This is a genomic window from Flavobacterium sp. Root420, assembly GCF_001427905.1.
Taxonomy (GTDB): Bacteria; Bacteroidota; Bacteroidia; order Flavobacteriales; family Flavobacteriaceae; genus Flavobacterium.
In genome coordinates this window covers 1-57,671 of the sequence record NZ_LMEF01000010.1, presented here as the reverse complement: position 1 = coordinate 57,671, position 57,671 = coordinate 1, and the positions used below count along the sequence as shown (strand labels likewise).

52 protein-coding genes and 1 tRNA gene (1 of these 53 running past the window's edge) are annotated in these 57,671 nt (G+C 31.1%); 16 read left to right on the top strand and 37 right to left on the bottom strand.

The annotated features are described in order from the left end of the window. From gcvP to ASC72_RS07360, 6 genes are all read left to right on the top strand, one after another. Positions 1 to 1,928, top strand: partial view of an aminomethyl-transferring glycine dehydrogenase gene (gene gcvP / locus ASC72_RS07385; protein ID WP_056189113.1) — the 3' portion only. The gene continues 922 nt to the left of window position 1, outside the view; the window shows 1,928 of its 2,850 coding nt (coding positions 923-2,850); the start codon falls outside the window, past its left edge; it ends in the stop codon at positions 1,926 to 1,928. Positions 1,929 to 2,534: 606 nt separating this feature from the next. Next, the gene (locus ASC72_RS07380) at positions 2,535 to 3,593 is read left to right on the top strand and encodes a 3-oxoacyl-ACP synthase III family protein (RefSeq protein ID WP_056189110.1); all 1,059 of its coding nucleotides are present in this window, start codon (positions 2,535 to 2,537) and stop codon (positions 3,591 to 3,593) included. 329 nt (positions 3,594 to 3,922) lie between these two features. After that, positions 3,923 to 4,444: a methyltransferase gene (locus tag ASC72_RS07375; RefSeq protein WP_056189107.1), complete on the top strand. Its 522-nt coding sequence runs from the start codon at positions 3,923 to 3,925 to the stop codon at positions 4,442 to 4,444. A gap of 99 nt (positions 4,445 to 4,543) precedes the next feature. Beyond that, positions 4,544 to 5,392 carry a glycosyltransferase family 2 protein gene (locus tag ASC72_RS07370; protein ID WP_056189106.1) on the top strand — a complete coding sequence of 283 codons (849 nt, stop codon included), beginning with the start codon at positions 4,544 to 4,546 and terminating at the stop codon, positions 5,390 to 5,392. Positions 5,393 to 5,472: 80 nt separating this feature from the next. Continuing rightward, positions 5,473 to 6,219, top strand: a complete 747-nt coding sequence (locus ASC72_RS07365; protein WP_056189103.1) for an ABC transporter permease — start codon at positions 5,473 to 5,475, stop codon at positions 6,217 to 6,219. After that, positions 6,219 to 6,980, top strand: a complete 762-nt coding sequence (locus tag ASC72_RS07360; RefSeq protein ID WP_056189101.1) for an ABC transporter ATP-binding protein — start codon at positions 6,219 to 6,221, stop codon at positions 6,978 to 6,980. Before ASC72_RS07365 ends, ASC72_RS07360 begins: the two co-directional genes overlap by 1 nt. A 101-nt stretch (positions 6,981 to 7,081) precedes the next feature. Here ASC72_RS07360 and ASC72_RS07355 read toward each other — a convergent pair whose 3' ends face one another. The 6 genes from ASC72_RS07355 to ASC72_RS07330 all read right to left on the bottom strand — a co-directional run bounded on the left by ASC72_RS07355 (position 7,082) and on the right by ASC72_RS07330 (position 11,993). Next, positions 7,082 to 7,795: a hypothetical protein gene (locus ASC72_RS07355; protein ID WP_131725793.1), complete on the bottom strand. Its 714-nt coding sequence runs from the start codon at positions 7,793 to 7,795 to the stop codon at positions 7,082 to 7,084. 129 nt (positions 7,796 to 7,924) lie between these two features. Further along, complete coding sequence (locus ASC72_RS07350; RefSeq protein WP_056189094.1) at positions 7,925 to 8,527, bottom strand: SprT-like domain-containing protein; 603 nt, start codon at positions 8,525 to 8,527, stop codon at positions 7,925 to 7,927. A gap of 12 nt (positions 8,528 to 8,539) precedes the next feature. Continuing rightward, positions 8,540 to 8,908 (bottom strand): four helix bundle protein, encoded by a 369-nt coding sequence (locus ASC72_RS07345; protein ID WP_056189091.1) that lies wholly within the window; start codon positions 8,906 to 8,908, stop codon positions 8,540 to 8,542. A gap of 20 nt (positions 8,909 to 8,928) precedes the next feature. After that, a complete protein-coding gene (locus ASC72_RS07340; protein WP_056189089.1) occupies positions 8,929 to 9,606 on the bottom strand; it encodes an SDR family oxidoreductase in 678 nt (225 codons plus the stop codon). A gap of 122 nt (positions 9,607 to 9,728) precedes the next feature. Beyond that, entirely contained in the window at positions 9,729 to 10,706 is a 978-nt protein-coding gene (locus ASC72_RS07335) for a M20/M25/M40 family metallo-hydrolase (protein WP_056189085.1), read from the bottom strand. Positions 10,707 to 10,850: 144 nt separating this feature from the next. Then, complete coding sequence (locus tag ASC72_RS07330; protein WP_056189082.1) at positions 10,851 to 11,993, bottom strand: acyl-CoA dehydrogenase; 1,143 nt, start codon at positions 11,991 to 11,993, stop codon at positions 10,851 to 10,853. 484 nt (positions 11,994 to 12,477) lie between these two features. Between ASC72_RS07330 and ASC72_RS07325 the strand changes: the two genes are divergently transcribed. From ASC72_RS07325 to ASC72_RS07315, 3 genes are all read left to right on the top strand, one after another. Then, on the top strand, positions 12,478 to 13,053 hold the full coding sequence (locus ASC72_RS07325; RefSeq protein ID WP_056189079.1) for a chalcone isomerase family protein: 576 nt from the start codon (positions 12,478 to 12,480) through the stop codon (positions 13,051 to 13,053). 141 nt (positions 13,054 to 13,194) lie between these two features. Then, complete coding sequence (locus ASC72_RS07320; protein WP_056189076.1) at positions 13,195 to 14,421, top strand: Glu/Leu/Phe/Val dehydrogenase dimerization domain-containing protein; 1,227 nt, start codon at positions 13,195 to 13,197, stop codon at positions 14,419 to 14,421. A gap of 302 nt (positions 14,422 to 14,723) precedes the next feature. Continuing rightward, positions 14,724 to 15,626, top strand: a complete 903-nt coding sequence (locus tag ASC72_RS07315; protein WP_056189073.1) for an energy transducer TonB — start codon at positions 14,724 to 14,726, stop codon at positions 15,624 to 15,626. Positions 15,627 to 16,190: 564 nt separating this feature from the next. On the opposite strand, the gene ASC72_RS07310 is transcribed toward ASC72_RS07315, so the two are convergent. Together ASC72_RS07310 and ASC72_RS07305 are read right to left on the bottom strand one after the other, a co-directional pair. Then, a complete protein-coding gene (locus ASC72_RS07310) occupies positions 16,191 to 16,586 on the bottom strand; it encodes a biopolymer transporter ExbD (protein ID WP_056189070.1) in 396 nt (131 codons plus the stop codon). A gap of 3 nt (positions 16,587 to 16,589) precedes the next feature. Further along, the gene (locus ASC72_RS07305; RefSeq protein WP_026983009.1) at positions 16,590 to 17,285 is read right to left on the bottom strand and encodes a MotA/TolQ/ExbB proton channel family protein; all 696 of its coding nucleotides are present in this window, start codon (positions 17,283 to 17,285) and stop codon (positions 16,590 to 16,592) included. Between the two features lie 132 nt (positions 17,286 to 17,417). On the opposite strand from ASC72_RS07305, the gene ASC72_RS07300 reads away from it, so the two are divergent. Next, the gene (locus ASC72_RS07300) at positions 17,418 to 18,644 is read left to right on the top strand and encodes a folylpolyglutamate synthase/dihydrofolate synthase family protein (RefSeq protein ID WP_056189067.1); all 1,227 of its coding nucleotides are present in this window, start codon (positions 17,418 to 17,420) and stop codon (positions 18,642 to 18,644) included. Positions 18,645 to 18,823: 179 nt separating this feature from the next. Continuing rightward, a tRNA-Val gene (locus ASC72_RS07295) sits at positions 18,824 to 18,901 on the top strand. Here ASC72_RS07295 and ASC72_RS23590 read toward each other — a convergent pair. From ASC72_RS23590 to ASC72_RS07270, 5 genes are all read right to left on the bottom strand, one after another. Next, on the bottom strand, positions 18,858 to 20,414 hold the full coding sequence (locus tag ASC72_RS23590) for a recombinase family protein (RefSeq protein ID WP_082564265.1): 1,557 nt from the start codon (positions 20,412 to 20,414) through the stop codon (positions 18,858 to 18,860). The two genes, ASC72_RS07295 and ASC72_RS23590, sit on opposite strands and share 44 nt — an antisense overlap. After that, positions 20,302 to 20,580, bottom strand: a complete 279-nt coding sequence (locus ASC72_RS07285) for a hypothetical protein (protein ID WP_056189061.1) — start codon at positions 20,578 to 20,580, stop codon at positions 20,302 to 20,304. Before ASC72_RS07285 ends, ASC72_RS23590 begins: the two co-directional genes overlap by 113 nt. 158 nt (positions 20,581 to 20,738) lie before the next feature. Then, positions 20,739 to 21,092, bottom strand: coding sequence for a hypothetical protein (locus ASC72_RS07280; protein ID WP_056189057.1), 354 nt, complete (start codon positions 21,090 to 21,092; stop codon positions 20,739 to 20,741). Positions 21,093 to 21,114: 22 nt separating this feature from the next. After that, a complete protein-coding gene (locus ASC72_RS07275) occupies positions 21,115 to 22,737 on the bottom strand; it encodes a hypothetical protein (RefSeq protein ID WP_056189055.1) in 1,623 nt (540 codons plus the stop codon). Positions 22,738 to 22,772: 35 nt separating this feature from the next. Then, the gene (locus ASC72_RS07270; RefSeq protein ID WP_056189052.1) at positions 22,773 to 23,333 is read right to left on the bottom strand and encodes a hypothetical protein; all 561 of its coding nucleotides are present in this window, start codon (positions 23,331 to 23,333) and stop codon (positions 22,773 to 22,775) included. A gap of 180 nt (positions 23,334 to 23,513) precedes the next feature. Between ASC72_RS07270 and ASC72_RS07265 the strand changes: the two genes are divergently transcribed. Further along, positions 23,514 to 23,918, top strand: coding sequence for a helix-turn-helix domain-containing protein (locus ASC72_RS07265; protein WP_056189049.1), 405 nt, complete (start codon positions 23,514 to 23,516; stop codon positions 23,916 to 23,918). Between the two features lie 1,124 nt (positions 23,919 to 25,042). Here ASC72_RS07265 and ASC72_RS07260 read toward each other — a convergent pair. Together ASC72_RS07260 and ASC72_RS07255 are read right to left on the bottom strand one after the other, a co-directional pair. Next, a complete protein-coding gene (locus ASC72_RS07260) occupies positions 25,043 to 25,810 on the bottom strand; it encodes a nucleotidyl transferase AbiEii/AbiGii toxin family protein (RefSeq protein WP_056189046.1) in 768 nt (255 codons plus the stop codon). A 6-nt stretch (positions 25,811 to 25,816) separates the two neighbouring features. After that, the gene (locus ASC72_RS07255; protein ID WP_198528486.1) at positions 25,817 to 26,134 is read right to left on the bottom strand and encodes a hypothetical protein; all 318 of its coding nucleotides are present in this window, start codon (positions 26,132 to 26,134) and stop codon (positions 25,817 to 25,819) included. Positions 26,135 to 26,596: 462 nt separating this feature from the next. On the opposite strand from ASC72_RS07255, the gene mobC reads away from it, so the two are divergent. The 3 genes from mobC (at position 26,597) to ASC72_RS07235 (ending at position 30,996) form a co-directional block, all read left to right on the top strand. Beyond that, entirely contained in the window at positions 26,597 to 26,989 is a 393-nt protein-coding gene (mobC, locus tag ASC72_RS07250) for a plasmid mobilization relaxosome protein MobC (protein WP_056189043.1), read from the top strand. Next, positions 26,974 to 28,257 (top strand): relaxase/mobilization nuclease domain-containing protein, encoded by a 1,284-nt coding sequence (locus ASC72_RS07245; protein WP_056189040.1) that lies wholly within the window; start codon positions 26,974 to 26,976, stop codon positions 28,255 to 28,257. The genes mobC and ASC72_RS07245 overlap by 16 nt, the downstream gene beginning before the upstream one ends. Before the next feature lie 750 nt (positions 28,258 to 29,007). After that, positions 29,008 to 30,996 (top strand): DUF2264 domain-containing protein, encoded by a 1,989-nt coding sequence (locus ASC72_RS07235; RefSeq protein ID WP_157849271.1) that lies wholly within the window; start codon positions 29,008 to 29,010, stop codon positions 30,994 to 30,996. 208 nt (positions 30,997 to 31,204) lie between these two features. Here ASC72_RS07235 and ASC72_RS07230 read toward each other — a convergent pair whose 3' ends face one another. The 22 genes from ASC72_RS07230 to ASC72_RS07130 all read right to left on the bottom strand — a co-directional run bounded on the left by ASC72_RS07230 (position 31,205) and on the right by ASC72_RS07130 (position 56,912). Further along, entirely contained in the window at positions 31,205 to 32,338 is a 1,134-nt protein-coding gene (locus tag ASC72_RS07230; RefSeq protein ID WP_056189029.1) for a cysteine peptidase family C39 domain-containing protein, read from the bottom strand. 50 nt (positions 32,339 to 32,388) lie between these two features. Then, on the bottom strand, positions 32,389 to 33,417 hold the full coding sequence (locus ASC72_RS07225) for a hypothetical protein (protein ID WP_056189027.1): 1,029 nt from the start codon (positions 33,415 to 33,417) through the stop codon (positions 32,389 to 32,391). A 418-nt stretch (positions 33,418 to 33,835) separates the two neighbouring features. Then, on the bottom strand, positions 33,836 to 34,864 hold the full coding sequence (locus tag ASC72_RS07220) for a glycosyltransferase family 2 protein (protein ID WP_082564263.1): 1,029 nt from the start codon (positions 34,862 to 34,864) through the stop codon (positions 33,836 to 33,838). A gap of 308 nt (positions 34,865 to 35,172) precedes the next feature. Beyond that, entirely contained in the window at positions 35,173 to 36,045 is an 873-nt protein-coding gene (locus tag ASC72_RS07215) for a hypothetical protein (protein ID WP_131725792.1), read from the bottom strand. A gap of 14 nt (positions 36,046 to 36,059) precedes the next feature. Next, the gene (locus tag ASC72_RS07210; protein WP_082564262.1) at positions 36,060 to 37,142 is read right to left on the bottom strand and encodes a glycosyltransferase family 2 protein; all 1,083 of its coding nucleotides are present in this window, start codon (positions 37,140 to 37,142) and stop codon (positions 36,060 to 36,062) included. A 76-nt stretch (positions 37,143 to 37,218) separates the two neighbouring features. Further along, positions 37,219 to 38,301, bottom strand: coding sequence for a grasp-with-spasm system SPASM domain peptide maturase (gene gwsS / locus ASC72_RS07205; RefSeq protein WP_056189016.1), 1,083 nt, complete (start codon positions 38,299 to 38,301; stop codon positions 37,219 to 37,221). Between the two features lies 1 nt (position 38,302). Continuing rightward, positions 38,303 to 38,470, bottom strand: coding sequence for a hypothetical protein (locus tag ASC72_RS24070; RefSeq protein WP_157849270.1), 168 nt, complete (start codon positions 38,468 to 38,470; stop codon positions 38,303 to 38,305). Then, the gene (locus tag ASC72_RS07200) at positions 38,460 to 39,380 is read right to left on the bottom strand and encodes a hypothetical protein (protein ID WP_131725791.1); all 921 of its coding nucleotides are present in this window, start codon (positions 39,378 to 39,380) and stop codon (positions 38,460 to 38,462) included. The genes ASC72_RS24070 and ASC72_RS07200 overlap by 11 nt, the downstream gene beginning before the upstream one ends. 14 nt (positions 39,381 to 39,394) lie before the next feature. Then, positions 39,395 to 41,149 carry a hypothetical protein gene (locus ASC72_RS07195; protein ID WP_056189010.1) on the bottom strand — a complete coding sequence of 585 codons (1,755 nt, stop codon included), beginning with the start codon at positions 41,147 to 41,149 and terminating at the stop codon, positions 39,395 to 39,397. A gap of 119 nt (positions 41,150 to 41,268) precedes the next feature. Next, on the bottom strand, positions 41,269 to 41,511 hold the full coding sequence (locus ASC72_RS07190) for a hypothetical protein (RefSeq protein ID WP_056189007.1): 243 nt from the start codon (positions 41,509 to 41,511) through the stop codon (positions 41,269 to 41,271). Between the two features lie 329 nt (positions 41,512 to 41,840). Continuing rightward, complete coding sequence (gene glf / locus ASC72_RS07185; protein ID WP_056189005.1) at positions 41,841 to 42,941, bottom strand: UDP-galactopyranose mutase; 1,101 nt, start codon at positions 42,939 to 42,941, stop codon at positions 41,841 to 41,843. 2 nt (positions 42,942 to 42,943) lie between these two features. Continuing rightward, positions 42,944 to 43,597 carry a DUF707 domain-containing protein gene (locus ASC72_RS07180; protein WP_056189002.1) on the bottom strand — a complete coding sequence of 218 codons (654 nt, stop codon included), beginning with the start codon at positions 43,595 to 43,597 and terminating at the stop codon, positions 42,944 to 42,946. A 65-nt stretch (positions 43,598 to 43,662) separates the two neighbouring features. Beyond that, on the bottom strand, positions 43,663 to 44,526 hold the full coding sequence (locus ASC72_RS07175) for a hypothetical protein (RefSeq protein ID WP_131725790.1): 864 nt from the start codon (positions 44,524 to 44,526) through the stop codon (positions 43,663 to 43,665). 120 nt (positions 44,527 to 44,646) lie between these two features. Further along, positions 44,647 to 45,948, bottom strand: a complete 1,302-nt coding sequence (locus ASC72_RS07170) for an HlyD family secretion protein (RefSeq protein ID WP_082564261.1) — start codon at positions 45,946 to 45,948, stop codon at positions 44,647 to 44,649. Further along, positions 45,941 to 48,151 (bottom strand): peptidase domain-containing ABC transporter, encoded by a 2,211-nt coding sequence (locus ASC72_RS07165; RefSeq protein WP_056188993.1) that lies wholly within the window; start codon positions 48,149 to 48,151, stop codon positions 45,941 to 45,943. Before ASC72_RS07165 ends, ASC72_RS07170 begins: the two co-directional genes overlap by 8 nt. A 639-nt stretch (positions 48,152 to 48,790) precedes the next feature. Then, complete coding sequence (locus tag ASC72_RS07160; RefSeq protein WP_056188990.1) at positions 48,791 to 50,455, bottom strand: thioredoxin domain-containing protein; 1,665 nt, start codon at positions 50,453 to 50,455, stop codon at positions 48,791 to 48,793. Positions 50,456 to 51,576: 1,121 nt separating this feature from the next. Beyond that, entirely contained in the window at positions 51,577 to 52,392 is an 816-nt protein-coding gene (locus ASC72_RS07155; RefSeq protein WP_056188987.1) for an aspartyl protease family protein, read from the bottom strand. A gap of 145 nt (positions 52,393 to 52,537) precedes the next feature. Beyond that, positions 52,538 to 53,701 (bottom strand): AraC family transcriptional regulator, encoded by a 1,164-nt coding sequence (locus ASC72_RS07150; RefSeq protein WP_056188984.1) that lies wholly within the window; start codon positions 53,699 to 53,701, stop codon positions 52,538 to 52,540. 310 nt (positions 53,702 to 54,011) lie between these two features. Then, on the bottom strand, positions 54,012 to 54,422 hold the full coding sequence (locus ASC72_RS07145) for a VOC family protein (protein ID WP_056188983.1): 411 nt from the start codon (positions 54,420 to 54,422) through the stop codon (positions 54,012 to 54,014). Between the two features lie 66 nt (positions 54,423 to 54,488). Next, positions 54,489 to 55,061, bottom strand: coding sequence for a Crp/Fnr family transcriptional regulator (locus tag ASC72_RS07140; RefSeq protein ID WP_056188980.1), 573 nt, complete (start codon positions 55,059 to 55,061; stop codon positions 54,489 to 54,491). Positions 55,062 to 55,284: 223 nt separating this feature from the next. After that, positions 55,285 to 56,508 (bottom strand): aminotransferase class V-fold PLP-dependent enzyme, encoded by a 1,224-nt coding sequence (locus tag ASC72_RS07135; protein WP_056188975.1) that lies wholly within the window; start codon positions 56,506 to 56,508, stop codon positions 55,285 to 55,287. Positions 56,509 to 56,519: 11 nt separating this feature from the next. After that, positions 56,520 to 56,912, bottom strand: a complete 393-nt coding sequence (locus ASC72_RS07130; protein WP_056188972.1) for a RidA family protein — start codon at positions 56,910 to 56,912, stop codon at positions 56,520 to 56,522. A gap of 121 nt (positions 56,913 to 57,033) precedes the next feature. Between ASC72_RS07130 and ASC72_RS07125 the strand changes: the two genes are divergently transcribed. Next, positions 57,034 to 57,495, top strand: a complete 462-nt coding sequence (locus tag ASC72_RS07125; RefSeq protein ID WP_056188969.1) for an Lrp/AsnC family transcriptional regulator — start codon at positions 57,034 to 57,036, stop codon at positions 57,493 to 57,495. The last annotated feature ends 176 nt before the right edge of the window (positions 57,496 to 57,671 follow it).

The window sequence follows — 57,671 nt, the reverse complement described above, 5'->3', positions numbered from 1 at the left end:
GCGCTTTACGTATGGCATTAGGAACTCGTGAGCAGCACATTAAACGTGAAAAAGCAACTTCAAATATTTGTACAGCTCAGGTTTTATTAGCGGTTATGGCCGGAATGTATGCAGTTTACCACGGGCCAAAAGGATTACAATATATTGCTGGTAAAGTTCACGCATCGGCAGTTACTACTGCTGAAGCTTTAAATAAACTAGGCGTTTACCAAACCAACACGGCTTACTTTGATACTATTTTGGTAAAAGCAGACGCTCAAAAAGTAAAAGCCGTAGCGGAAAAAAACGAAGTAAACTTCTTCTATGTTGATGCCGATACCATTTCGATCTCATTCAACGAAACAACTTCTATCGCTGACATCAACCAGATTATTGCCATTTTTGCTGAAGCTTTAGGAAAAGAAACTTTTACCGTTTCTGAACTAACTGCTGCAAGTCAATTACCTGCTTCATTAGAAAGAACGTCGCCTTTCTTAACGCATGATGTATTCAACAATCATCATTCAGAAAGTCAGATAATGCGTTACATCAAAAAGTTAGAGCGTAAAGATTTATCATTGAATCATTCAATGATTTCATTAGGTTCTTGTACGATGAAATTAAACGCAGCTTCGGAAATGCTGCCTTTATCAATGCCAAACTGGAACAGCATTCACCCTTTTGCACCAGTTGAGCAGGCTGAAGGTTATATCACGATGCTTAAAAAGTTAGAAGAGCAATTAAATGTAATTACCGGTTTTGCCGGAACAACATTGCAGCCTAACTCAGGAGCTCAGGGAGAATATGCTGGTTTAATGGCTATTCGTGCTTATCATTTGTCAAGAAACGAGGGGCACCGTAATGTATGTTTGATTCCTTCATCAGCTCACGGAACCAATCCTGCTTCTGCAGCGATGGCCGGAATGAAAATCATCGTTACTAAAACTACTCCGGAAGGAAACATCGATGTAGAAGATTTGAGAGAAAAAGCGATTGAACATAAAGATGATTTATCTTGTTTAATGGTAACCTATCCTTCTACCCACGGAGTTTTCGAATCTTCCATTATTGAAATCACTAAATTAATCCACGACAATGGCGGATTAGTATATATGGATGGTGCTAATATGAACGCGCAAGTTGGATTAACAAATCCAGCTACAATTGGCGCTGACGTTTGTCACTTAAACTTACACAAAACATTCGCTATTCCTCACGGTGGTGGCGGACCTGGAGTTGGACCAATCTGTGTAAACGAAAAACTGGTTCCATTTTTACCAACAAACCCAATCTTAAAAGTAGGTGGTGAACAAGCTATTACCGCTATTTCATCTGCACCTTACGGATCAGCTTTAGTTTGTTTAATTTCTTACGGTTACATCACAATGATGGGTGCTGACGGATTAAAAAGTGCTACAGAACATGCTATTTTGAATGCTAACTATATGAAAGCCCGTTTCGAAGGACACTACCCAATTCTTTATACAGGAGAATGCGGAAGAGCTGCTCACGAAATGATTTTAGATTGTCGTTCATTTAAAGAAAACGGAATTGAAGTTGGTGATATCGCGAAGCGTTTAATGGATTACGGTTTCCACGCTCCTACGGTTTCTTTCCCGGTTGCAGGAACTTTAATGATCGAGCCTACTGAATCTGAAGATCTAGCAGAGTTAGACCGTTTTTGTGATGCTCTTATCTCAATCAGAAAAGAGATCGAAGCTGCAACAGCAGATGATAAAAACAACGTATTGAAAAATGCCCCTCACACATTGGCAATGTTAACTACTGATAACTGGGCTTTCCCTTACACGAGAGAAAAAGCAGCTTACCCATTAGAGTATATTGCAGAAAATAAATTCTGGCCATCAGTTCGTCGTGTTGATGATGCATACGGTGACAGAAATTTAGTTTGTAGCTGTGCGCCAATCGAAGCTTACATGGAAAACTAAGAAATAAGTTTTTCTATATTATATCAAAACCCGACAGGTCTAAAACTTGTCGGGTTTTGCATTTTTAGTTCTTTTTGTTTCAGGTTTCAAGTTTAAAGTTCGGCTGTAACGTGAAACTTGAAACCTGAAACTTCTAAACCTTTATAATTAGGGCGTGCCAGTATTTAAAAAAAGGCCTAATCAACTTTGCGCCTATGAGGCCTTTTCTTAAATACTGTCGGGCTTTCGCTGCTACTGCGGTAGCTTAGCTCTATCCCTCACGCGGAAAAAGAGAATATAGAAGAAAGAGGAAAGAACAAAGAGGATAAATTAAAGGAATTGTAGCCATAAAGTATGTCATTACTAGGAACGAGGACACGGCCAATCGCAAATTATATGTCACGCAAAAACCTGAAACTTGAAACCTGAAACAAAAAAAACTTTCCTCAAAATTCCATTTCAAACGTTTGAAATCTCGGTAAAATTCAAATTTCATTAAAAAATTAACAAAATATCCAAACAAAAAATTGTTTTTTGATAATTATATGCATGCATAGTATTTTTTATGACAGTTATCATAATTTTATTTATAATTTAGCAATAAATTTATCGGATAATTAAGGAATAATGAAAATAAAAATAATAGGTATAGGAAGTTATATTCCCAATAAGGAAGTAAGCAATACTGATTTTGACAAACATGTTTTTTTAAATGAAGACGGAACTCCTTTTGGTTACCCAAATGAAGTTGTAATTAAAAAATTCAAAGGCATCACCGGGATCGAAAACCGTCGTTATGCTGAAACTCAACATAACGCCTCAGATTTAGCTTTTTTTGCTGCTGAAAAAGCAATTGAAAACGCTGGAATAGACCGTGAAACTTTAGATTATATCATTTTCGCCCATAACTTTGGCGATGTAAAATCAGGAACACATCAAACGGATATTTTACCAAGTTTAGCGACTCGTGTAAAAAATAAATTGGCTATCAAAAACCCAAAATGTGTTGCTTACGACATTCTTTTTGGATGCCCGGGCTGGATCGAAGGTGTTCTGCAAGCGAACGCATTTATCAAATCCGGAATGGCAAATCGCGTTCTGGTAATTGGAGCCGAAACCTTATCAAGAGTGGTTGACGATCACGATCGTGATTCAATGATTTATTCTGACGGTGCAGGAGCTTCAATTTTAGAAGGCTCACAAGACGAATCGGGTTTGCTATCTTACGAAAGTGCTACTTTCGCCGGGGAAGAAGCTAACTTTTTATACTTCGGAAAATCATATAATCCAGATTTAGATCCGGATATTAAATACATCAAAATGTATGGCCGCAAAATTTACGAATTTGCGTTAAGCCAGGTTCCGTGTGCCATGAAAAGCTGTTTAGATAAAAGCGGTATCGGTATCGACGAGGTGAAGAAAATCTTAATTCACCAGGCCAACGAAAAAATGGACGAGGCGATTATCGAACGTTTCTATAAATTATACGACAAAACTGCCCCTAAAGATATTATGCCAATGAGTATTCATGATTTAGGAAACAGCAGTGTGGCAACAGTTCCAACTCTGTATGATTTGATCTTAAAAGGAAAAATTGAAGGTCACGAAATCAACAAAGGCGATGTTATTATTTTTGCTTCAGTTGGAGCCGGAATGAATGTAAATGCTTTTGTATACCGTCATTAATCCATAATTCATAAGTCCCATTGGGACGTTATATTTATAGAATAACACAATTAAGCTTTCGAAAAGCCCCATCGGGGCGGCAGTCTTAAATATCGCTCCGCTGGAGCTATTAAATTGGCGCTCAAATTGGCTATAAATATTACGCTCCTCAAGACTATAATTAAATCACATAAAAAATTATACAAGTCCGTATTTAAAACAACATTTTAAATGCGGACTTTTCATTTTTTCATTCGAATTAAAAAAACGCAAAAAAGAAGTAAACTTTGTATATTTGCGACCTAATATAAAATCACGAACGAGAGTTTGCTTCGTTCCTCGCAAAGACTATGTACGAAAAAACGTTTCCCAATAAAAGATTCAAACTTACTTTAGAATTTTTACAAAAGCATATCAAAACTTCTGAAACAATCCTTGATTTAGGAGTTGAAAATCCGTTTTCAAAAATCATGAAGGAAGCCGGTTATTCAGTAAAAAACACCACTGGCGAAGATTTAGATTTAGACCAGAATGTTCTAAAAACAGACAGTCAGGATGTTGTAACGGCTTTCGAAATCTTTGAACATTTACTAAATCCGTTCACGATTTTAAACGAAATAAAATCAGACAAACTTTTAATTTCGATTCCGATGCGTTTATGGTTTTCTCCGGCATATCGTTCTAAAACAGATATGTGGGACAGACATTACCATGAATTTGAAGACTGGCAATTAGACTGGCTTTTAGAAAAAACAGGCTGGAAAATCATCGACAGACAAAAATGGACCAACCCGGTTAAGAAGTTTGGTCTTCGTCCGTTTTTAAGAAGTTTCACTAATAGATATTATATCGTTTACGCTGAAAAAGTTTAAATTTCAGATTGTAGATTTTGGATTAACGATTTTTGATTTCTGATTTTAGATAAAGTAAAACCAATCTAAAATCTAAAATCTAAAATCTAAAATTTTTATATGAAGTACTACATCGTCATTCCCGCACATAACGAACAGGATTTAATTGGCCTGACTTTACAATCTTTGGTTTCGCAGACTGTTTTGCCATCAAAAGTTGTGGTGGTAAATGACAATTCTACAGATAAAACAGAAGAGATTGTTTTGGATTTTGCAAAGGAAAATCCATTTATTTCTGTTGTAAACAAAACTTCAGATGCGATACATATGCCGGGGAGCAAAGTAATTCAGGCTTTTCAGAAAGGTTTTGAAACTTTGGATTCAGAATATGACATTATTGTAAAAATTGACGGTGATTTAATTTTTCCTCCCAACTATTTCGAAACAATTATCAAACACTTTGAGTCCGATCCAAAAATCGGAATGGCGGGTGGATTCTGTTACATCGAAAAAAATGGTGATTGGGTTTTAGAAAACCTAACCGATAAAGACCATATTCGTGGCGCATTAAAAGCGTATAGAAAAGCAACGTTTCAACAAATTGGAGGCTTAAAGCCTGCTATGGGTTGGGACACGGTAGACGAATTGCTTTGTAAATATTATGACTGGAAAGTAGTTACAGATGAATCTTTACACGTAAAACATCTTAAACCAACCGGTGCAAATTATAATAAAACAGCACGTTACAAACAAGGAGAAGCTTTTTATACTTTAGGATATGGTTTCTGGATTACGGCAATTGCTTCGGCAAAATTGGCCATGATGAAGAAAAAACCGTTTCTGTTTCTGGACTACATCAAAGGATTCTGGAAAGCTAAAAATGCTAAAAGTCCTTTATTAGTAACCCCTGAACAAGCTAAATTCATTAGAAATTATCGTTTCAAAAAAATGAAAGAAAAGTTAATTTGATTCGGAAAACAGCCGAAAATCGATTACTCATAACCCAAAACTCGTAACTTCTTTTTACCTTAGCCAATATTTCAAAAACTATGATGCTAATTCGTTATTTATCTCAAATAGGAAGATATTTTTTAATGTTGAAAGAAATTTTCAATAAGCAGACTAAATGGTCTGTTATGAAAAAATTGATTTTCAAAGAAATCGACGATTTAATAATCGACTCTCTTGGCATCGTTTGCTTTATCTCTTTCTTTATTGGAGGAGTTGTGGCCATTCAAACCGCACTAAACTTAACCAATCCTTTAATTCCAAAATACTTAATTGGTTTTGCTACTCGTCAATCTGTAATTTTGGAGTTTGCTCCTACTTTTATTTCGGTAATTATGGCCGGAAAAATGGGATCTTACATCACTTCGAGTATTGGAACAATGCGCGTTACGGAACAAATTGATGCTTTAGAAGTAATGGGTGTTAATTCATTAAACTACCTTGTTTTTCCTAAAATAATAGCCTTATTAATGTATCCTTTTGTAATTGGAATTAGTATGTTTCTGGGTATTTTCGGCGGATGGCTTGCTTGTGCCTATGGTGGTTTTTCGACTAGTCAGGACTTTATTCAGGGTGCGCAAATGGAATTTATTCCTTTTCATATTACATATGCTTTCATTAAAACTTTAATTTTCGCAATGTTATTAGCTACAATTCCATCTTTTCACGGATATTACATGAAAGGTGGCGCACTTGAAGTTGGTAAAGCAAGTACCGTATCATTTGTATGGACATCTGTTTGTATTATTCTTTTTAATTATATATTAACTCAATTATTATTAGGATAATGATCGAAGTAAAAAACATAGAAAAATCATTTGGTGACAGTAGAGTATTAAAAGGCGTATCGACCGTTTTTGAAACTGGAAAAACCAACCTGATCATTGGACAAAGTGGATCCGGAAAAACCGTTTTATTAAAAACGTTGTTAGGAATTCACACGCCGGATTCCGGTACAATTGAGTTTGACGGACGCGTTTATTCTGATTTAAATCCGGATGAAAAAAGAGAATTAAGAACGGAGATTGGAATGGTTTTTCAGGGAAGCGCTTTATTTGATTCGATGACTGTTGAAGAAAATGTCGCTTTTCCGTTAAGAATGTTTACCAACGACAACAGGACCAAAATTAAAGAGCGTGTTGACTTTGTTTTAGAAAGAGTTAATCTGGTTGATGCACATAAAAAATTACCTTCTGAAATCTCAGGGGGAATGCAGAAACGTGTGGCAATTGCACGCGCGATTGTAAATAATCCGAAATACTTATTTTGTGATGAACCTAACTCAGGTTTGGATCCAAACACTTCAACTTTGATTGATAATTTGATTAAAGAAATCACGGAAGAATATAATATCACCACTGTAATCAATACGCACGATATGAACTCTGTAATGGAGATTGGTGAAAACATCGTATTCTTAAAAAAAGGAGTAAAAGCCTGGCAGGGAACTAAAGAAGAAATATTTAGAACAGACAATAAGGATATTGTAAAGTTTGTTTACTCTTCTAATCTGTTTAAAAAAGTAAGAGAAGCTTATTTGAAAGGGTAGAAAAAAATAAAATTCCAATAAAAAAATTCCAAATTCCAATTTTAAAAGTTGGGATTTGGGATTTTACTTTTTACTCTACACTTAAATTTAATTTTTACTTCTCATTTAAAATCAGCTTCCTGAACTGTAATGGTCTGATATGTCATTTCCTGAACATTACTTGCAGGAAATTCAAAAGTCGCACGCTGTCCAACCCCATTTTTCATTCTAAAGAGCGTAACTGTCTCTTTATTGTAGCGTTGTATATAAATTGTTTGTTCAAAAGTTCCATTAGTAGTCAAATCATTTAAATTGAATCCACGAGTATATTCATGAGAAATTCGTACAGGAAACGTTTCAACATTGTTTACTTTAAAAGTTATTCGGCATGGATATAATCTTATTAGATCATCAGAATTAAATTCAAATTGTTTACCTATAAAAGTCATATCATTTGCTTCCTGTGTAATAGGAACATAACGTTCTAAAAATATCATCTGTGGCTCATGTAGTTTTGCTTCTTCACCAATGACCAGGTCGTAATAATTTCCTTTTTCACTTGTTTTAAAAACAAAATCATAATTGCCATTCGTATTCGTATAAGTAGAATCAACCCACTTTATAAATTCATAATCTTCAGAAGATACAATATAACTGCCGGTATTTGTTACCTTATACTCAGCAACTTTTATTTTTAAATTAGAAATTGGCTCACCATGATCGTCCGTAATTGTACCTAAAACTCTGGTTTCAATTCCAGATTTAATTAATACAGGATCTTTCTTGCAACCCATTAACGTAAACAACAAAACAAATAGTAAGAGTGTATTTCTCATAAAAACAGTTTTTCTAAAAATACAATAATTTTATAAACACAAGACAATCCACACATTAAGATTATGTAAATCCAAATTCCAATAAAAAATCCCACACTCCAATTTTTCAAGTTTGGAATTTGGGATTTCTTATTGAATATTGATTAATTCTACCTCCGCATTGGGATTAAAAAGATAGGTTTTCCCTGAACTGATTTCTATACATTCAAAACGTTTGGTTCGAACGGCTAGTTTCTTAAATATTTTGCCATTTTTAATTCTGAAAACACTTCCGTATGGAATTTCAAAAATGTAGCTTTTATCATTTTCTGCATCGTATTGCTTTAAGGCTAAAGACAAAGTAGTATCGGTATCACTACTTGCTGAAGGATTCTTAAAATGCCTCGCTAATAGTGGTAATAACTGCCCGGGAAAAATCTCAGGTCTAATAAACGGAACCATCAAACGTTGAAATGTAAATTTCCATTCATCTCCGTGCGGTTTTATATTTCGTCCAAATTTTTCAAAAGCAACCAAATGTGCAATCTCATGAATTAACGTAATCAAAAACCGATATTTATTTAAACTCGCATTTACGGTAATTTCATGCTTACCAGTATGCCCACGTCTGTAATCGCCATGACGCGTCTGGCGCTCATTTACGATTTTCAGATGAACCTGATTGGCAACAATCAATTCAAAGACAGGCTTTACAGCGTGTTCTGGTATATATCTCGCAAGTGTTTCGTTCAAAATAATTATGAATTATGAGTTTTGAGTTATGAGTTTTTTCTTTGAAGTAATTATTATACTTTTTATAATTTCCAACACCTCACCACATTGATTATGCATCGACTCAAACTCAGTCTTAGAAATATAATTTGTTCCAATTAGGATTTCTAGCCAATACATTGATTCATCACATTCTTTTTGAGAAATAGATAATTTATGAATAAAATCGGCTTTACTTTGTGCATTCACAGCTTCGCGAACATTTGCTCCAACCGATGTTACAGAACGTAAAAATTGCTTACTCATTACAAATTCCTTTTTTTCAGATACTAACCATTTATAAAAATTAACACCCCTTATTGCCAATTCAAAACTCTTAGTCTTCACAATACTCTCACTCATAATTCATAATTGACAATTGATTAAGGGTTGGTTGAAGAAACTTCTAAAACCTTTCCATTAAAATATTTATTTCCATTCAATGTAAAATCATAAATATAAGTTGCCATTCCTTCTGCAGAAATTGGCGCCTGATAACCCGGAAAAGCTTCATTTAACATTTCTGTCTGAACCGAGCCTAAAGCCAAAACATTAAACGAAATGCCGCGTTCTTTATATTCTTCGGCCAATAATTCGGTTAGAGTAATAACTGCACCTTTGCTCGAGCTGTAAGCAGCCAATCCGGCAAATTTCAGGCTTCCTCTTACACCACCAATCGAACTGATTGTTACCACATGACTCCCTTTTTGAAGATACGGTAAACAAATTCGGGTAAGATTGGCTACGGCAAAAACATTTACTTTGTAAATACTTTCAAAATCAGCCTGAGTGGTTTCTTCAAAAGGTTTCAAAAGCAAAGCTCCGGCATTATGGACTACAGCATCTACTTTTTTCCAGGTTGAAGAAAGAAAACTTTCCACTTCCTGCAAAGTACTTTCATCAGACAAATCAACTGAAAGACAAATGACATTTTGATGCGCTAAAAGCGTCTGAGGTATTTTTCTCGAAATAGCCAGAACCTGATGCCCTGCATTCGCAAACTGCAAAGCCAATTCATATCCAATTCCTCTGCTTGTTCCGGTAACAATAATATTTTTCATATGAAGATAATATTTCTTTTTTAATGGAATATGGAATCGCCATTTTTAGTCCAGTTTTTTTATTTGGAATCATGGCGATTTCATAAAGCAAAAATAAGCAAATCCAATAAAAAGAAAGAGTATTATTTCATCGTAATTTCCTCCGTTGGTGTCGACGAAATTTGCGTAACAGCCGGCAATAATTCCTGTGTAAAAGAGGTCATATGCGGAATATCCATCACTTTAAATTCATCAGAAACATGATGGTAAAAATCAAAATTTTCAAAATCAAAAGTACTTATTGACTGGCAAGGTTTTTTGAAGGCTTCATAAAAAGAATAATTATCAGATCTGTAAAACAATTTATATTCAGCTTCTTTTGGTAAAAAACCAATCGTGTTTTTTCCTGTATATTGATTTATTTTCTCCGCCATATTCGATTTGTCAAAACCTGTGATATAAGCCAAATAATCGCGTTTCATTGGCACACCAACCATTTCAATATTCAATTGTGTATAAATATTAAAATCTTGTTTTTTCAACTTCTCCACTAAACTTTTAGAACCCAAAAGTCCTTTTTCTTCTCCGGCAAAAAACACAAAAAGAATACTGCGTTTGTTCGATTTTGTCTCTGCAAAATATTTGGCTAGCTGTGCTACAACCGTTACTCCGGAGGCATCATCATTTGCACCGTTGTTAATTACATCAGCCTGTTTCTTCTTCTCCACGCCAATATGATCGTAATGCGCACTTAGAACCACAAATTCTTTTTTCAGTTCGGGATCATTTCCTTCCAAAACCCCGACGATATTGTAGGCCGGTGATTTAAAATTGGTCAATGTATCACGATACGTTTTAAAATAAGGTTTTACATTATTTTTCTTAAAAAAATCTTCTAAAAATATTGCCGCCTTTTCAATCCCTCTAGTTCCGGTTTCGCGGCCTTCTAATTCATCTGAAGCCAGGTATTTTAAGAAATCTGAAACTTCGGATTCTTTTACTTTATAAGAAATGGCTAGAGGTTTTGAATCTGATTGGGACGATTTTTCGGTTGTGGCAGAAGGATTCGATTTACAACTTAATAAAACTAACGAAAAAAGAAGAAAAGAAAGTTTTTTCATAAGAATACAATTGAATTAATACATTTTAATAGAGAAAGTTATGGTTTTAAAAGTACGAACTTCTAAGACGTAAAAAAAATAATTACAAAAAACCCTTTCGAGCCAAAAGCTGAAAGGGCATTTTATATAGAATTGATCTTAAAATTATCCTGCGATAACTGATCTTGAAATTACGATTTTTTGAATTTCAGAAGTTCCTTCGTAAATCTGAGTAATTTTAGCGTCACGCATAAAACGTTCTACGTGATATTCTTTTACGTAACCGTTTCCACCATGAATCTGAACCGCTTCAACAGCCGTGTCCATTGCTACTTGCGAAGCAAATAATTTTGCCATAGCCCCACTTACATCGTAGTTTTTATTTTGATCTTTATCCCAGGCCGCTTTCATACATAAATGACGCGCCGCTTCGATATTAACTGCCATGTCTGCCAATTTGAAAGCAATTGCCTGGTGATTGCAGATTTCTGTTCCGAAAGCTTTACGCTCTTTAGAATATTTCAAAGCTAATTCATACGCTCCGGAAGCAATTCCCAAAGCCTGAGAAGCAATTCCGATACGACCTCCGGCAAGCGTTTTCATAGCGAATTTAAATCCGAAACCATCTTCTCCAATTCTATTTTCTTTTGGAACTTTTACATCACTGAACATTAACGAGTGTGTGTCAGAACCACGGATTCCCATTTTTTGTTCTTTTGGCCCAATTGAAAAGCCCGGCATGTCTTTCGTCATGATCAAAGCATTGATTCCTTTATGTTTTTTCTCTGGATGTGTTTGTGCGATTACCAAATAAACAGAAGCCGTATTACCGTTTGTAATCCAGTTTTTTGTTCCGTTTACCAAATAATGGTCACCCATGTCAATAGCAGTCGTTTTTTGAGAAGTGGCATCACTCCCTGCTTCCGGTTCACTTAAGCAAAAAGCACCGTGAATTTCTCCCGAAGCTAAGCCTGGTAGATATTTTTGTTTTTGTTCTTCAGTTCCATATTCCTGTAAACCCCAACAAACTAAAGAGTTATTTACAGACATTACAACAGAAGCAGATGCATCAACTTTAGAAATTTCTTCCATTGCAATTACATATGAAATTGCATCAAGTCCGCTTCCTCCGTATTTAGGATCAACCATCATTCCCATGAAGCCCAATTGCCCCATTTTTTTCACTTGTTCTGTTGGAAAAATTTGTTTTTCGTCGCGCTCAATAACTCCAGGCAGCAATTCGCTCTGGGCGAAATCCCTGGCTGCTTGCTGAATCATTAAATGCTCTTCGGTAAGATTGAAATCCATAGTCTGTTAGTTTTATTGTTTTTTTTAAACCAAAATCGAAAAAACTTCGTTAATAGAGATGATTTGGTTTACGTTTTTTTATTTGTTCTTGCTTTTAAGGGCCTCCAAAGATAATTTTTAAAAGTCAAATTAACAATGCACGCATATAAAATTAATAGATCAGCAACAATTACGATAACGTTTTCGTAATAATTCTGATATTTTGACTCAGAGGCATCAATCCCGCAAGGATTTCTTTAAAATTTAAGAATATAATTGCACATAAAAACAGCGTTACAAAAAAGTTTTAGTAAAAAATTGTTATGAAAAAGATTAAACAATTCTTAAAACGCGTATTTGTACGTAAAACAACTCTTACTAATTTGATTATTAATCTAATACGTTAGAAAAAATCAAAAATTGCAACAAAAAAACATATGCGATAACAGCTAAATATTAATAAATTAACATTATTTTTGCCTAAAAATTATTATTTCGACAGCTTATGAAAAAGATTTTACTATTACTTACATTCCTTATTAGCGTACAATTTTCTACGGTTTCTGCACAAGCAACATTGGAAGTTAACGGTGTAACAGTTCCAAGAAAAATTGAAGTACAAAATAAAACAATGCAACTTAACGGTGCTGGCGGAAGATCTAAAATGTGGTTAGAAGTTTATGTTCAGGCTTTATATTTATCACAACTAAGTCAGGATCCAAAATTCATTATTGATAGTGATACTGAAATGGCAATCAGAATTGAAATTACCTCCTCTATGGTTTCTTCAAACAAATTGACAAAAGCCATGAATACTGGTTTTGAGAAATCTGCAGGAAGCAATCTGGAAGAATTAAGACCAAGAATTGAGCAATTTAAAACACTTTTGAGCGACCCAATTACTGAAAAAGACGTTTTTGTATTATGGTACAATCCATTTGACCAAACTATAAACGTTATTAAAAATGAAGTTGTAAAAGGAAAAATTCCCGGATTTGATTTCAAAAAAGCATTATTCGGAATCTGGCTTTCTGACAAACCAGTTGACGAAACTTTAAAAAAGCATTTATTAGGAATATAATTCCTCAGCCTCATAAAAATTTAAAGCCGAAAACGTTATGTTTTCGGCTTTCTTTTTTTCTTTAAATAAAATTGCACCAAAATACATTATTCGCATTATTCTATTTTATACTTTTACGCAAAATAAACATATCACAACAAAATGAAAGATTTATTACAGCAATTTGAAAATAAAGAACCTGAAATTGTTTTTAACTGGAAAGATTCTGAAACAGAAGCAGAAGGTTGGACAGTAATTAATTCACTTCGTGGAGGAGCCGCAGGTGGTGGAACCAGGATGAGAAAAGGCCTCGATATGAACGAAGTTTTGTCTCTGGCTAAAACAATGGAAGTTAAATTTTCAGTTTCTGGGCCTGCAATTGGAGGCGCTAAATCCGGAATTAATTTTGACCCGAACGATCCTCGTAAAAAAGGTGTTTTGCAACGTTGGTACAAAGCGGTTTCGCCTTTATTAAAAAGTTATTATGGGACGGGTGGTGATTTGAATGTTGATGAAATTCACGAAGTTATTCCGATGACGGAAGAATGTGGTGTCTGGCATCCGCAGGAAGGTGTTTTCAATGGACATTTTAAACCAACTGAAGCTGATAAAATCAATAGAATTGGTCAATTGCGTCAGGGTGTTATCAAGGTAATCGAAAACCCTAAATTCTCACCAGATGTAACCAGAAAATATACTGTTGCCGATATGATAACCGGTTATGGCGTAGCCGAAGCGGTTCGTCATTTCTACAATACTTATGGCGGTGATATTAAAGGTAAAAAAGCAATCGTTCAGGGATTTGGAAATGTTGGATCTGCAGCCGCTTTTTATTTAGCAGAAATGGGAGCCAAAGTAATCGGAATTATTGACCGTGACGGAGGATTAATCAATGAAGAAGGTTTTTCTTTTGAAGAAATCAGAACGTTGTTTTTAAATAAAGACGGAAATAAACTGGTTGCCGATAATATGATTCCGTTTGAGGAAATCAATTCTAAAATATGGACTATTGGTGCTGAAATTTTCACGCCTTGTGCTGCTTCAAGATTGGTTGCCCAAAGTCAGATTGACAGCTTAATCGCAAATGGATTAGAAGTAATTTCTTGTGGTGCGAATGTTCCTTTTGCTGACAAAGAAATTTTCTTTGGATCTATTATGGAAGAAGTAGACCATAAAGTAAGTTTGATTCCGGATTTCATTTCAAATTGTGGAATGGCGAGAGTTTTTGCTTATTTCATGGAGAAAAAAGTTCAAATGACAGATGAAGCTATTTTCAATGATACTTCTGAAATTATAAAAAATGCGATTGTAAAAGCACACGCTTTAAATCCATCAAAAACAAATATTAGTGCAACTGCTTTTGAAATTGCATTGAAACAATTAGTATAATTTTTATACTTCATTTCCAAGCGGGCTAAATTTAGCTCGCTTTTTTTTTGCTTAACCGCAAGGTTCGCAAAGGCTTACGCAAGGAACGCTAGCTTATTTCTCGCAAAGTCGCGAAGTCGCAAAGTTTTTCTTTTTAAGTTTTCTTTGCGACTTCGCGACTTTGCGAGATTAAAAACAAACAGCTTCGCGAACTTTGCGTAACTCTTAGCGGCCTTTGCGGTTAAATTCTCTCTTTGATTCTAAACAATTTTTAGTACTTTTAAACGTTTTTAATTAGATACAATACAAAATTCAGAATCATAATGAGTTCCACTATTTCTTCAGATCAAAAGAAATCATTACTACTCACCACGGCGATATATGCAGTAATATTAGTATTGCTGTTTTTTATACGTTTTTGGCCTCCATACAACCCGGAAAATAATGTCGCACTTGCTGAAGGCGGTGGCGGTGGCGGCGTTACGGTAAATTTTGGCGACAGCGATTTAGGTTCAGGAACGAATTATAAAAGTGAGGTTTTAAATGTAAAAAACCAGGCGAAAGTAACTCCTGCGAAAGCAACTCCGGATGAAGCTATTATAACACAAGAAAATACAGCAGACGATGTTAATGATGTCGTTATTCCTGTAAAGGAAAAACCTAAAAAACCAACTCCAGTTGTAAAACCGGAAACAAAACCAGTTCCTCAAAAACCTAAAGTTTCCAACTCTACAAATGATGCTTTATCGAGCATTATGAAAGGGTCTAACAAGGGAGGCGACGGCGATGATAAAGTGGCTGGAAACAAAGGAAAAGCTGGTGGAAGTTTAAATTCAAACGGCTATTACGGCAGCGGAGGTTCTGGTGGCGGAACAGGCGGTGGAAACGGAACCGGAAATGGTATTGGTACCGGAAGCGGTTACGGAGCCGGAAGCGGCGGTGGTTCTGGCGGCGGATCAGGATATTCTCTTGGAAACCGAAAAGCATTATCGAAACCTGCACCAAAATATACGTGTAACGAAGAAGGAAAAGTCGTGGTTGAAGTTACAGTGGATCAAAACGGAAAAACAATCGGCGCGACACCCGGAATTAAAGGAACAACCAATACGGCAAGCTGTTTATTGGACCAAGCGAGAATAGCAGCTATGAATACAAAATGGGCACCAGATGAGAATGCTCCTGTGAAACAAACTGGTAAGATTATTTATAATTTTAGTTTAAATTAAAACACGGATTTACTTCGTCTGTTCGCTATCGCTCGAGTCACGGATTTTCACTAATTATAATTACACATAAAAAAGGCTTTCTGAAAAATTTCAGAAAGCCTTTTTTATGTTCGTATTTGTCATTTCACACTCGGGAGCGACGTACTGTGTGTCTTCATTTTATGTGATTTCTCCTTTCGGTCGAAATGACAATATTGCGTTCAACCCGACAGGTTTAATGTCTTTTAAAGTTTCATATTTTCGCCCAGTCTGTCATTCCGAGGAACGAGGAATGACAAGATTGTGTCGATTATTCTAATGAGATTGCTTCGTTCCTCGCAATGACATACTTTACGGCTACTTTTTCTTCAATCTATTCTCTTTCCTCTATATTCTTTCATCTTTCCTCTTTCCTCTTGCCTCTTTCTTCTTTCCTCTTTCTTCTATGCTCTCTTTTCTCCGCGTGAGGGATAGAAGCTAGCTACCGAAGTAGCGTGGATAGCCCGACCGCAATAAAAAAATGGGCGAATCAACGTTATGCTGATTCGCCCATTTTTTTATTGTGGTCACGCCCTAATGATAAACCTACTTCGGACTTGTAGCTATTACGAACTTCAAATTGTTCTTCACTCCTATCTGTAGTACATCAACTAAATCCTGTACCTGAAGGTTAAACGGAATACGAACGACAACCGTCTGATCTTTGTCTGCCCCAATTTTAGTCATTAAACTGGTTTCAAGGTTTTCGAAATCAACGGGTTCTTTGTCGATGTAGAATTTTTTATCTTCGGTAACGGATAAACTAATCAGCTGTTTGTTTGTTTTTTCATTTGATTTCGCTTTCGGCAAGGTCATTTTAATAACATTCGGATTTGCAAGCGTTGAAATTATAAGGAAAAACAACAGCAGGAAAAACATAATATCACTTAACGATGACGTCGCCACTTCGGCATGAAATCTTCTTTTTCTCTTAATAGACATACCTTATGCTCTTTGAATTATATTGACAAATTCTAAAATCTGTTTCTGAATTTTTAAAGCAAAATCATCAATTTTTCCGTTCAATAAGTGGTACGCACTATACGCAATAATACCCACAATTAACCCAGAACCTGAACTGATCATTTTTTCGTATAAACCTCCGGAAATGTTTCCGATACTAATATTCTCTGTAACTGAGATGCTGTAAAAAATCTTGATTACTCCTGAAATTGTTCCGATGAAACCTAAGGTTGGAGCGATACCCGCAATAAGTCCAAGATGGCCTAAACGTCTTTCCATTTCACCAATTTCAATATCGGCAGCGCGGTCCATGTTGGATTCAATTTCAGCAATTGGTCTTCCGATTACTAAAACACCTTCTTTTAAAATATTTGCTGCAGCAGTATCACTTCTTTCTACAATTGTTCGGGCCAATTCAATATTTCCTGCGTTTAATTTATCGCCAACATCCTGCATTAATCGGCTGTCAATTTTAGACGCTTTGCTGATGTATAAATAGCGTTCAAAAATGATATAAATAGTATAGAATAAGAGGATAGCGATTGGAATCAGGAAAAAACCTCCTTTTAAAATAAATCCTAAAACTGAGATCTCGGTATTTGGTGCAATTTTTTCGATAACTACGTTAGATGCTGCGTTTGCAATGGTATCTGTTTGTTGTTGAATAAAACTAAACATATATTAATTCTGGTTTTTAATAATTAATTGTAAAAAATATTTGAAATTTGCAATAAAGATAATTTTCGCTGTAAATATAAAACTAAAAAAAACGGAAATTATTTCAATCTACAACTATTTTATCCAAAATAAATGAACTATCAAGAGACCACAAACTGGATGTTTAACCAACTCCCGATGTATCAGCTTCAGGGCGCTTCGGCGTACAAAGAAGATTTGACTAATATTAAACTACTGGCGGCACATCTTGATAATCCGCAAAATCAGCTAAAATGCATTCACGTTGCCGGCACCAATGGCAAAGGCTCGACTTCGCATATGCTGGCGTCTGTTTTGCAGGAAGCGGGGTATAAAGTTGGCTTGTACACTTCACCTCATCTCAAAGATTTTAGGGAAAGAATCAAAATCAACGGTGCCGATATCTCTGAAGATTTTGTGGTTGAATTTATCGCCAAACATAAAAGCTTTTTTGAAGCCAATGATATGAGTTTTTTCGAAATGTCTGTTGGTTTGGCGTTCGATTATTTTGCATCCCAAAAAACAGATATTGCGATTATTGAGGTTGGTTTGGGCGGAAGACTGGACGCAACAAATATTATCACGCCTTTGATTTCGGTAATTACCAACATCGATTTGGATCACATGCAGTTTTTAGGAAATACACTTACAGCAATTGCAGGCGAAAAAGCCGGAATTATTAAACCAAATGTACCAGTTGTAATTGGGGAATACACAGAGGAAACGGAAGCGGTATTTTTAGCTAAAGCAAAAGAAAACAATGCGCCGATTTATTTTGCTGCCGATTTAATTTCCGGAGTTTTCCCTTCTGATTTGCTTGGCGATTATCAGTTTCAGAATAAAAAAACCGTTCAGCAAGTTGTTGTTGTTTTAAATTCACAAACCGATTTTAAAGTTTCTATCGACAACCTAAAAAGCGGTTTATTACATACAGTAAAAAATACGGGGTTACAAGGACGATGGCAGCAGTTGGGAGAAAATCCTAAAATAATCTGCGACACGGCGCACAACAAACACGGATTAGCGGTTGTAATGAATCAGATTCAGAAAGAAGCTTTTGAAAATTTGCATATTGTTTTGGGCGTTGTTAATGATAAAGACCTGGATTCTATTTTACCGCTCTTCCCTAAAAAAGCACACTATTATTTTTGCAGACCGGATTCGTCTCGCGGTTTATCCACCGAAATTCTAAAAGAAGCTGCAGAAAAACATGGCTTAACCGGAGAAAAATACGATTCTGTTGCAACTGCTTTTGCTGCTGCGAAGGAAAATGCATCGGAAAATGATTTTATTTATGTTGGAGGAAGCACTTTTGTTGTGGCAGAATTGCCTTTAAACTAAGACATGTGGTAAATGTTTAAAAAACTTTTAAAAAAGTACTTTTATAATAAATTCAGCACCAGCAAGATATAAGCCATGAAGAAAAAACTTTAAATATTTAATGGAATTTCTTTGCAGAACTCGAAAACTAGCGTATATTTGCACTCGCAATCACGAAATGATAGCAACCTAGTAAAATAGGGCGATTAGCTCAGCTGGTTCAGAGCACCTCGTTTACACCGAGGGGGTCGGGGGTTCGAACCCCTCATCGCCCACCATAAGAGACAAGTTAGAAATATTCTGATTTGTCTCTTTTTTATTTTGGTCTAATTGCTTGTTAATTAAGTACATTAGCTGCACCGCTTCATTGACTCTTGTGGTTCGAAATCCTATTCCATCAAAGATTAAATTTTCAGGAAATATTGAACCGATCAAGTCCCTGCATTCAACAAACTGCGAATTATCGTATATTGAATGAATTCTAAGTAAATTTTCAATTCCCTTATTCAGCAGTATTTCGATATTTTCATGATCTGTATTTAAACCTGAATACTTTGCCTGAAGCCTGGCTAGTGTATCTCCGTAATCAGATTTTATTTCCCTGTAATCCAAAGCATCAATCTGATTGGTCATAAGCATATCTCTAGCTTTGCTCAATCTGTTCTCATAATCTTTTATCTGATTTAATAATCGCGTTTTCTCATTTTGTCTTTCTTTTGTTTGTTCTTTATAGGCTTCCATGATTAGAATGCTGTAAACTTTTTTAAACTCACGTTTTGGAGCGTATTGCAAAAGTTCTTTTATAAACATATCATTTACTTCTTCCGCACCTATACGATGAGAACAGCCTTTGAAGCAATGGTAATAGGCGTAATATTTATTACGCCCTTTAGATTTACTTCCTGATAATATTTTTCCACAAACTGGACAGATTAAAAAACCTCTTAAAGGCAATTCTAGTATTGTATCAACTTTTGGACGAATAACTTTTTTCCTTCCGTCCACAACATCCTGAACCTTGTAGAACAATTCCTCAGTAATTATTGCTTCATGTTGTCCATCTGCGAGATAACTTGGTTCATCTTTATACTGAGGAACTTTAATTTTCCCACAGTATAAAGGATTTCTAACGGCAAGCCAGAAACTGTGTTTTCCTGTCTTGATACCTTTCTTTCGTGCCATGCGATGAATATCTTCCGTACTGAAGATCCCTTTTGAAATTTCATTAAATGCCCATCGCATAATTGATGCTTCAGGTTCTTTAATAGCAATATATTTACTACCGTCATCCTTGGATTTATTGACATATCCAATTGGTGCCTGGCTAACATATCTGCCTTCTTTTTTTGCTCTTCGCATACCATGAAAAACATTTAAAGCTCTTCTGTCATTCTCAACTTCGGGAACGGCTAAATAAAAAGCTAACATCATTTTGTTTTCCGGCACAGAAAGGTCCAAAGGCTGTTCTATTGCCTGTGGCTCAACCCCTAGTTTCCTCAGCGTATTAATCATCTGATAAGCGTCTCCTGCATTTCTGCTAAATCTGTCCCATTTGGTAAATAAAACTAAATCCGTTTTATTTTTAAATTTTTTCAAATTCACTAATAATAACTTCCATTTTGGACGGAGGAATGTTTTTGCAGAATGATCTTCATAAATAATATCCCGTAGTGCGATGTTATTTATCTGGCAATACTTTTTTAGTACCTCTTCTTGATTTCTTTGTGAGTATCCCTTGTCTGCTTGTTCGTCCGTACTCACTCTCACGTATAGGTCTGCTATTTGTTTCATTTTGTTGTCTTAAAAAATTTGATACGGTTAATGATGCTAGTTTTCGCATAAACTCCAAGATTATCCTTGCTTGGTCAAGTGTCAGGTCTAAATTTTCTTCTTTGAACATTCTTAAAGCTTGTTCAGCTGTTAATCTTCCTCTTTCATTTCTTTCATCTTTCTCCATTTGATATTCCTCTTCATTAAAAAAAGACCATCACTGGTCTTTTTTGTTCCACAATCATTTATCCCTATAAAGATAAATCATCGTTTTTATATTATCATGGACATAATTTGTCCATGATGGATGAAGAGAACGTAATTGAACCTTTAACTATCTTAATTTTAAGCTACCTCACTTTTTTCTTCTGATGTTTTGCCTTTTGGATACAGGTCACTTATTTCGCTCAACAATTCAAATTCATCCACTGGAAACAACTGCAGGGCAATTCCAAGTATCAGCCCAACATCTATTGACGAGCTTTTGATGGTACAGGGTAATTCAACAGCTTCGTGATCCACAGCAACGATACATAATTTCATTAGGTTTTTGATAATTGATGCAAGCTCTAAGTAACCAAAAACCCTTATTTCCGCTGTATATAATCCATCTCTGTCTCCTGTTGGTTTTAAAGTACGAAAGCACATTTCTGCTAATCTTTCAATATTTTCTATGTTTTGAATTTTATCTGTTTCCATGATATTTATTTTTAAATCAGCTTTATTTCATTAATTCCTCATCATAATTTTTAAGAAGTCCGCTTTCAATAACTAGATTATGCAGTTCAATCATCAGTTTCTCAACAATTACATTCATCTGATCAGCTTTATCTTGATCAAGTCTCGACAGCCCATGGAAAACAGTTCTGTTCCTGTCTGCATAAGGAAAGAAATCTGTCCAGAAATTTTCAAGCAGAAAATTATATTTTCTTATATCGCTATCCGCATAAATACAAAGACCCCATAAAGTCTGGCTTGGAAGATAATTAGGCATGTAATAAGTTCTGGCATAAATGTATGTTCTGCTGAAAGAAAGGAAGAATAACGCAAATAGGCTGTCAAGTCCGCAGTAGCTTTCGTTTGCATTTTTGGCTGTAGCAGAAAACTGCACAGCAATTTGCTTAACGGATTTATAAAAAATGTGAAGGTCTCCGTGGTAAGGTTTGTGGGGAGATTCCCAATGAAATACTGGATGATATTCACCTGACGAATAAATCAGGTAATCGTCTTGAATAATTTTCGAAAAGAAACTCTGGTATTCAAAAAGATTATTCTGTATCCAGTAACGGCTGTGGCTTATAAGAACGAAATTGTAATCTTGTCCGACTTTATTTCTTAGGGAGTCTGTAATAAGTTTTAATTTTTCATTCCCTGTCTCAGAAGCAATCAGAAGAAGATAATAGACTGTTTTATTGTAACAGGTAATTTTATGATACATGTAAATTTGTTCAGCCTCGGCAAAATTTAATATGGTCTGCACAGCAGTATCCAAGATTGCTTCTTTAGGCATCTCATTAGTATGGCAGATCATTTCTTTTTTGTCATATCCTTTTTTTATAAGTTTCTTCAATTCATCAAACCTGCTTTCAATCAGATTAAAAAGCCCCTGTTCAGCAGTTCCAACAGCTTGAAACATTTCATCCCTGTAAATTACATCATCTTCACTGCTGGCTTCTTTTGCCTGTAATAAAAGATCAGCCAGATAATATCCGTTTTTTCGGCTCTTCACAAAATATTTTTGAATATCAGGAATGTATTGGATCAATTCAGTAATCCTTTCACTTAAATTCAGGCTGGCAGATTTTTTTCCTGCATATAGTTCCTCTAAATAGGTCAGATCATATTCAATCAGTCTTGCATAAGATGTAAAAACACTGTTTGAAGAACTTTCTGATATAAGATTTTTAATCTGCCATTTTTGTAGTTCGTGGTCATGGAAAAACTCGTTCTGATAAACATTAAAATTCTTTTTATATTTTTTCCATTCCAATGTAGTAAAAGCAGAATCTTTCAATTCTTTATTATGGAAAATTACAGCAGACGGACGGCAATAAAAAGCAGTAAACGGACAGCCTGACGTATATCGATTACGAAGTTTTGAAGTGTAGATAAAATTTACATCGATTTGACAGCTTTTTTTAACTTTTTTTACCCAGTTACTATTTTGCAGTTTGGCTACATCGATACTATTTTCAATATGAATAATAAGATATGAAAATACAGATGATTGCTGGCGGGTAAAAAACATTTCAATAATATTATATTGTTGCACCAGCTGTCTTAATATATTTTGCAAATACTCGTTTTGGAGTTCGGGGAATGTAATTTTTTCTGAAGTTTTCATGATAATGTGTTTTTGAAGATTAGCTAAAGGATATTTTATTGAGTTGAAATTTTGGACTGATCAGTTTTCTCTATTTTCTCAAGACCTCTTTCTCTCATTAGTTCCCCTGCATCGAGCATTTTGATTAAATGAATGTAGGGTGTCATCAGATCTGAGTCAGAATCTGCAGAATATGGAGACAATGAAAGCTCCGTGATTTCAAATAAGAAATAGTCAAAGTCTTTGAGTGTTTTCTCTTCAAATGCATTTTGAAGCACCAAAAATGGATTGTCGTATTCTGCCTTGGTCAGGGAAGAAAGATGAAAGACCGTTTCAATGCGGGACGAATCTTTGACTTTCCATTTTTTACTTTTCCCTTTCAGGCAGTAACAGATTTTGAGATAAGAGCATATAGCAGTATAAAATACAAAAGCGTTGCAGGGTGCATCTTGTTTGAAAACTTTTCTCTTATAGCAGTGAAGTACTGCATCACTTAAATTCTGTTTATAATAATCAAGATGTGCAAAGTCAAAAATGGCATCAAATGCCTCAAACGGATTTCTAGCCACAAAACCTGCCCAATATCTAGTATCAAAGGATATTTTATTCTTTTTCATAGCGTTGGGATTTATTATTCACAAGCGAAGTTCCAATCTTTCAAAAGGATAATCTATTCAAAAAGAGGATATAATATCTGACAAATGGGATATTTTACAGGATATTTTTTTATCTTTGAAATTCGAATTTTTTAATCTCCATGGCTTTATCTTTGAGCCTTCAGAAAATTGATGATCATTATGGAACAGAAAGTACATCAGGGAAGAAACGTTAAGCGTTTCAGAGAAATGCTTAACATAAAGCAGGAAGCATTAGCTTATGATCTGGGAGAAGACTGGAATCAAAAGAAGATATCTTTGCTAGAACAAAAAGATGTAATTGAGGATCATATACTACGCCAAATCTCAAATGCAATGAGAATACCTGTTGAAGCTTTTCAAAATTTTGATGAGGAAAAGGCAGTTAATTTAATTTCTTGTAATTTCTCTGACAATGCAATGTTCAATAACAGAATTGAGATTTTTAACAATAATCCAATTGAGGAAATGAAAAAACTTCATGAAGAAAAAATTGCATTATACGAACGTATGCTGAAAGAGAAAGATGAAATGATGGGAAGGCTTGAAAAACTGATAAACAAATAATCATTTTTAAAAGATATATTAATTCAAAAAAAAGAGAGACATAGTGTCTCTCTTTTTTTGATGTAATTTTAAATAAATATTTCTATGAATGAAAAGAAAATCAAATCAATATTGTATTTAGTATGGTATTACTAATTAAACAAAGATCAATTATAGTACTGAATGTCGTAACTTTATTATTAAAAGAATTTGTTTATTATTATATGTACCGGAGAAATTCCTAGTAACGACACTGGACTTTTCAACAATAGAGGTAAAGATGTCACTTTGCCATTACTTCCTGAAAAATTCATCTAAATCTTCGAAAATATTAGTTTATGTGATTCTAGTGGCTATTTTATTGCTTTTTGGTATTGTACACGCTTACAACTGAAAAAGAAAATACAGTAAATAGATGTTAATAAGAAAATTGAGAATTTCTACGAGAATGAAGTATATTTGTAAAGCTAATGAAACTCATTAGTACGCATAAAAAAACCAAAAGGTCTGAAGCTTTTGGTTTGTTGCGGAATTATTAACATCCCTTTTATTTCTCTGTTATGGAAATACTTTATTTAATTGGGGCTGCATTGATATTATCGAAGCTGACCCCACTTGTCAAGGAATTTAGAAAATTCGTCCTTGCATGTAAGAAAAAGTAAACTTTTAAACCACTAGAACCTATTACTGGAACTGGTGGTTTTTCATTAATACAAATGTATAAAATATACAGATACAAACATACAAAATATTACTATAAGTAATAATAAAACTAAAAGAGATACTAAAGATAATAGAAACAATAGATAAGTAATTGCAAAGAATACTAATAGAGATACTAATCCTAATAGAGATACCAATCCTAGTAGAGAAACTAATAAAAGATACAAAAGATGATATATCCCAAATAAAAAATATAAATAATAATATTTATGACTAAATAAACATTAAAAAGAATAAAAAGAAAACAAATTTATCAGACATAGGCAATAAAGTGCGCATAATGGCAAACCTCGTGCCTCGCCTTGCCACCCATCGGGACTTATAGCACTTATTTTGCCTAACTGTCCAATATTAGAATGCTTTCTTTTTTTCCTTTTTCTTTTGAAAAGTATCTCTTTTGAAGAGAAAAGAGCAAAAATATCTCATCGAATTCTTATGCCTTTTTGTTGAGGAAAGTTCATTCCAAGATGTGAGTAAAGGCTTCTTACTTTAGATCGCCAAGAAATTTTTGAAACATTCCATATTTTGCCACCTTGAACAATATGAATATTATCATGTGTATGAGAAGGAAAATTATTGGAAGTTGGTACTCCATCAAATTTAAGCAAAAGATGCGGATTATCTATTGGTGAAAGGTTCTTATCTAAATCGAAAATTGTTTTGTCTTTTTCATCCGAAAATTTAGAAATCTTCTGCTTTAATTCATTATATAAATCTACAAGCGGAATCTCGTTAGTAATAAAGTCGAGATCATAAATATCCTTTTTGCTCGTGCGGTTGGATGCGCTTATCAGCTTAAATAATCCGATATCTATTTTAGATAATAGCCGGATATTATCCTTTATTTCAATCGGATAAATATTCTTCATATTTTGAAGTAATTCAACCTTTAGAACTGTTCCAGTATCAGTTGTAATGAAGAATCTTAAAAATATAAACTGATCATTAATATCACATGGATTATCAAACCTACCAGCCTTAATGCCGTAGTAATCTGAAACTTCATTTTGTATTTTTCTAAATCCTTCCCTTCCAATTATATCAGGACAAAATAAATCAATATCATCTGATATTCTATGATTAAACTGCAAAGCAAGGTTAGTTCCACCACCCAGTGCAAAGGCTGAAAGTGATGGCAAACTTTGTAGTTCAGAGATAGTTTTTAAAATATCTGGAGATACCGCATTCATTTTTTCTTATACTGATAGCACAAAACGTTGAAAGGGTTCAACATTATAACGTTTAGAGACACTTAAGCATACTTTATTACTGATATTCTCTTTAGTACTTTTTAGGTACTTAACGATATCTTCAGGAGAATATAATTTCTCTAAAATTTCAATATCAGCCTCGAAAGTTTCTGAAGTAGTGGCATACAGCGCTCTTGGAATTATAATAGCCTTATCTCTTTTAAGATCAAGTTTACTATAATCCATATCCCAGAATAAATGCTTGGGAAAAATGTTCGCTATATTACTTTCTTGTTTCACTGCACTTTTATAATAGTTAACCAAGTGCTTAATCTTTAAGCAAAAAATTAACATCTTTTATAATGCAAATATACGAAATCCTTTTAACACAATTCCTTATACAACTGTTTTTAAAATAATTACCCTCTTAAAAGTATTATCAGATCATGGACATAATATAACCATGATAGTAAAATGTTTCAGTATTTAGTAAATTTGTCATTGACTTAAAAAGGTTTAAGAAATTTTCTTAAATAATTTCCTAAACCAAAAAACATTCGAGGAAATCCGAAAGACAAAACCTCAACCTAATCCAAATTATTATTTTAAAAAATGGCTTTCATAAGCCTTTAAGAATTTTATAAAAACTGAAAGATTGCCACGTTCCTGCAATCGGCAAGATGAATCGTTGTTAAACAACGACCTATCTTGCCACCTATTACCTCGGAACTCGGTGGTGGAGACACTAAAAGAAAAAGAGTTTGAAAACAATGAAAATGAAAGATGATGAAAAGAGAAAATTCAAACAGAACACGCATTGTCGGGTTAAGGTTTACACCTGAAGAGTATGCACAAATTGAGCGTAAATTTAAAGCAAGCACATGCAGAAAATTAAGCGATCACATTCGAAAACATTTATTCAATAAACCAATTGTAAGTACTTACAGAAATCAATCTTTAGATGATTTGATGGAGGAAACAATTGTTCTTACTGCTGAACTCAAAGCAATCGGTAACAATATTAACCAAATTGCTAAAAAGTTTAATACACTGAAACTAATTCCGGAATTTAGAGAGCAGGCTTTTTGGTTTGAAATTGACAAAAAAAGACTTCTTGAAAAAATGGATCAAGTTACAAACCATACTCAAAAAATATCAGAGCAATGGTTGCAATTATAAAAACAAGTCATTCCATACATAACATTCTCAATTACAACGAAAACAAAGTTAAGACAGGAGTTGCTGAGTGTATTAGTGCTGAAAACTATCCTTTAGAATTAGAGAACTTAAGTTTTAATTTAAAACTTAATCGTTTTATAAAACTGGCATCATTGAATGAAAATGCCAAACGCAATAGTGTTCATATTTCTTTGAATTTTGATCCGTCGGAAAATCATTCTAAAGAGAAACTAATAGAAATTGCAAATATGTACATGGAAAAAATTGGATTTGGCAGACAACCATATTTAATTTATCAGCATAATGATGCAGGTCATCCACACCTGCATCTAGTAACTAATAATATCCAGAGAGATGGAAAAAGAATTGACCTGCATCTTTTGGGAATACGAAAATCAGAACCTGCACGAAAAGAAATTGAAGAGTTATTTGGACTTGTAAAAGCTGAAGGTAAAAAGAACAAACAAGACATTTCTACAGAACAAGCTTCTGCAAGAATAGTCAATTACGGAAACGTAGAATCCAAAAAAGCGATTAACAGTGTTTTAAACACAGTACTAAACAAGTATAAATATTCAAGTCTTCCAGAACTAAATGCCGTATTAAAACAATGTAATATTATGGCAGATCGAGGAAGAGAAGATTCCAAAATATTTCAAACAAGGGGATTAGTTTATCGAATATTGGATCAAGAAGGGAATCCAATTGGAGTCCCAATAAAAGCAAGTTCTTTCTATAACAAACCTACTTTGAAATTTTTAGAGGAAAAATTTAAAGTTAATACAACTAGAAATGCAACAGATAAGAGTAGAGTGAAAAATGCGATTGATATAGCTCTACTTAAAGAAAAGAATTTTTCATTAAATGATTTAGCAAAGCAATTGGAAAAGGAAGGTATCAATACAGTTTTCAGAAAAAGTGAAAAAGGTTTGTTATATGGAATTACTTATGTCGATCACACAACCAAAAACGTTTTTAACGGAAGTAGTTTAGGGAAACAGTACAGTGCAAAAGCTATTGAAGACCGATGTAGTTCAACGTTTACAAATGAAGCTAAAAGAGAATCGCAGAGAAACCGGCTAGAAATTACTAAACCTTATTTGAATTCAGATCAAAGTAACAATTTTCAAGATGCAAAACAGCAGTTTCAAATACTGACTAAAATGGAAAATATTATTGATGCTTTAATGCAGGCTGAACAGTCTAGTGAATATCTGCCTTATCAATTAAAAAATAAAAGAAAGAAGGGGAGAAGACAAGGTTTATAGTCTAACAATCATTTGTTTAAAATTATAATTTAAAAATTGCATACCCTTTTAAATTTATATTAATTTTATCTAATCTGGTTTATATAGAAATTGAATCTTTTTTACGCTGATGAAATTATTTAAAAAACTCAACGACTCACAACATCTCATATATTCAGCAGTTTTTTGTGTTCTAGGTATTTTAGCTATATTACCATTCTATATCAATAATCATAAGAAAGTTATTGTTTTAGAAAAAAAACTTGACAGCATAAATATAATCATCTATCAACGGGAAATTACTTTTAAAAAAAGGCAAAGGGACTATGATGAAAAAACAAAGAAACAGAAGGCAGAAATTAAAAGAAATACTTAGACAGATTAAATAATTGGCTCTTATTAACGGAACTATGGTGTATCTAAATTTTAAATATATAAAACATTATAAATGAATGTTCAAACTAATAAAATTGTAATATTATTCGAGCTAATAAAAGCTAATTTATCAATCATATCTTCTTGGATAATTTTCTCAATCATTACTCTTCTTTTTCAAAGTAAAATATAATCACTTATATTCAATAATAGTGTTATTAACGATAAAGAAGTAAAAAATGATAATTTTAATTTTACATTACTTATTTTCACAATATTAATGAATAGATCACGTAAGAAATTTCTATTATAATTTTTAACATTTTTATAGTTTCAACTAATATTTTTAATCTAAAAATTGATTAATAGTATATGCCAATGCAAAAAAAAACGAAAATGAAAAATTTAAAAAAAATTAGCAAATTCATGTTTTCAAAACAGAAAGAAAATATTTCTAATATTTTTGAGGTAAAAAAAGCAAATTATGAAATAAGTCCTTATACAGGAATGACAAAGCAACATTGGAAAGATGCAGCACTTTACTTATTGAAGGGGGCTTTTAGTCATATCCAAAGCTTGGATGATACTATGAAATTTCCGAAACAAAAAGGGAAAAGTTACCCGATAAATGAAAGCCAGATCTTAATTGAAAAGCTGGAAGGGCTTTGCAGAACTCTATTTATAGCGTCGCCATTATTAAAAGATAATCCATCATTAGTAATTAATAATATAAAAGTAGCAGATTATTACAAGTACCAAATAGGGAAATTAATTGAGAAGACAAGTGGAACCTATATTGGACCTTGTTCCAAACATGTGGGGCCAAGCCAAGAATTAGTAGAATTTGGTGCTTTAGCGCTTTCAATGCTTACAAATCCTAAAACTTTATGGGATCCATTGTCGCAATTGCAGAAAGATGATTTAGCTAGAATAATGATTAGTTATGGAAGTGGCCCCACTATAGATTCCAACTGGAAATTTTTCAATATTTTTATTCTGAGTTTTTTTAAAGAACAAGGTTATTCCGTTAATGATAAGCTACTTGTTCATTATTTAGAAGAATCCCTTAAAAATTATAAAAGCAATGGATGGTATCATGATCGTCCTGCTTTTGATTATTATAGTATGTGGGCTTTTCAGATGTATGGAATTATTTGGTCGGAGTTTTTTGGAAAGAAACATTATCCTGAGATTGCCTCTAGTTTTAATAGTAACTTTAATGAGCTAAAACATAACTACCCATATTTATTCAGCAAAAATGGCGAAATGATTATGTGGGGAAGAAGCATCAGTTATCGTGCCGCAGCTGCTGTTCCTTTTCCCTTAATGGGATTTCAAAATGATCCAAATATTAATTATGGTTGGATGCGAAGAATCTCATCAGGTGTAATTAAGCAATTTTTAACGCATCCTGATTTTATGAAAGATAATGTGCCTACTCTTGGTTTTTATGGTTCTTTTGAGCCAGCGGTTCAGGTTTACAGTTGTCGTGGAAGCGTGTATTGGATTGGAAAAATATTTTTAGGTTTACTTGTTCCTGAGATTAATCCTTTTTGGAAATCCATAGAAAATAATGGTGATTGGGACTCAACATTTAAAGAAGATGAAGTTTATAATAAATATCAAGAAGATTCACAGATTTTAATCACTGATTACCCTAACATTGGAGCTTCAGAATTAAGAGCATGGTGTTATGAAAAAGTAAGTACAGATTGGCTAAAGTATAGATCAACAGAGAACTACAATAGATTGTCTTATAATAGCGCTTTCCCTTGGCAGTCTGATGGAAAAAAAGGCGAAGTTGCTATGAATTATGTAATTAAAAACAAAAAAAACATCTGGGAGGCCTTTAGGTTGTATACCTTTAAAAAGTTTGCAGATGATATTTATTACAGAGACGTAACTTTAGAAACAGATGAAGATATTCACTTTAATTTAGCCGATATACCATTAACCAATGGAATTTTAAGAGTAGATAAAAATAATAGTAACAAAGCTATTTCGATACGGTTAGGTCATTATGCTTTACCAAGATTAAACAAGGAAATTATTACAACGAAAAGAAAATTAGAAGGATACGATATTACTATTATTGACAATGGAAAATATCAATTAGCTATGATTCCGGTTTTGGGATGGGAAAAATCAGAAATTGTAAGAGCAAAAAAAATGCATCCCGAGAGCAATGAAAGTAGTGTAATTAATATTACAAGCAATTCTACAATAGAAAAATCAAATATTTACATCACTTTTATGCTTTGGAAAAAATCTAATGAAATATGGAAGGAAGATGAGTTGGTTCCGATAAAAGGTTTTAAAGAAACAGATAGCGTTATTACAATTCAATTTAAAGACAGAACAGAGAGAATAATCAATTTTAATTAAAATAATCTATGAATATCAAAAGCCTGTGATTTCTAAAACCAAATTTGTTTACAAATGGAAAACGTTTTATTAATAAAAGACTTCGTATCTAATCTGAAGGGAGATAATTTCTTTATTATATAAAAAAAATGTTTGTTTTTAGAAAAGTTATCAGGAAATAAAGCCTTTGAAAATTATTTAAAGCTTTTATTTATAATTTGATTATAATTTAATTAATTATATCTTCATCTTCAGACAGTTCATAAATAAAATGAATTAACGTTTTCCGATCATATTGTTTTGGAAAAAGATACTGATTAATAATAATTTCTGGAGTAAATATTAGGTTGTTTTCTAAATTTGAATTGAATTGGGCGCTTAAAATTTCATTTATTTTCAGTTCATTTTCTGATGATATTGGGGTTTGACATAATTTGTTTTCATCTTGATCTTCAAACCAGTTGTGCAATGCTTTTATAAATTTTTTTTGTCCCTCTTCAAGATAAAGAGCCACTAATTGCTGGTGTATTTTTTTTGATTTTTTAATACTGTAGTCATTTTTATTAAAACTAAAACGGATTTCAAAAGATACAATCTCAAAATACTTATGCAATATTTCTTCTACAATTGAATACGCTTCTTTGGAAAAAGTACTAAATGGATTAATAATCATTATAATTTTTAAAGATGCATCTTTATTTCCTAATTGTATAGTTGCTGATTCAGTTAAATTATTTTGTATCATATTAGACGCTTGCAGGCTATTTTTAAAAACCTGATAGTTGTGCATAAATTGATTGCTTTTTAATTGAAGTTTTTTTAGCTCTTTTTGTTCTATAAGTAGTTTTTGTAAACCAGAAATAGAAAATATAAAACCAATGGCAGGTAAAAGGAAAAAAAGTATTCTTTTATTCTGTTCAAGGAGAATAGTGATTACTGTAAGCAAGACAGAAATTGATAATGGTAAAACCCAAAACCACTTGTTCTTTTTTGGTTTTATTTCTTGTTTTATTTCTGAATTCTCAATTAAAATTACAATACCACCCCATTTTGATTCTAATTCTTTTTTTGAAACTTTAATTATTTTCTTGCCACTGTAATAAATATAATATTCCCCTTTTTTTTCAATTAAGTAATATTGATCCATTAATTTAGCTACAAAACGATTGGGTAAAAATTCTATTTTTGGTAGATCAATTTGAAAGACACAATTTTCGATATTAAAAAAGTTCAGTGTATCTGTAATTGATATTAAGGAAGGATATGAAGGATGTATTTGAATTTGTAGCTCAAATTCCGTTATGTTAATAAATAATTCTTCTTTTTCAAAATATTGATATAAATAATAAAATTCTTTATTCATGTATAATATTATTAAGTGTTTGTCTTATAAGAAATAGAACAATTTTTGAATTATTCTGTTTTGTTTGCTCGTACGAAGAAGTTCTTAAAAAAGTTTCTTTTTTTGTTTTTTTGTACTTCTTTTTGTTTAAAATAATTTTTTATAAAAGTGTCGTCAGGTTTATTTGTTATATATAGACCATTTTCATCACGTTGTATTATTTCTTTTGTTTTAGAATTATATTCATTTCGTCTTACATATTGCCTTTTTTCAATGTCTCCATGCCAAATATGATAGAGATCACCCTCAATGAATCCTATTTTTCCTTCAGTCACTTTATAAAAATCGGATCCCCATAAGCTTATTTGAGAAATGACTATATTGTCAATAAACATATTAGCTATACCAGGATGTGATATTTGTCCCGCTGCAGCGTGTGCAATTATTAAGTCACCTCCACCAATTAAAGCCTTATCAAATAATGGTACTGCGTCTAGAATTTCCCTTTTTGCTCCCCAAGCAAATCCTACATGCCCATGCTTATTAAAATTTGCATTTTTCCAAAGTTCTGTGTCTACATAATTTGCACCAAAACTACGCCAGACTTTTTTATTTGTAGCGTTTGGCAAGTAAGACTCTCTAACTTTATCCATTGCAAAAGAAGGCTTTATTTCGTCTTTTTCAAGAAACACACAATATTCAAATGGCTGTATTATTGTTTTACTTTCTAATTGTTTTACTCCATCAATAATCCAGTTTAAATTCGTAAAAATAACATCAGCATCAAGCCAAAAAACATATTTGTATTTAGCTGGTAAATCAGAAATAATTTTATTTAGTAAGGATTCTTTATGCCAAAGTAAATTTTCTGTATATACTCTTTTTATGTTATCATTTTCTTCCAGTTGTGGTTGGGTATCACCAATTACGCATTCAATAATAGAGTGGTTTAAATGTTTTATACTTTCATAGAATAATTTGAAAGCTTTAAGTCTGTAAGGGGAATTTTGAGGATTGAAAAAACAAGAGATTATAATTGCCTCAGGATGCATCTTGTACTTGCTTTTAAGAATTGATTTTTTTGTTAGTAAATTGAGCATACTTTTAATTTTAAATTTCTTAAATTATTAACTTTAATATTTTATCCTTATAAAACAGTATTACAGTGCACAAATTGGTTTAATTTTATTTTTTCCAAATTTCATCGTCACTGCTAACACTGCTAATGTTTTCAGCTAGGCAGTGTAATGACGATTTAGAGTATCTAAATATTTCGATATTAACTATTGATCATTATAATTAGGTACAATAAATTAAACGTTTCTATAATCTTCAATATTTTTCGGTAAAGTTTCTTTCAAAAAACTTAAAGAACTAATAGACATAGTACAAAAGGCATTTTCTGTTTGATTTTTGTAACCGTGAATTTATATTTTTAAGTACCAATTTATCATAAATATGGTAGCGCTCAGATCTCATAGGACATTTGGATTATTATTGGATTTAAATGCTATTTTTTTATTCCAAGCGGGTGTCTCCATATGATTCATCATTAACAGTTATCCTATTTTCAGCTAAATTTTTATTCATTTTGACACGGTTACTTATTTGAGAGAAAAGCATGATTAATAATGAACAAAATTTATCATCTAGTACCTCAAAATACTCTGATTTATTAACAATTGAAAGATCCTCATCTTTGAAAACAATTTTGTCATAAGAAATAAATTGCCCAAATTTCCAGCTATCTTCAAGTAAAGTAATATTGTATACATAACTTTCTTTTGTAATAAATAAATTTTGGATTGATTCCGAATTTAAAGTTGAATTTCTAACGATACAGCCAGTATACACCTCATTATTTTTAAAGCAGTAAACTAGTTCAGACATTGAAGCTGTTTTATGTTTAATGTATATATGCTTGATTCCAATATTATTATATTCATTTTCAAGACGTTCAACATCACTATGAGTTATAGCATTTAAGAAATTTTCTTTTGGAATTCGAACAAATGTTCTTCCTAACAATTTAAGGCGATTTCTTAAGTCAAAATCTTCAAAACCATAACCTTTCAAATCTTCATCATATCCTCTTAATGTTGTAAAGTCATCTTTTGTTAAGCATATTCTTCCACAGCAGTCTCTCTCTGTATTTTCATCTACAAATAAATATATATTCTTATCGTTATAAAAAGATTCATTAATAAATTCAGCAAATCCTTTTCCTATAAAATTATCCGCATCTACATTGCATATAATATCACCACTGGCTTCCTTAGAGACAACATTCTTTGAATGACTCCTTAAAAAATATTTTGGTTCAGTCGTCTTTATATATTTTAAAATACCTTTCTCAATGTATTGTAACATTTCTGTATTTATCCATTCATCTAACTCATCTGCTGAATTATAGTTAAGTACTATAAATTCCAAATTTCCATACTCTAAATTATCTTCAATATTTTTCGGTAAAGTTTCTTTTAAAAAACTCAAACGATTCATACATACCGTGCAAAAAGATATTTTCTGTTTAATTTTTGTGACCATAATTTATTATTAGAATTTTCAACTAGTTATAGGTAAATGCATTTATGAATTTGCAAAATAATCATTCTCTAGTACTTAGGTTTTTAGTAACAATTTCGGTATTTCCTAATAATTCCTCAAATCTTAAATCGATAGATAGCTTAAAGTTAGATTAACAAGAAATGGTTCTAATATCCTTTGTGCAATTAATAATTCAAAAAAGCCAATCTAATGATGTTTAAAGAATCAATTATTGTTAGCACAATAGTGTTCAATGATTGCCTCTTAATTTTTTTTAAAACATTTTGCTAATAATTATGCGGCAAAATCTATTTAGCACTTGTATATATATCTTTTAAAGTATTATATGCAAAATGACAAACAGTTGATCTGCATTGCAAATTCAAAGAATTGAACAACATATTTATCATAATGGTCAATTCCTGTAAGGAAATATTTTTATTCTCAAACTCCGTTAAAGATTTTTGACAGTCGGTTACTGTTAAATACCATAAAATTTGCCATTCTTCTTCGTAGTCTTTTAAATTATTATTTCTGTTTTCTATGAAAGACTGTATAATAAAATCTTTATTATCATTAAACATGCTAGAATTTTCCATCTTTAAACTTTCTGCAGCTTCAGTTTCATATTTTATGTATTCATTACTTAATAGGGTCTCAAATAATGTTAATGAATCTATAATGGTGATTTTTAAAGCGCTTACGAATATGAATAATAACTGAATGCTAATCTCTATTATGTTCTCTAATGTTTCTTCTTTAAAGCATACAAATAATTCAAAAATTACTTTTGAAACGTTATTATCGTATTTTAAAAATACACTATTGTGATAATCATCGGAAATGGAGAAGGGAATATACTCAAACGTACCGTAATGAATAGTATTATTTTGAAAATTTAAAAAAAGTCTATTTTCTTCTAAGCGGTTTTTAGTTGAAATGGATGGTGCTTTTAATAGAAAATTTTTAAACCAGGAATCGATATGATTTGCTAGTACGAAGGCATCCGAATCTTTACAGGGTGTAATTATCATTCTGATGTTGCAACCACCTTGATGGCTCAACCTGATAATATAAGTCTCTATATCTATTGTGTTATCAATAAAAGGCTTTATTCCTTTACAAATGGCTTTATGCCACATTGTATCATCATAATATAAAGAAATACAAAATGGTTTCATATGTTTTTGTTAATTTAAATTAGCTCTATCTTTCCAAACGAGTCATCATTTACTGATACTCTTTTTTCTTTTAAATTTTTTTCCATAATTAATCTATTGCTGCTTTGAGAAAAAAACAAGACCTTATCCTTAAACATTTTTTTTTCTACTATAGGATAAAATTTTTTTAAATCTGGAGAATAATTAGTTAATTGATCAATTTGGTTACTATCTTTTATTACTACTTTTGAATTTCTTGTCGTAAACTCGATACCATTTTTTATATTTTTCCAACTGCCTATATTCCATTTGTCTCCATAAAGGCTGGTGGGAAACTCAAATGAACTGTTGTCAGTAAATAAGTTGTTGATTGATCCTGAATTATATGTACTATTGAGTACTATTTTGCCCAAATAGCATTTTTTGTTTTTAAATAAATATAATAATTCAGATATCGAATGATTTATAAATTTGATATAGATAAATTCTATTTCCTTGGAATTATATTCGTTTTCTATTCGTTCTTCATCAGTATGAGGCAACGCTTGCAAAAACTTTTTATCTTTTACGAAATAAGTTTTCCTTCCTAATAATTGTAATCTATTGCATAAATCGTAATCATCAAAGCCATATCCGTTCATTTTTTCATCATAACCTCTTACTGAAAAAAAATCTTTTCTTTCTACTGAAATTCTTCCATAGCAATCTCGTCGAGTATCTTTGTCAACACCTAAATAGATATTTTTGTTGTTCATAAATGAGATATTAACGTATTCTGCAAAACCAATTCCAGTGAAATTATCAGCATCAATATTACATATTATGTCACCAGTACTCAGCTTAGCCACCACATTCTTTGAATGGCTCATACGAAAATTTTCAGGTTCTTTGCTGTAATAATATTTTAGAATACCATTATCTAGAAAATCTTTCATTTCTGATTTTATCCATTCGTCCAATCCATCAATTGAGTTATAATTAAGAACAACGAATTCAATATTTTCGTAATCAATATTATCTTTAATGTTTTGTGGAAGTGTTATTTTTAAATGATGAAGACGATTCATGCAAACAGTACAAAATGAAATTTTAAAACGTTTATTTCTGATTCTGTTCATATTATTTTTTTAGCAATTCGAAAGTTAAGGTTTCTATTTTGTCTTTAAAATTTAAATCTTTGCAGTTTTGTAAATTTTAAAATACGAACTCCTGCATGTCATAATGCTTTATAGCCTTTTGTTTTAATGGACTATCGCTCCAATTTTCCCAAACATTAGTGTAAGGGTTGTATCCGCATTTTAATGGTTTAGAATATTGGTTTTCACTATTTTCAACATAGGCTCGGCAATCTGTGCAGATGTGTCGAAATTCACAATCTTTACAAACCTCTACTTTATCTTTGCTAATATTCCAATATTTTTTAAAATCAGGATGATTTAGGGCTGTATTTAGATTAGAAGATTTAATGTTGCCAAAATTTTCACTCATTGATGGGCAGTTTTTAATATTGCCTTCTTTGTCTATAGAAATTTTTCTATTTAAGCAGGTATTGTGGGTTAGTGATTCGCTAAAGAGTTTAATATTCGAATAGAAATATTCGTTATTTATTATGCCACAATGTTTTTCATTAATAATATTTCTTTTGACCATCATTAAATATCCCATCTTTTGTCTTAGAGGCTGGTAGTTTCTATCTACAGGGGAATTAAAAAAAACTAGTGAATGTATTCTTCTGTTTTCTAATAATAGCATATTTACCGCTTCTAAATCGAAACCATCATAGTATGGCAATATAAAATCAATAGAAATAACTCGAGATTTTTTATTGTTCAGTTGTGAAACGATATTTTTTATATAATCAACATCAACATGTTTGTAGAATCGTAATTGAATGTACGAACATTTTAGTTTCTCGAACTGAGGTATCAAATTATTAAAATCATGTAAAATTTCGTCATAATCTATAATAATATTTGTTATAAGCGAAGGTGAATCCCAAGAAGTATTTATTTTGGGAAATAAATTTGGATTTGAGTTAAAAAAGATAAGTTTATTTTCAATCAAAAAATCAAAATATTCATCAATAATTTCATCGTATTTATGTTCAAAATGATTTTTTACATCCGCAACAGTTTTACCTTCATACATTTCCAAAAGATCGAATAATGCATTAGGAATGAAGTGATAATTATTGTTTCTAGTATCACAGATTATACTTCTATTAAATCCTTTAACAGGTATACAGTCCGCAAAAAGATTAAAATTTGAGTGCTTCAAATTATATTATTTTAGAAATAGGTTTGACAAATGGCTTGGAAAAGTTTCGAGAATTTTGATAAGCCTGGATAGCAATAAAATTACTTTTTTTCATTTCCGTATCATTTGGCTCCTTACTGATTTTCATTTTGAGACCATTAAATACATTGATTGGATTTTTATTTTCCATTTTTTAAAATTTGAGATAATTTATTTTCGATATTATAATTGCATGGATTATTTATAAAGCTAATCTGCCCTGTCGGATTGATTTCAAGAAAATAATAATCTCCGTCACAATACATAAGATCTGCAGACCCATAATTTAAATTAAATTTTTTAAAAACTTTTTCAAGTTGTTCTTCAATAATTTCGGGTAATTTAAATGGGATTATTCTAGATTTATCTATTTCAGTAAAAATTGTTCTTATGTCAGTAGTATCCTTAAAAACGTGTATTGCGGCAGAATAAAAAGAACCATCCATGTAAATTACTCTTATCTCAAAATCAGCTATAATTCTTTCTTGAAAGAAAGAAATGGTAAAATCGTCAAGAGTTTTAGAAAGTATTTCAGGCGTGATCAAAAAAGTTAAATTAAAATTATATACAAAGGAATCGTCAGAATAGTAGAAACTGTCTAAAATTCTTTTAGATATAATTCCATTCTTTTTAGAATAAGTGTCATAGAAATTTTGTAATTTTTTTTTGTTTCCGGTAATTAAAGTATGCGGGATTTTTAAGCCTTGTCTTTTTGCTTCAAGCATTATATCAAGTCGATTGGTCTCGAAATCAACAATCCTTTTCCCTATTTTTGTTATGTTTTTTTGTAAGATAAAGGCATCATTTAGAATTTCATGGCATTTATTTTCGTAATCTCCGTTTCCTGAATTGATACATCCGCCATTAAACCAGACACTTTTAATATTTTCTAATTCTATATTTTCTAGATAGTCGTTTGTTATTATATAAGAATTATTTTCATCACTAAAATTCATTGATACAATATTGGTTTTATCGGACTCACCTATTCTTATAAAATTTGTATCTAAATAATCGATAACATCATTTACAAAATCATCGACATCTTTACTGTATATCATTATCATAATACTTTTTATTTTTCGAATGACTTCCAATCATCGGTGAGTTTCAGAATAAAAACAAAGTTTTTTTCATAATAATCATCCCATTCCTTTGGATTTTCGGCGTTATATTCTGAAACTATAAAATTGCCAAATTCCATTAAGAAGGTATAAGGATTATTGAATTTAAACATTACTTTCCGAACCATTAAATCATTTCTTCCACAAGCTTTTGAATTGTATAAATTGCCTTTATATATATGGAAGCATGAATTAGCAGGGCCTACATCAATATAACTTCTTTTTCTGTCAAATTCAAGAGTACTAATATTTTTAGCCAGAAGTTCATTTAGAACAGTTAAATTCTTTGGACTTTGTTGCAAAGCATGCTTGATCAAAACATAAAAGTCAGGATCAGTTTTCAAAATAGTGTCTCTTATAAAATAGCAACCGATCTTTTCTTCAGATGGGTATCCGTCTTTTTTTAATAAATCGATCAATTTACCCGTGACTCTTTCTGTAGTTTCATATAGTATTTTCGGATCTTTTCGACTTGTTAATCCATAATCCGCCTGATCTTCTTTGACTAAATCATTGATTTCTTCTTTGAGCTTGAGGTTCAGTTTGTTTTGTGATAATTTATAAATAGAATCATATTTTATACTAAAATTTTTCCATTGTGGATTTTTTCTTAGACCATTAAAAATTTTAGAATTGAAATAAGGTAGGGGAGCACCTTTATAAGCAAATTTTTCACCCCACCAAAAAGCAGTTTTGAAATCGCGTGATTGAACGGCGCATCGAATAGCATTATGAATATCGCGAGCAAATAATTGGGATGGATACTTTTGATATAGCAAATAATATTGCTCTTTTGCTTTTGCATACTGTTTTGCCAGAATATAGTTCTCGGCCATTTCGGTATAAGAGTAATAATTGATTTCTTGTTTTTGCGATTTTTCTTTTTCAATATCAGAAACTAGTCTATTCTTAATCATAAGAATTCTGCAGTTAGGCTCTTCTTGTTTTTTAGTTTGATTATTTTCTCTATTTTTATTTAGATAATAAACCATAGAACCCAGATCAAAGATTTCAGAGTAATGTGCTCTTGAGCCAATAACAAATAAAGTGTTTTTGTTAACTTTTCCACTTATTTTAAAGGGATGTGGACCCTTAGGGTTTGTGCTGAAGTAGGAATAATTTTTAATGTAAAAGGCAGGGAATTTATCCAATACGGTAAACTCATCTATTTCATGGTTATTTAATTTTGCTTCTACAAATTTCTTGTCTATAATGTTGTTATAGCAGGCATTACCAAAATAATATGAATTTAGAGTGTCTGTTTTTTTTCCAATAAATAATTCTATGTTATTTTGTATTTTCCCATTTTTTAATTGGTCATTTAAATGTCCCGTTACAAAACCTTCTATATTTATTATACTATCTTTTGGACTATAACTACATTTAGTTATCTTTATTTTTAAAAAACACATAGACGTGCTTTCCAAAAATTGAAAGCCTGTATAGTCCTTGTTTCTGAATGTTACTCCATAATTGACAATTCCTTTATAATTTCTATCATCCACAAAATAAGGTAATGTATCTTTAGTATTCGGCAGCCATATGTTTTTATGCCATCTCAATTGGTATACTTCCTCTGAGACTTTGTTTTTTTCAAAGTCGTTTTGGCTATACTTAATTTCCTTCAGATGACTTTGTCCTGATGATTCATTTATAAAAACAATACTTAGTAAAGTAATTAATAATGTTATAACTGTTTTTTTCAAAATAAAAAGATTTGTGACTTTAAGATGTATAATAACTAGAAAAATTTTTAATAAGAAGTCTGAATTGTTTAGACAATTCAGACTTTAGGTAAAACCTTTTAAGCGGTCTAACTATTATATTAACATTTGGTTACGTTGGTTCTGTTATGGTAAGTTTGATATGTTCCGTAATCACCACCATAACCATATGAACCATCTCTCATGGAATCATATCCGTAGTCAAAGGATAGACATTCTCCAGTAGCCCAGTCGCTAATATGTCCCGCACCAGTTGCAATACCTCCACCATTTAGCTGCATCAGTTGCTCCCTTTTTAAAACACTTTCTTTGAATTTTAGTAATTTTAATTTTTCTAGTTTCATAAATTTAAATTTAAAGGATTAATAAAGTAAATATATATATTATTATTTATCCTACATATTAAAACTAAATATATTGTTGGAGTAATTTATATTTTATTAGTATAAAAAATAAATTACTATTTATTTGCCTGTTAATTTTGTGGGATAATAATATTAAAAACAAAAAAATATAAAAACATATCTAATATTGTGATGATGATGGAGAAAACGATTGAATATTGTAATTATAGTATTTTATTTAATAATTGTGTGTCAGAGTTTTTTCTTTATGAAATATTTGCAGTTCCGAAAAGAGTGCAGTGCTATCTAATTAATGCAATTATAATAGATCAGCTTAAAGTTTTTATTTTTGCTAAAGCTGAGCCAATAACTTGATGCATATCATAATATTTATATTCAGCTAAACGTCCTCCAAAAATCACATTATTTTCTTTTTTTACTAACTCACTATAATTTTTAAGTTTTCGATTATTATAATCATCATTTACAGGATAGTATGCTTCTGATCCTGGTTTCCACTCTTGTGGAAATTCTTTAGTAATAATCGTTCCTTGCAAATTGCTGAATTCAAAATGTTTGTGTTCTATAATTCGTGTAAATGGAATACTTTTTTCAGTGAAATTCATAACTGAAACGCCTTGATAGTTAGGAATATTGATATATTCATGTTTAAAACTTAGGCTTCTATATTCTAAATAGCCATACTTATAATCATAAAATTCATCCAGTTTACCGGTGTACACTATACGTTTTGCTAAATTTGTAAGTTCACTTCTATTTTTAAAAAAATCAACGCCAGTTCTAACTTCAATATTTTTTAAAAGTCCACTAATTAATTTATTATATCCACCAATTGGAATTCCTTGATATTTATCATTAAAATAATTATTATCATAAGTAAATCTTACAGGTAATCTTTTAATTATAAATGTTGGTAGATCAATAGCTTTACGCCCCCATTGTTTCTCTGTATAACCATTTATTAATATTTCATATATATCTTGCCCAACCATTGAAATAGCTTGCTCTTCCAAATTTTTCGGTTTAATAAATCCTGCTATCTTTACCTGATTTTTAATTTTTTCTTCAACGTCACTTGGACTTTTAATATTCCATAGTTGATAAAATGTATTCATGTTAAATGGTAAATTATATAATGAATCTTTGTAATTTGCTATAGGGGAGTATATAAAATTATTAAACTGCACAAAAGAATTTACATAATCCCAAATTTTTTTATCATTCGTATGAAATATATGTGGGCCATATTTATGGACATTAATGCCTTGGATATTTTCACAGTAAATATTTCCACCTACATGCAACCTTTTATCAATTACTAAACATTTTTTGCCTCGGTTTGCCATTTCACGTGCAAATACGGCTCCATAAAGTCCTGATCCGATAATTAAAAAATCATATTTTTTCATATTTAAGTAGTAAAAATATCAAAGCTTAAGTTATATTTCTTCATATAGTCTAACATTTCTTGATGATGACTAGATCGTACTGGTCTTGTGTGTACAGAATAAACATCATCAATTATAGCCATTGTAAATTCAGTATAATTTAATATTATACCCCAGTGAAAATCTATCCCCCAACCGCTTGTTGATTCATTAAAAGTGTACAGAACTTTTCTTAGAGCATCCCTAGAGAAGCAAGGTTGCATAATTTCTACAAAGTTAGTATAGCGTAAAATTGAATTTTCTTGTTGAAATGTATGAGGATGTGAAAAATATGAATTAGCAATGGCTGGTTGAGCTGCGGATAATTCATATTTTTCCATATAATCAAATAACTTTTGTACATTATAGCAATCGATTGATATATCATCATCAGGCATGTAAAAAAAATCATACTGATCAATTAATTTTTCATTATCTTTTAAGTAATTATAAATTAATTTAAACTTATATCCTTTATTCTTAGTAACATAAGTGCTATCTGACTTAAACAATTCATACGAGTCATCATAAACGATTAAGTGTAAATCAAATGTATTTTCATGATTTATCCATTGATGATGTAAACTTGAAGTGCCAACAGCAGCTAATACACAATATTTGTTTACACTTTTATTCATCTTTTATCATTTTTTTATTTAGTAGTTGTGTCTATCCTCTTTAGAACTGGAGTTGAAATTCTCTTTTAATCTCCGAAGTATTTTACAGGGTGATATAAAAGGTTTTCAGTTATTTCTATAGGGCTTATGTTAGGTTTGAATCTCATAGAATTACCAAATAATTTTTCAATTTGATTAATCTCTATAATTTTGTAAAATCTGTTTATGCAATTTTTAGCTACATATTGTCCTGTGCCTCCAAAATCCTGTATATTAAAACCTCCCTGTTTTAATAGAGTTGGGATAAGTACTTCATGATGTCCTTTCCATCCATCTTTTAATTGGTTGTGAAGATATGCTAATGCTCTGTTTGAAAGACGATAAATTGGATTAAAAGAGGATAATTTATTTTGTGAAAGAATTATTTTATTTGAATGAGATAATGTATTCCACCAATACCAATTAGGCTTTTCGTAAAATTCATATATATGTGAACTTAGAAAATCGGTAGAGCTGAATTTTAAAAAAAAAGTTAAAAAATTACTCCAATTTCCATTATAATGCACATCGTCTTCAATTAGCCAATAAAAATCAAATTCAGGATTTTCTTGATAGAATTTTAATAAAGGAAAATGATTGTTGCCTGGAAGTAGTTCTTTTCCAATAGCGCTATATCCCATACTTTTGAGGATATCATTTGTAAAGGGAAATATTTTTTCTCTCTTTTTCTCAAATATAATTTCATTTGTATGTTCTTTATGAAATAAAACATAAGATTTATGTTTATTGCCAACTCTGTTGAGTAATTTGTATTTTTGATATATAATTTTATTACATTTATTTGTTAAGAGTAATATTGCTGAATTGAAATCATTCGATTCGCTAATTGTAGATATTTCGAAAGTATCATTAAAAAAATTCATCAAATTCATAATTTTATTTAGATCCAACTTTGTTTTTTTGTAAAGAGATGTGTTAATAATTTTTTACATTCTATACTATTTTATGCATAAATTATTAAAGGTAACTCTGCTTTTTATATACACTACTTTCATTATTTAATAATATAATTAATTGTAGATAGTAACTTTCCTGAATTTGTAAAACATCCGCTCAGCCACGCTTAGATTTTCAGTAATGATTTCTGCGCTTCCTAATAATTCTTGGTTAAATTTTAAAATTTTATTATATGAAGTTTTGGTGCCATTTGGCAAGGTAATAAAAACAGTATAATTTCCGTCAGTATCAGGAGACATCGAAAAGTTGGTTACTTTACCTATAAGCATTCCAAATTGCTGATACGGATAATTATCCAATTTAATAAACACTTTTTGTCCAATGCTAACTTTTCCTGCATTTTGAGAGGGAATTAAGAGTTTTCCAACTAAATTTGATGTGTCTATTGGTAGAATTGAAAAAACAACATTTCCAACATTCACAAATTGGTTTGTACCCCAAAAATCTTGAAAGCTAATAACTCCATTTATTGAAGAAGTTAAAGTGTAGTTATATTCCCAATTTCTAATAGCATCTTTAAGCAAATCATATGATTGGTTTAAATTTTTTAGAAATTTCGTTGTATCTTCTTTTTCATTAATTTTGGTATTTACTAAAGTATGACTGGCAGATGAAATACGCTCCGTAATTTGAGAAATTGTAATTGCCATCGAACTTATGCTTTTTTGAATTTGTAAGAATTCTAATTCTTTTAGTTCATAATCTCTTTGCGATATAACACCTTTCTCAAATAAATGCTTATCCCTTTCAAAATCTCTTTTTTTTAATTTAAATTCTTGCTCTTGGATACTTTTTTGTGTAATTTGATTGCTTAACTGATTTTTTAGTTCTTGTAGAGATATTTTATTATCCCCTATTTGATTTGTGTATGGGTCTAAATCTTTCAATAAAAAATAATCCATGTAGCTTTTTTCGAAATTCACATAGGCAGTATTAATATCTCCTAAAGAGAGATGAGAGGTTTTGTTAAATGGAAATTGAAAATTTTTAACATTAAAAGGAAGTGTGTCTACAATTTTTTTTAATAAATAAATATCTTTGGAATTCCCAGCGCTTTTTAAGATGGCAAGTTTTTGTCCTTTTTGCACTGTGTCTCTATTCTTAATGAAAATTTCATCTAATTGTCCTGAGTATCGGGCTATAATTTTCTCAGTCGGTTGTTTTGTTGTTACTAATATTTTAGCTTCAACAAAATTTGGATATTTTATAAGAAAAGACAGGCAAAGTATGATACAAACAAATATAAAAACAAGAGTAATACCCCATCTAACAATCCATTTAGGAGGATCTGATAAAATTTCTTGTACTTCTTCAGACCTTAGGTTTAAATTTTCTTGATTTAATTTTTTAGACATGTTTATCGCTACTTAATTTTTCCAATTCCAACTGATTACTAACCAAACTATAATACTTACCTTGTTTTTGTAATAACTCATTATGCTTACCTGATTCTTTTATCTTTCCATTGTCAATAACGATTATTTGATCTGCATTTTTAACAGTACTTAAGCGATGTGCAATAATAAGGACAGTTCTGTTTTTAAAAAAACTATTTAAATTTTCCATAATAATTCTTTCATTTTTCGCATCCAGAGCTGATGTTGCTTCATCAAAAAATAATATATTAGGGTTTTTATAAACAGCTCTTGCAATAAATAAACGTTGCTTTTGCCCTATACTTATGCCAACTCCTTCATTACCAATTTTAGTATTAAAACCTAATGGTAAAGATTGAATAAAATCATAAATATTAGCCACCTTCGTTGCTTGTATTAAACGTTCTTCATCTATAGTATCTTCTCCTATAGCAATGTTATAAGCTATTGTGTCATTAAATATATAGCCTTCTTGCATCACTACGCCACAATTGGCTCGCCATGTTTTATGGGATATGTTATTTAAATTATGTTCGCCATATAAAACACTGCCTTTTTCAGTATTATAGAATTTTAATAAAATCTTCATTAAAGTGGATTTTCCGCTACCGCTTGCGCCTACAATCGCGGTTATTTTACCAGAAGGAATCTTCATACTTAGCCCTTTAATTGTGTTTTTACTGCTTCCTAAATATCTAAATGCAATATCTTTAATCACTATATCTTGATCTGGTTTGATATTAGAAATTAAATGTTTCTTGTTTCCTTCTTCATCTTCTCTATCGTGAATTTCTCCCAATCGTTCTAAGCTTATCTTAGCATCTTGCAGAGATTGAATAAAACCAACGAATTGTTCAATTGGACTATTTAATTGTCCAATAATATATTGAACAGAAAGCATCATTCCTAAAGTAATAGTACCTTTAATAACCAAAATTGCAGTGGTAAATGTGATTAAAATATTTTTTGTTTGATTAATAAACGACGCCCCAACTCCTTGAGTCTGCTGCAGTGATAAACTCTGCATGGATATTTTGAATAATCTTGCTTGTACAAACTCCCATTTCCAACGTTTTTGTTTTTCAGCATTATGTAATTTTATTTCCTGCATTCCATTTATGAGCTCAATTACAGTACTTTGTTCCTGACTCATTTGTGTGAAACGTTTATAATCCAATTGTTTACGTCGGTTTAAGAAGAATACAATCCAAACAAGATAGATTATACTTCCGATTGCAAATATGAAAAAAATGGTTAAACTATAGTAAATGAGTACTGCACCGAAAACAAATAGATTGACCATAGAAAATAGGGTATTTAGTGCTGATCCGGTAAGTAAATTTTCAATTCGATTATGATCATTAATTCGTTGCATAATATCTCCTGTCATCCTAGTATCAAAATAGGATATAGGTAAATTCATTAATTTTATGAAGAAATCAGAAACTAGTGATATATTAATTCGAGTACTTAAGTGCAATAGTATCCAACTCCTAAAAATTCCCACACTAGTCTGTCCCAGAAATAACATAATCTGAGCAATTAATACCATATAAATAAAATTGATATCTTGATTCTGTATGCCACTATCAACAATACTTTGAGTTAAAAAAGGGAAAATTAACTGAAGCAGACTGCCAACAACCAATCCAATTACCAGCTGGATAAGTAAGTTTTTATATTTAAAAAGATATTGAAATAGGAAACGAAACGATTTTTTATCTTGTTCTTCCCAATTATTTTCCTTAAAACGAGGTGTGATTTCTAATAATAGAGCAACACCTTCTTTCGTATATTCCGTAGAATTATTACCTATCCAACAAGTGATAAAATCGCTTTTGTTATAGGAAAGAAGTCCAAATGAAGGATCAGAAACATATACGATATCTTTCTTTATTTTATAAACTACTACAAAATGAACTTTATTCCAATGTGCTATAAAAGGAAAGGTAGCATCTTTAAGAGATTCAAAATCTAATTTCACGCCCAAGGATTTAAAACCAATTGATTCAGCAGCATCACTTAATTTTAATAGGTTGCTTCCTCCTCTAGTAGTTTCTGCTAAATCTCGAATATCTTGAAGAGAAATTAATTTACCATAATGCTTGGCTATAATGCGCAAACAAGTTGGCCCACAATCCTTAGAATCAGGTTGTTTGTAAAAAGGAAAATTTTTTTTCAAAATAAATGATTAGTGTGTTTAGAATGAATTATTATTACTAATATTTAAGAAGTTCGAATTGTTTAGTTTAGTAGAATTCAGATTTCGGGACCTTTTAAAATGTACAATGTGTTAATGTTCACTTACGTTGCTTCTGTTATGGTAATATGTTTTTTCCTCCATTTAAGTCATCTCATATAGCATCATATTTCAAGTTACGGATAGATATTACCATTAGCCAATAAAAATATCTTATGAACTAGTTTAATACCATGGCATTTAGCTTAAAGAATTGGTTTATTTTTAAAGTGCTTTTTTTAAATTTTAATTTTATTGATTTCATGAATTTACATCTACTTATAATTTTTAAAAAATACATGATATTTATCTTATATTTAAAAAAGTGAAATTATGTTAAAACAATTTGTTTTTGATTAATAAAAAGTTAAAACGTATATTTTTTAGAAGGTTTTTATCTATTAATTTTATTAAAAAAAGAACTATAATCTCTGATTATGGATTAATTCTTAAATAATGACTTTGTAATATTTTAGTACATTTTGATCCTAAATGTTTACGTTTGTTTGAAAGTTATAAATCATCATAGCTTTTTGAAGTTAAGTAGTTAGATTTTAATTTGATAATACTTAATGGAGTTAATTAAAAATCTTCGTCTTCTGATAAATCATTTATAAAATGAATTAAATTATTTTTATCATAATACTTAGGCAAAAAATACCCATTAATAATTATTGCTGGAGTGAAATTAATAAAATTTTGTCTATTCCAATGGAACTGTTTCCGCAAAATTAAAGTAGACTTTTCTTCTTTTGATATCACTTTTTTTATGATATTGGGTTTTATTTCTTTTAAAAATATATGTGATTTATTGTTAAACTCATCGCTTTCTTTGACCTCTTCAGAAATAATTTTGTATATGATGGATTCATCTTTATATTTATACCACTTGTAAAGTGCCTTTATAAATAATATTTGTCCATGATCATAATAAATTGAAACTAATTGTTGGTGAATTCTTTTTGATTTTTCATCACTACCTATTTCATCAAAATTAAAATGAACATCGATGCAGACTTTGTTAGGATATTTGCTAACTATTTCTTTAATAACTGCAAGAGCTTCAGCACAAAAACTACAAAAAGGACTTGTTATGAATTTTATTTTTAATGAAGCATCAGGATTTCCTAGAATAATAGTTTCTTGTAATGGTATTTGACTACTTTTGACTTGTGTAGAAGCTAATAAATTATTTTTAAACATTTCATAATTACGTATAAAGCGATTTGTAGTAATATTAAGTTCTTTGATTTCTTTTTGATTTTTTAATGTTTTTTTGAGTAAAAACCAACTGAATATTGAAACTGAGATTATAAAGCCATATTGAATTAACAATCTTGTTTGAAATTTATAAAAGGATTGTGTTAAAATTGTTAAATATAATGATTCAAAGAGGATTAGCGCGATAATGCTTAAACATAAAGGGCACCATTTTTTCACTATAACTTTTTGATAATAAATTGAGATCAATAGAACAGGAAAAGTACAAATTAGTATTGTTTTTTGAATATTAAAGTAAGTTGAAATATCATTAGTTAATAGAAATATATATAAGCTGAAAAATTGTGTAATGAAGAATATTAAGCTTAAATCACTAAAATTTACTACCTCAAAAACCTTCCATTTATTTGAATTGACGACTGTTGAGCAGTTTGTAATATTGTTTACTGTGCACAACCGATTCAGTAATTCACTTTCTATTCCAAACAAATCTTTTAATATTATAATGGAAAGTAAAGTTCCAAGAATTGGAAATGCAAAAAAGAAATATGTTATGATGTTAATATTAAATTGCATCAATGATAGAAGAAAAAAAATTATGCATATAGAGCATAAAGTCCAGAATCTTTTACTAGTATTAGCATATTTTATAATGTTTTTTTCAGATTTTTCGACAAGTAATACAATTTTTTTCCATTTTAGTATCAACTCTGGCTTTGATAATATAATTTCATTTTTCTCTCTTAAGCAAAAGTAAACATCGCCTTTTTTCTTAACGAAGTAAAAATGAGGTTGATTATTCTCTATTTCAAGTAGTATTACAAAAGTGTCGGGCAACAATTCCTTTTCATCTACTTCTATAGATAACACTATGTTAACAATGTTAAAAAAACTTAATGTATCAGTTACAGAGACAAGGCTAGGGTAATGTGGATGAGATTGTATTTGAAATTGAAATTCACTTTTACTAACATTGATTTGTTCTGCTTCTAAATATCGAAATAGATAAGTAAAATTTTCAGACATAATTAATTTTTTTTAATAAAGTGATATGAATAGATTCTTTTTAGGTTTATTGCAAAGATTCTTATTAAAGAAGTTAACAAGTTAATATTTACCAATTATACAAAAAAAATATGATATCTAAGAAAATATTTTTTTTATTTGATGTCTTTTTTGCTAGAGAGCTAACATGAATTCTGTTTAAAAGAAAATTAAAAAAAAATGAAAAAAGACATATTAAAATTGAACTGCCTCATAGCAGGATAATGTCTCTAACTTTTCACAAGATGAAAAATACCAAAAAAAATACAGCACCGAGTTTAAAATGTGAGCCACCATGAATGAAATAAATAAAATATAATAAAGCCAGAATGCGACATTCATTTTTTTCGATATTGTCAATCATTTACATTTTTTAGATGTATTTAAAAACTATTAAAAAGATAAAATTGAAAAATTAATAAATTAAGATCAGTAATCTTGCTAAAGTCATTTTTTAAAATCTTACTCATGTCAAAAAAAACTTTAAAGTTTAATAATGATAAAGAATAGTTTTGCAGAAAACAATCTGTCGCTATATACATTCGGCTGGGTTGAAAAAAGTTAAGCGACGTATTTGGGGATGATTGATGTAATATAATAATTTATCAGGTATTCCCACGCTCTTAGAAGTGCGAACGCTGTTGTTAATATCTCTGACTTCACACCCGTAATGAGGTTCGACAAAGAATAAAAACAAGAAAATCGATAGCTCATATATATGAAAAAAGTAAATTTTGCAAAGTTTCATTGTTATCTATTTGTGAACTTTGCGAGAATTTTGATATTCTTTTGCGTAAAACAAAAATGATCCAGATTTCTATGAAGTTTTTACTTTCAGCAGGAATAGAACTACAATCATAAAATACTACTTATCTTTATTTTGAAGAAAGTTTCTTCAAATCTTGTAAAAAATGGTTCGTAAACAGGTTCGTAAGGACCACCACGAAACTCCTTAAGAAATTAAGGAGTTTTTTTTATGCTTTATATATTTTGTGAATCACTGTTGAGATGACAGGTTGCAAAGGATCAACGAATCAGGTGCAATACTTGCGGATTATAAAATAGTACTGATTCGAAGAACTTCAGGTTTGAAACAATCGTTTTTAATTAATCCAAACTTTTTTATTTTTAAAATCAATAGTAAAAACATAGTTACTAATTGCTTCGAAATTGAGAACTCCATCATATATTATATCTCTGACAAAAGGTTTTATTCTAAGGTTTTTTTCACCAATAATAAATTCTGATTCCTGATTATTTTCATTATTATCATTTAGCACTTTCCAAATCTTAGCACTTTCCTGTGAAAGAAGTAACGGGCCACTATTTCCTGAATCAAAAAGAAACCAATAAAGATTATTATTCTTTGGTATTCCAATAAAGATATTTAGTTCCGATCCTTCCAAACCGTTTGCAAATCTCGTTTTTAAGGGCAATTTTTCCTTTACATTCTTTTTAGCAGAATTTTCATTTTCGACTATTACAATATTCTTAGAGAGATCAATAGTCAGAACATTATTCTCAAAGGATTTAAGAGATATAATGCCATCAATTCTCGGAAAATCTTTAGGCAGAATACTCATTAAATCCCAAACACTTACCGTTTTATGAAATAGGTTTGTTTGACCTATTGTAAGTGCAATGTCATTTGCTTTTTTTGCTTTAATTATTTCTCCGCTCATCCTAAACCCTGTTATACTGCCATATATTTCTTTATTTAAAGATTTTGCAATCTCAGGAGAAATAAACGTATCAGCACCACCGGTATCAAAGAGAAAATTATATTTTTTCCCTTCAATGAAAACATCTACTGTTTTCATGTTTTCAACATACGCTTTAAGTTGGATGGTGTCTTGCGCAAAACTGGAAATAGCAATGCACGCGAACAGCAGACAAAATACTGTTTTTTTTGTTTTCATAATTCTTTTTGCTTACTCTAAATTTGGTTTTCAGCATATCCCGTTTAGACAAAATTATCTTTATTAATTGGGAGCAAATTTGATTTATTATCTGTTACAAAACGACCGATTTCATGAAGTCGAACCAAATAATTAATAATTTTAACTAATCAATTTTAGAATAAGTTTTCCTATATTCACTAGGCGTCAAAGAAGTATGTTTTTTAAAAGCAGTATTAAATGATGATTTTGAATTAAAACCTACTTTGTATAAAATTTCTAAAGCCGTTAAATCGCTTTTAGAATGATTTTGCAATAACTCAGTTGCATTTTCAATACGATATTGATTTACAAAATCAAAAAAACGCATATTCATATTTGAATTAATCAAAATCGATAATTCACGAGCGGGCATATTTATTTCCGAAGCCAGATTTTGTAAGGTAAGTGATGCCTCTAAATAAGGTTTCTTTTCAATCATATATTTCTTTAGCATTTCAATTTGAAAATTGATACTACTATCGTTATTCTTTTCTCCATCTACTAAGGTTTCCGGAATACGCTTTTGCGTACTTTTTTTTACTAATTCTAATTTAGAACTTATTCCTTTAAAAAATTCCGAGTATTTAAGCGATTGTAAAACAAACCAACTTATGGCTATTAATGAAATGATTTCTAAAACACCATTAATAAATATCAAAAATTGATGATAATCAGTATATCTTAAAATATTTTTGAAAGTAGCAAAATAATGAACGATTGCAAAAACAATTGTTATTTGAAATAGCCATTTATAAACGGAATTACCTGAAGAGGAATTGTTTTCGAGATAGATTTTTTTATACCTTTTTAATATAGAAATAATCATGATAATGTATAGCACATACTGTATTTCAATCATAATTTGAAAAATTATCATTTCAACTGTTTCGGAGTGATGTGTAAAAAAAAATCTTTGCTCAAAATCATTTGAAGAATAGATTCTGAAAACTAAAATCAAATTAATAATGACAAATGGAATGCAGTGCAGTAAATGTTTTCTTTTCAATTGAAAATCTTCATAACAAAGCGACAATACATATACATAAAAGAGAGGAATATTTAATAAAATAAGAGTCCATCTAAAGATTTCTATTCTTGGCTGAATGGTAATAAAAACATTGGAAATAAAAGCTCCGCCAGTATCAATAGCAGTAAGAAAGAGATAGCCTGCAAAAAGTCTATTTGAAAGTTTTTTATTGGATTCGACTGTCAATAAAAATACAATAAGAAGAAATAAAATAAATACAGAAATTATTGCGATGGTTTTTAAAAAATTGAAACTATCCATTTAAGCAATTTTATTTTTTTACTCTTTTAATTTTCATGTTATGACTAAGTAGTCATTTCTGACAGGCTAAGATATGAAATATCTTAATGAATTTTATTCAAAACCACTTGTAAATCCTGCAAAAAATGGTTCATAAACAGGTTCGTACGGATCACAAAAAAACTCCTTAAGAAATTAAGGAGTTTTTGTTGCTTATAATTTGGTTCTTGCTGTTCCCGGAACAGATTCCAAATCTGTGCGATCAGTTTTCAAAATAGCTTTTCGGAAATAACTCTTCAAGAACTATATTATTTGAAAGTTTCGTTCTAATTTATTGTTCAGCATGAAGCCCGACTTTGTTTCCTTCTGTGTCCATAATAATCGCAATAAAACCTGGAGGAATTTGCATTTTAGGTGCAATTATCTTTCCTCCTTCCTGCACTACTTTATCCAGAACAGTCTGTATACTTGGACTTGCATTGATATAAATTATTGTGCCTTGTGAGGAAGGACTATTCCTTTCGGATTTCGACAATACACCCGTTACCCTTCCGGAGGTTGCCTGAATTACGTTTGGATTATACGGAAAAAAGACACTTTCATTATCTCCATCTGCGCTTTTTATCATTTCGATATCCAAAATAGTTTCGTAGAATTTTTTTGCCCTGTCAATATCTGAAACAGGAATTTCAAACCAAGTAATGATGTTGGTTTCTTCGTCAATTTTTTTCAACTTTTTCATAGCTTTTTTATTTTGTACAAAGATCAAAAATATGGCTGTGCCTCTCCTGTGACAATCGTCACATAATTAAATCTGCGTTCTTCTTTTTCTGATTCGGCTTAATGTTTCTCTTGCTACCCCAAGAAAAGAAGCCAATTGAGAAAGAGGAATACGTTGTAAAACTTCGGGATAATTGTTTTCTAAATATTCTAACCGTTCCTTAGACGAATAAAGTTTAAACAGATTTGAAAATTCTTCCTGTTTAGTAGCAAATAAACGGATACAGTTTCGTCCTAAAATTTCTACTTCATTAGCTTGTTGGGCTATTTCAAACAATTTCTCTTTGTCAAAAATTACGGTTGTTAATTGTTCGCAGGCAACTATATTGTATTCAGATTTCTGTCCGCTACCAAAGCTCTTGATGTTGGTTGCAATCTCATTTTCAAAGAAAAATCCAGTATTTTTTACAACGCCCTCAGTTTCATAATAACTTTTGCAATAACCTTTTTCAATATAAAAGAGTGAATTACAAACTTGTCCTTCTTTTAGAAGCAATTCATTTTTCCTGAACTCGAATTTTATTAAAGCTGGCTGCAGTAATTCCCAACTTTTATCAGAAAAATTTGTGAGCGACTGAATATATTTTAAAAGATTATCCATTGTTCTGCGGTTTCTGTTAAAGACTATTCTTTAGCTAATATAAAAAAACTTTACAAGTAATTTGAACTTCAGTTGACAAGGTCAGAAGATTTTTTTTGAAAGTTTCTTTCAGGTCGTCGTACAAAAAACTCCATTATTTCTAATGGAGTTTTTGCGATCTTATATTTTCTGAATGTCAATAAAACACAAGATCATAATCATAGATTAATTAATTTCATTTTTTTTAAATAATTTCCTTCACGGCTTCTATAAATAAATCTATTTCTTCGAAAGTATTATAATAATGTGGAGAAGCTCTTATTGCCCATTTCACTCCTTTTTCGTCAAAATCAATGACTGCAAAATTTCTAAAACTTGGAACAACATTTATTTTTCTTTTTAATAATTCAGCAACAATGTATTGTGGTTGAGAGCCTTCAACTGTAAAGGTTACCAATCCTCCAACTTCTGGACCGTTGTCTAAAACTAAGATTCTGTCAATTTGTGACAACCTGGTTCTCATATATTTTGACAATAGTTGTATTTGCTGCCAAATTTTATCTTCACCTATATTGATGCAATATTCAATTGCAGCTTTACTCCCCAGAACAAGTGCATAAGCAAACTCCCAGTCTTCAAACCGTTTTGCGTCGGGCTGTTGTTTGTATTCATCCTTTTCAATCCATTCCGCACCTCTCATATCGATAAATAAGGGTTCAAGACCAAATTTCAAAGCTTTATCTGAAATATAAAGAAACCCAGTACCTCGCGGACCTCTTAAAAACTTTCTGATTGTTATGCTGAGAAAATCACATTTTAATTCTTCAACATCTAATTTCATTTGGCCAGCTGACTGACAAGCATCAATAATATACCATGTTTTATTATTCTGTATTTTTTCATATCGACTATAAATCTCACCGATACTTTTAACAGGTTGAACCAAACCAGAATTCGTAGGAATATGAGTTATAGCCAATAACCGTGGCTGCAGTGTAAATAATTTTTCTTCTAAATCCTGCAAATCTACACCGCCAATTGCTGCATTTTTTATTCTTACTATTCTTATCCCAAATCGTTTTTGAAGAGAAAGAAACTGAATTTGATTCGAAATAAAATCATCATTATCTGTCAATATTATATCGCCTTTGCAAAATAGAATAGAAGATAATGCCCGGGTATACGAATCTGTAGCACTAGCTGTAAAAGCAATGTTTGATGCATCGCAATTAATCAATTTACCAGCTTGAACATAAAACTGCTGAATTTCATTTGCCTTTAAGGCAGCTGCTTCGTAGCCTCCAATTTCCGATTCTAATTTTATATACTCCAAAATAGATTGCGTTACTACATTGGGCATAAGGCTTGCACCTGCATTGTTTAGATGGTTTACATGGTTACAGCCTATTGTTTCGTTCCTGAATCTTTCAATTTTTTCTTTTGAAAAAGGACTTTCTGTTTTTTGCATTTGTATGATTTTTAATGTTTAATATTATTTTTAAATTCAGCAATACATTCTATTTCTACCAAAGCATTGTAAGGCAGTCCTTTTACAGCAATAGTAGTTCTTGCAGGACGATGTTCGCCAAAACACATTGTATAAATCTCATTCATTTTAGAAAAATTTTCCATGTCGGTTAAAAACACATTCGTTTTTACAACATTTTTAAGTGTCAAACCTGCTTCTTGCAATATCGCTTCAAGGTTTTTTATCGCCCTTTTTGTTTGGCCTTCTATATTGGCAATCTCAATTTTCATACTTTCGGGCTCAATGGGTGTCTGCCCTGAGCAGTATAACAAATTACCTGTTTGTACAGCTTGTGAATAAGGTCCAATTGCTTTTGGAGCATTATTCGAAAAATATACTTTCATCTCTTTATTTATTTTGATTATTATTATTACACAAAACTACTGCCGATAATCTGCTTTATTTGTGCAAATAAATTTGATAAGTGATTGATTTAATTAATTTTGCAGGTAAATCAGGTAAAAAATGCAAGCATTAGACGAGTACGATAAAAAGTTATTGCAATTGATGCAAGTCAATAATAAAATGACAGCACAAGAACTTGGCGATTTAATAAATTTAAGTGCTTCGGCTGTACAAAGACGACTGTCAAGGTTAAGAGAAAACAGAATAATAGAAGCTGACGTCTCGATTATATCACCAAGTGTTTTAGGATTAACTATTACTTGTATTGTAGATATTATTCTGGAAGATGGAAACTCAAAAGCGTTAGAAAATTTTAAGGCATCCATGCGAAAATGCACCGAAGTCATGCAATGTTATTTTGTAACTGGCACTTACGATTTTGTAATTATTGTAAATGCAAACGATATGCAGCATTACGAATCATTTGCAAAAAAATGGCTTATGGATAACCAGAATGTGAAACACTTTTACACACATGTAATTATGGACAAGGTAAAAGTTGGTTACAACCTTACAATTTAGAGTTATAACTAATTTGAAGCTTCTTTAAATAATAGAATAAAAAATGATTTAAGAAAACAAAAAAACCCCATTATTTCTGAGGGCACTGAAAAAGTCTTTTCACGAATAAACTGTTAATTAAAAGGAGTAGAAAACAAAAGGTTTTCTACTCCTTTTTTATTATCTTTTCCGTGTAA

What these genes read in the sequence shown, in the direction of transcription:
- ASC72_RS07380 (WP_056189110.1), top strand. Translation starts at nt 2,535, where the DNA reads ATGAAAATAAAAATAATAGGTATAGGAAGTTATATTCCCAATAAGGAA.
- ASC72_RS07375 (WP_056189107.1), top strand. Translation starts at nt 3,923, where the DNA reads ATGTACGAAAAAACGTTTCCCAATAAAAGATTCAAACTTACTTTAGAA.
- ASC72_RS07370 (WP_056189106.1), top strand. Translation starts at nt 4,544, where the DNA reads ATGAAGTACTACATCGTCATTCCCGCACATAACGAACAGGATTTAATT.
- ASC72_RS07365 (WP_056189103.1), top strand. Translation starts at nt 5,473, where the DNA reads ATGATGCTAATTCGTTATTTATCTCAAATAGGAAGATATTTTTTAATG.
- ASC72_RS07360 (WP_056189101.1), top strand. Translation starts at nt 6,219, where the DNA reads ATGATCGAAGTAAAAAACATAGAAAAATCATTTGGTGACAGTAGAGTA.
- ASC72_RS07355 (WP_131725793.1), bottom strand. Translation starts at nt 7,795, where the DNA reads ATGAGAAATACACTCTTACTATTTGTTTTGTTGTTTACGTTAATGGGT.
- ASC72_RS07345 (WP_056189091.1), bottom strand. Translation starts at nt 8,908, where the DNA reads ATGAGTGAGAGTATTGTGAAGACTAAGAGTTTTGAATTGGCAATAAGG.
- ASC72_RS07340 (WP_056189089.1), bottom strand. Translation starts at nt 9,606, where the DNA reads ATGAAAAATATTATTGTTACCGGAACAAGCAGAGGAATTGGATATGAA.
- ASC72_RS07335 (WP_056189085.1), bottom strand. Translation starts at nt 10,706, where the DNA reads ATGAAAAAACTTTCTTTTCTTCTTTTTTCGTTAGTTTTATTAAGTTGT.
- ASC72_RS07330 (WP_056189082.1), bottom strand. Translation starts at nt 11,993, where the DNA reads ATGGATTTCAATCTTACCGAAGAGCATTTAATGATTCAGCAAGCAGCC.
- ASC72_RS07325 (WP_056189079.1), top strand. Translation starts at nt 12,478, where the DNA reads ATGAAAAAGATTTTACTATTACTTACATTCCTTATTAGCGTACAATTT.
- ASC72_RS07320 (WP_056189076.1), top strand. Translation starts at nt 13,195, where the DNA reads ATGAAAGATTTATTACAGCAATTTGAAAATAAAGAACCTGAAATTGTT.
- ASC72_RS07315 (WP_056189073.1), top strand. Translation starts at nt 14,724, where the DNA reads ATGAGTTCCACTATTTCTTCAGATCAAAAGAAATCATTACTACTCACC.
- ASC72_RS07310 (WP_056189070.1), bottom strand. Translation starts at nt 16,586, where the DNA reads ATGTCTATTAAGAGAAAAAGAAGATTTCATGCCGAAGTGGCGACGTCA.
- ASC72_RS07305 (WP_026983009.1), bottom strand. Translation starts at nt 17,285, where the DNA reads ATGTTTAGTTTTATTCAACAACAAACAGATACCATTGCAAACGCAGCA.
- ASC72_RS07300 (WP_056189067.1), top strand. Translation starts at nt 17,418, where the DNA reads ATGAACTATCAAGAGACCACAAACTGGATGTTTAACCAACTCCCGATG.
- ASC72_RS23590 (WP_082564265.1), bottom strand. Translation starts at nt 20,414, where the DNA reads ATGAAACAAATAGCAGACCTATACGTGAGAGTGAGTACGGACGAACAA.
- ASC72_RS07285 (WP_056189061.1), bottom strand. Translation starts at nt 20,580, where the DNA reads ATGGAGAAAGATGAAAGAAATGAAAGAGGAAGATTAACAGCTGAACAA.
- ASC72_RS07280 (WP_056189057.1), bottom strand. Translation starts at nt 21,092, where the DNA reads ATGGAAACAGATAAAATTCAAAACATAGAAAATATTGAAAGATTAGCA.
- ASC72_RS07275 (WP_056189055.1), bottom strand. Translation starts at nt 22,737, where the DNA reads ATGAAAACTTCAGAAAAAATTACATTCCCCGAACTCCAAAACGAGTAT.
- ASC72_RS07270 (WP_056189052.1), bottom strand. Translation starts at nt 23,333, where the DNA reads ATGAAAAAGAATAAAATATCCTTTGATACTAGATATTGGGCAGGTTTT.
- ASC72_RS07265 (WP_056189049.1), top strand. Translation starts at nt 23,514, where the DNA reads ATGGAACAGAAAGTACATCAGGGAAGAAACGTTAAGCGTTTCAGAGAA.
- ASC72_RS07260 (WP_056189046.1), bottom strand. Translation starts at nt 25,810, where the DNA reads ATGAATGCGGTATCTCCAGATATTTTAAAAACTATCTCTGAACTACAA.
- mobC (WP_056189043.1), top strand. Translation starts at nt 26,597, where the DNA reads ATGAAAAGAGAAAATTCAAACAGAACACGCATTGTCGGGTTAAGGTTT.
- ASC72_RS07245 (WP_056189040.1), top strand. Translation starts at nt 26,974, where the DNA reads ATGGTTGCAATTATAAAAACAAGTCATTCCATACATAACATTCTCAAT.
- ASC72_RS07235 (WP_157849271.1), top strand. Translation starts at nt 29,008, where the DNA reads ATGAAAAATTTAAAAAAAATTAGCAAATTCATGTTTTCAAAACAGAAA.
- ASC72_RS07230 (WP_056189029.1), bottom strand. Translation starts at nt 32,338, where the DNA reads ATGAATAAAGAATTTTATTATTTATATCAATATTTTGAAAAAGAAGAA.
- ASC72_RS07225 (WP_056189027.1), bottom strand. Translation starts at nt 33,417, where the DNA reads ATGCTCAATTTACTAACAAAAAAATCAATTCTTAAAAGCAAGTACAAG.
- ASC72_RS07220 (WP_082564263.1), bottom strand. Translation starts at nt 34,864, where the DNA reads ATGGTCACAAAAATTAAACAGAAAATATCTTTTTGCACGGTATGTATG.
- ASC72_RS07215 (WP_131725792.1), bottom strand. Translation starts at nt 36,045, where the DNA reads ATGAAACCATTTTGTATTTCTTTATATTATGATGATACAATGTGGCAT.
- ASC72_RS07210 (WP_082564262.1), bottom strand. Translation starts at nt 37,142, where the DNA reads ATGAACAGAATCAGAAATAAACGTTTTAAAATTTCATTTTGTACTGTT.
- ASC72_RS24070 (WP_157849270.1), bottom strand. Translation starts at nt 38,470, where the DNA reads ATGGAAAATAAAAATCCAATCAATGTATTTAATGGTCTCAAAATGAAA.
- ASC72_RS07200 (WP_131725791.1), bottom strand. Translation starts at nt 39,380, where the DNA reads ATGATATACAGTAAAGATGTCGATGATTTTGTAAATGATGTTATCGAT.
- ASC72_RS07190 (WP_056189007.1), bottom strand. Translation starts at nt 41,511, where the DNA reads ATGAAACTAGAAAAATTAAAATTACTAAAATTCAAAGAAAGTGTTTTA.
- glf (WP_056189005.1), bottom strand. Translation starts at nt 42,941, where the DNA reads ATGAAAAAATATGATTTTTTAATTATCGGATCAGGACTTTATGGAGCC.
- ASC72_RS07180 (WP_056189002.1), bottom strand. Translation starts at nt 43,597, where the DNA reads ATGAATAAAAGTGTAAACAAATATTGTGTATTAGCTGCTGTTGGCACT.
- ASC72_RS07170 (WP_082564261.1), bottom strand. Translation starts at nt 45,948, where the DNA reads ATGTCTAAAAAATTAAATCAAGAAAATTTAAACCTAAGGTCTGAAGAA.
- ASC72_RS07160 (WP_056188990.1), bottom strand. Translation starts at nt 50,455, where the DNA reads ATGTCTGAAAATTTTACTTATCTATTTCGATATTTAGAAGCAGAACAA.
- ASC72_RS07155 (WP_056188987.1), bottom strand. Translation starts at nt 52,392, where the DNA reads ATGAAAACAAAAAAAACAGTATTTTGTCTGCTGTTCGCGTGCATTGCT.
- ASC72_RS07150 (WP_056188984.1), bottom strand. Translation starts at nt 53,701, where the DNA reads ATGGATAGTTTCAATTTTTTAAAAACCATCGCAATAATTTCTGTATTT.
- ASC72_RS07145 (WP_056188983.1), bottom strand. Translation starts at nt 54,422, where the DNA reads ATGAAAAAGTTGAAAAAAATTGACGAAGAAACCAACATCATTACTTGG.
- ASC72_RS07140 (WP_056188980.1), bottom strand. Translation starts at nt 55,061, where the DNA reads ATGGATAATCTTTTAAAATATATTCAGTCGCTCACAAATTTTTCTGAT.
- ASC72_RS07135 (WP_056188975.1), bottom strand. Translation starts at nt 56,508, where the DNA reads ATGCAAAAAACAGAAAGTCCTTTTTCAAAAGAAAAAATTGAAAGATTC.
- ASC72_RS07130 (WP_056188972.1), bottom strand. Translation starts at nt 56,912, where the DNA reads ATGAAAGTATATTTTTCGAATAATGCTCCAAAAGCAATTGGACCTTAT.
- ASC72_RS07125 (WP_056188969.1), top strand. Translation starts at nt 57,034, where the DNA reads ATGCAAGCATTAGACGAGTACGATAAAAAGTTATTGCAATTGATGCAA.